This is a genomic window from Chitinophagales bacterium, from assembly GCA_040877935.1.
In the GTDB taxonomy this organism is placed as follows: Bacteria; Bacteroidota; Bacteroidia; order Chitinophagales; family CAIOSU01; genus JBBDNB01.
This window is the reverse complement of the sequence record JBBDNB010000057.1, coordinates 127,813-185,483: the sequence shown is the minus strand read 5'-3', so window position 1 is coordinate 185,483 and position 57,671 is coordinate 127,813. Positions and strand designations below refer to the sequence as shown.

Sequence of the window (57,671 nt, the reverse complement as noted above, 5' to 3'; positions counted from 1 at the left end):
CTTCATTTGTTCAAAATATTTGAAACAGAAGAAAAAATCAGTCCACTGGCACTGGCCAAAATGCAAAAACAGAAGCGGCAGCGCGCACGCCCTTCCAATAAAAATAAAAAACCAGAAAGTGATTGGTAAACAACATCGGGGCAAGCCTCGGAGCACCCGCCTGCTTAGTCGGGCAGGTTTAAATCTCGATTATCGAGTAAATTATGGAAACTGCATTTGTAAAAATATGGGGGCAAACAGTCGGGGCAGTGGCCTGGGATGGAAATACCGAAATAGCCAGTTTCGAATACGACCCGGGGTTTGTCGCTTTCAATAGGGAGCTGGCGCCTTTAAAAATGCCCTTGCAACGGGGTGAGATATACAGCTTCCCGGAATTGAGAGAGAAAAAAGGTTCGGGACTCAATACCTTCAGGGGACTGCCCGGGTTGCTGGCAGATTCCTTGCCCGATAAATACGGCAACCAGTTGATCAATGTATGGCTGGCACAAAACGGTCGCCCGGAAAACAGCATGAACCCGGTTGAAATGCTCTGTTTTATCGGAAAAAGAGGCATGGGCGCCCTGGAATTTGAACCGGCAAAATTCAACGAACAGAAAGGAAGCTTTAGCCTTGAAATAAGCAGCCTGATTGATATTGCACAGAAAATGCTTTCCCAAAAAAAGGATTTCAGTACCAACTTACAAAAAGATGAGGAAGCAGCGCTGAAAGCTATTTTAAAGATCGGAACTTCTGCCGGTGGAGCAAGACCCAAAGCATTGATCGCTTACAATGAAAAAACAGGAGTGGTCAGATCAGAACAAACAAAAGTCCCTAAGGGGTTTGAACACTGGCTCTTAAAATTGGATGGAGTAAGTGATGTACAATTGGGCGCCAGTCATGGCTATGGACGGGTAGAAATGGCATATTACCTGATGGCCGTGGATTGTGGGATTGACATGATGCCTTCCCGGCTATTGGAAGAAAACAACCGTACACATTTTATGACCAAAAGATTCGATCGTGAAGCTGGCAACATTAAACACCATATCCAAACCTGGTGTGCCCTGAAACATTTTGACTACAACGATGTGGGCAGCTTTAGCTATGAGCAACTTTTCCAGACCATGCGGGAATTGCGCCTGACTTACCCCGAAGCAGAGCAGATGTTCCAAAGGATGGTTTTCAATGTATTGGCCAGAAACTGCGATGACCATACCAAGAATTTTGCCTTTCGATTGAAAAAAGACGATGAATGGAGACTGGCTCCGGCCTATGACCTTTGCCACGCTTATCGCCCGGGAAGCGAGTGGGTAAACCAGCACGCCCTGAGCATCAATGGAAAAAGAAAAAACATTACCCGGGATGACTTGCTGAAACTTGCTGAAGCCATGAATATCAAAAAGGCCAAGCAGGTTATTGACCAAATCAATGAGGTAGTCAAAAATTGGAATACATATGCAGAAGAGATAAAAGTAAAAACAGAATTACGCGATGCCATTGAAAAGACTTTGGTTCATTTGTAGTCAAATATGATAAAACCCGGGACTACACATTATTTTCATTTCGCTGAACTTCTTGCTGAATAATTTCGGCAGCACGGACAGAAGCACCTGTTCCACCCAGTTTTTTTCTAAGCTCAGCATATTTTTCCTTGAATCTATCTCTGTTCCCCTCTTTAAGCAATTTCTCAAAAGCCAGCTTTAGATTTCCTTCATCGAGCTCCTCCTGTATCAGCTCTTGCAAAACAGGTTCGTCCATCACGATATTTACCAGCGAAATATAGTCCACATTCACCACATAGCTCCCTATCAGGTAATTCAACCAACCGCCTTTATAGGCCACTACTTGTGGTACATCCAGCAAAGCTGTTTCAAGGGTGGCTGTTCCGCTTGTTACAATAGCTGCATAGGCGATATTCAACAAGCTATAGGTTTCATCTATTACTATTTTAACAGTACTGTCTCCAGTAATTTCCCTGTAAAAAGATTCACCGTGCTGCGACAAACCGGCAACCGCAAATTGGTATTGGGGAAATTGATTTGACAGCGATACAAATACCGGCAGCATGCTTTGAATTTCTCCAGTTCTGCTACCTGGCAATAGAGCAATTAGGGGTCTTTCATCAAGCCTATAATCCTTGTGCATGTTTTTGTTAAATGGAAATTGTTCCATCGCATCGAGCAGGGGATGTCCCACAAAATCCACATCCATACCATATTGGGCATAAAAATCTTTTTCAAAAGGCAGAATCACCAACATGCGATCTACCACTTTCTGGATTTTCTTAACCCGCGATGCATGCCAGGCCCATACCTGAGGGGAAATGTAGTAAATTACTTTTATGCCTTGTTCCTTCAGGAAAGAAGCAATGCGCAGGTTAAATCCAGGGTAATCAACCAGAATCACCGTATCGGGCTGGAAATCAAGAATATCCTGTTTGCAGAGCTTTATATTTCGCAAAATGGTTCTGAGGTGTTTCAACACTTCCCAAAACCCTATAAACGCCAGCTCTTTGTAATGTTTGACCAATTGCAATCCTTCTGTCTGCATACGTTCCCCGCCAAAGCCCCTGAACGATGCCTCAGCATCATTCCTTTTAATGGACTTCATCAGGTTGGATGCGTGCAAATCGCCCGAAGCCTCTCCTGCAATGAGATAATATTTCATAAATCATGGCTTTAATTACCTAGAAAATCATCCCAAAAAAAGATCACAAGGACAATGACCAAAACAAATGTGGCTGTAAGCACACCTTGTAGGGCATGATCTTTTCCCGCTTTTTTAAACACATTAAAAGGGATCAGGTTACAGCAAACAGCAAGAATGGCTATAAATTTATCACTGAAGCCACCTCGCACCTGAAATTCGGTCAAAAACCTAGGGTTGATTCCAAATGCACTTTCCACCCATCCGAAATCCAGTTCTACCAAAAAAAGATTCAATTCACGGATCAATACAAAAAGCAATACCGGAAAAAGAAAACCGTAAAGTAGCCCCACTCCTATTTTATCCTGCCTAAGCATCGAGTTTCCATTTATTGTTTAAGTCAGCAATGGCATGATGTGCAGTTAAATCAAACTGCACCGGCACAACAGACACGTAGTTATTGCGCAGTGCCCATTCATCGGTATCTTCTCCACGATCAAAATTGACAAATTCACCCGAGAGCCAATAATATTTTTTATTGCGGGTATCAATACGCTCATCATATTCTTCCTGCCACTTGGCATTGGCCTGACGACAAATTTTGTAGCCTTTAAAGTTTTCAAGGCTCACTCTCGGGACATTTACATTGAGCAATGTCCCGGTGGGCATCCCTTTTTCCAGCAATTCTTTGGAAACAGTAGCAGCCACTTCTTTAGAAAGCGAAAAATCTGCATGGTAATTGTAATCGCAAAGCGAAAATCCTACAGCTGGAATCCCTTCGATAGCCGCTTCCATAGCGGCAGACATTGTACCTGAATAAATTACATTGATGGATGAATTGGATCCATGATTGATGCCCGATACACAGAGGTCGGGATTTTTATGCAGCAATTTATCCTTTGCCAGTTTTACACAATCAACCGGGGTGCCGGAGCAGGAATATGCTTCTATTCCATCAAAAATATCCACCTTTTCCAGTCGAAGCGGGTTTTCGATGGTAATGGCATGTCCCATTCCAGATTGCGGTTTGTCAGGTGCCACAACAAGAATATTGCCCAGCCCCTTTACTGCTTCAACAAGTGCTTTGATGCCCGGTGAAGTAATGCCATCATCATTGGTGACCAATATTGTCGGTTTCATAATTCAAACTTTAAAACAGCAGCAAAACTACGGTAAAAATGGCGACTCCACTTAAAAAGAAAAGAAAAGTATAGGGCAAAATGTCCCGGGCTTCCAATCCTGTAATAGCCAAAAGCGGCAAAGCCCAAAAGGGTTGCAGCATATTTGTCACCTGATCGCCATAGGCCAGTGCCATTACTGTTTTAGAAAAAGGCACCCCCAATTCCCTGGCAGCTTCCATAAGCACAGGCCCCTGTATGATCCATTGCCCGCCACCACTTGGAACAAAAATATTGACTACCCCAGCACTGATAAAAGTAAAAATCGGAAAAGTATATGGCGTAGAAACTGCTATCATATGCTGTGAAAACAGATCGATCAAACCGGAGTGTTGTATCATCCCCATAATCCCAGCATAAATAGGGAATTGCAAAAGTATTCCAGTAGCTCCACTCATAGCCTCTTCGGTAGCTGCTATAAATTTTTGAATGCTGCCATGTAGAAATAGAGCCAGACCAAAGAGCAGAAAATTGATGTAGTTTAAATTGAGAAATGAAAGCGCAGGCCCTTCTGATTTTATGGCAGATAAAACAGCAAGTATCAATATGATTAGGCCAAAGAAATAAGCCGGCCATGAGCTGCTATCCAAACGCTCTGCTCCCAGACCTTTAGAAAGTTTTATTTTCTTGCGCTGTACTTTGGGCAGATAAAATTTATCGACTTTAAATTTCCCAGCCATAAATGCTGCTAAGAGCGGTAAACACACAAGTGTAATTGCCACAACAGACAGGTTCATTTTACTCGTAAGTGTTTCGCTTACTGGAATTGCTCCTGTCAATTCAAAAAGATTGTGGCCACTTTCAGCCAATGCAAGAGGAGCAGAACCACTAAAACCACCATGCCAGATCATTAAACCGGTATAGGAACAAGCTGCTATCAAAGGGTAATTCAGCAATATTTTATTCTTTTTGGCAAATTCACCTACCTGACGGGCTAAAATTGCACCAAAGATCAAACCCAAACCCCAGTTTAAATAAGCCATTGCCATGGCAAAAAATGTAACCAGTATTGCTGCTCGGATATTGGTAGAACAAAAGGGAACGATTACTGCAATAATGCGCTCAAAAAAGGGTGTTTTGGCCAGATTGTGCCCGAGCACCAATATCAGCATCATTTGCATACTGAATTTCAGGAAATCCCAAAAGCCAATTTGCCAGAATTCCAAAACCTCTATTGAATAAGCAGCTGTATTTTTTTCATTGGTAAGAAAATAGGCCAATAAAAAGGTAAGCACTGACAGGAGTAGTGCTATGGTAAATGGGCTGGGCAAAAACCATTTTACTTTTTCAATAATACCTGCTGATTGCATACTTAAGATTTATCATAAAAATATAAAAATGGGATACAGTAAACTGCATCCCATTTTAATCAGATTATTCTCGCAATCAGACTATTTAACGGTCTTGATCACTTTAAATGTCCTGGATTGTTCAGCACTGGAAATCGTAACAAAGTACATTCCTTCAGCCAACTGATTTCCGGTATTCAGTTCAAAAGTATTTTTACCAAACTGAACAACTTTATCCTCTACCCATATCTGTCTTCCACTAATATCCATCATGCTTAGCAAGACTTTGGTTTCTTTATCAGAATTGAAAGTCATTACCAAACGGTCTGTAAATGGATTTGGCATCAACTGAACCTGGTTGAGGAAGTCAATCTCATCAATGCCGGGACAAGGATCAACAAAGATGTCCATTGAAGTACTGTTCACACAACCATTGGTAGCCTGGTAGGTGAAGGTAACTGTAGTTGTGTTTCCTGCACCAACTGCATCCAAATCAAGTGTGGTACCGCTTACTCCATTTCCTGAGAAGTTTCCACCGGGAGGAGAAGCTACCAACTGAACATTTCCTGAACCTGCACAATAACTTGAATCAACCTGTACAAAGCGAACAATAGGCAATTCAAGCACTTCAACATCAACAAATGCTACATCAGTACAGCCATTGCCATCCGTTACGGTAACACTATAAGTTGTATCCATAGATGGTGAAACAGAGGTGTTTTCCGTCATATCGCCATTGCTCCATTGGTAACCTGTAACTGTGCCTCCACTTGCCGTAAGGGTAACTGAAGAACCTTCACAAACATTGGTATCCGCTCCGGCACTCGCAACTGGTAATGGATTTACCATTACCTCAACGGTATCAGAAGCAAAGCAGCCATTGGTATCGGTAACCAATACACCATATTCTGTAGCTACAGAAGGGCTTTCTGTAATAGAAGCCGTCATATCTCCAGTACTCCACATATAATCCGTTCCGCCACTTGCTGTGAGAGTCACACTGTCACCATCACAAATCACTTCATCCTGTCCTGCATCGGCAGGTGGCAATGCATTTACAACAACTTCTACCGTATCAGATGCTGAACAGCTGTTGTTATCTGTTACCTCTACGCTGTATTGGGTATCCATTGTTGGAGAAACTGTAATGCTTGCAGTTTGATCACTTGTACTCCACAAGAAATCGGTACCCCCACTTGCCATAAGCGTAGTCGAGTCACCCAAACAGATGCTTACATCTGATCCTGCATCTGCTGGAGGCAATGGATTTACTAGTACTGTGACGGTATCTGAAGCAGAGCAACCATTTACATTTTCAGTACCCGTTACTACAAAATCCGAAGTAGCAGTAGGATTAACCGTAATGCTTGCTGTTTGCTCAGATGTACTCCACAAATAAGTATCAGCACCACTTGCTGTAAGCGTAGCAGAATCACCCAAACAAATGGTATCGTTCATTCCGGCATCTACAACTGGTAATGGATTTACCACTACCGTAGCAGTGTCAGTATCAGAACATGCATTGGCATCTGTAACCGTTACATAGTAATCTGTAGTAGCCATTGGTGAAACTGTTGTACTGGCTGTCATGTCCGATGTACTCCATGCATAATCCACACCACCACTTGCAGTTAAAGTGCTTGATTCTCCCAAACAAATGGTATCATTTGATCCCGCATCAGCAGGAGGGAGTGGATTGACCGTAACAATTGAAGTATCCGTACCAGTACATCCAACCAATGGATCAGTAACTGTCACGTAGTAAATATCACTTGTTGTCACACTGATAGTTTGTGTGGTATCACCTGTACTCCACATAAAGTCACGACCTGGATTATTGGCATCCAAGACCTGTGTATCCCCTTCACAGATATCATAATCCATCAAACCAATTGGAATGTCCGTTACTAATGTAACCTGGGATGTATCAGTAATGCTACATCCGGCAGGAGTCGTAATCGTTACAGTATATAACGAGTCAGCATCGGTAGCCACAATGGTTTGGGTACTTTCTCCTGTACTCCAACTATAAGTACTTCCGGGGTTGCCAGCATCCAATGTAATCGTTGATCCACTACATACCGAACGGTCAGTCAAAACACTATTGGGAAGCGAATCAACAACTACCGTAACCGTATCCGAATCAACACAGTTATTGGTATCGGTAAATGTCACTATGTAATCAGTAGTAACAGTTGGTGCCACATCTACACTTGCTGTTGAGGCTCCTCCCGGACTCCAGGAATATGTCCCCACAGCAGATGTTGCAACCGCAGTCAGCGTAGTGGTATCCCCTGCACAAATGGTATCGTTCATTCCGGCATCAACCGTAGAGCAAATATAAGACAGATCGATTTCGAAATCATCAAACGCTAATCTAAACTGATTTGCATCACTATAACCGTGGAAACCAATATAATAAGAACCGGTGTTTGGTGGAGTAAAGGAAACTGTTACAGTTTGATAAACACCATTGTATTGTACATTGGCATCATCAAACAACTGTGTTGTCATATCTCCTGATGTTTGACCTGTTCCGTAGTGAACCTTTAATTTTTCAGTGTAAAAAGAGCTGTTATTGGTATATGCAAAACTCAAATCATAAGACTGACCACCAGTAAGGATAAGCTCTGGAGAAAATATCCAGTCGTTCATGGCCTGACTGCCATTCCATCTTATTGCAATTGAGTTTGGTGAAGAATTGGGACTTGGTAAAGTACCTGAATAAGTCTCCCATTCATAAGCGTCACCATTGGTATTTTCTACAATCCAACCACATGGAATATCAGGTGAAGTAACACCGTCAAAGTTCTCAGTATATGGGTAGGAAGAAATCACCGGTGCCACACATAATGTAGTAATTGAAACTGGGCCAGTAACAAAACTTGTGTCTCCAGGGTTTGTGCCACATACCTGTGTTACATAGATGTCGTAATCAGTAGCTGAAGTCAGACCCGAAATAACAGCAAATGTATCTGTAGTGGAAATTAGGTTTCCTTGACCTAAGGTAAACCCTAAAGTATCATATTCAACTATAAATGAAGCTGCACCACTTGCAGATGTCCAACTTACAGTCGCATCCGTAGCATTAACATCTTCAACAGTAAGGTCGGTAACTGCGGCACAACTCGGTGCTTCACGAATCCATACATCATCAATAGCATAATCTGAAAAAGAGCCCCCTTTGATACCATTAAATCGTACGTTAACCGTAGCACCTGCATAGGCACTTAGATTCAATGTGCGTATTAACCAAGGATCTGTGCTACTGCTTTGCTGAGCCCCGGTAATAGCATCAATCTGCACCCAGCCTAGTCCATCATTAATTTCAACCCAGAAACTATCGGTTCCGCTTCCGTATATGTGGTAGGCAAATAACAATTCGGGTGTAGTTAAAGGGCTTAAATCAATTGGAGGAGTGGTTATTGTAGCAATAGCACCAGTGCTGCCATTTGAACCTTCAGCAAATACATATTTTCCACTTCCTGTGGTATTATCAGAAGATGGACCCGTACTGCTACTCCCTGTTGTTCCAGTTCTGGTTCCCCAGAAGTAATCGGAACTGGTAGCTGGATTTCTCGACCAACAAGGATCTATTGCATCACCCGTGTTGCTAAACCCTGTTCCGGAAACCCAACTTGATCCTTCAAAATCTTCCTGATAGGGAGCTAACACAGCTGCACACTGAGTAGTAAATGCAACAGGACCTGAAGCCGTACTTGTATCGCCAGGGTTTGCACTACATGCCTGTGTAACATAAAACTCATAAGCAGTGTTTTCATTAAGTCCACTCAAATTCACAAATGTATCTGTTGGAGTCATGATATTTCCATTACCAGGCGTAAATCCGGCTGTATCGTATTCAACTATAAAAGAAGCTGCTCCGGTTGCAGATGTCCAGTAAATCGTTGCTTCACTTTCTGTGATGCCCTGGCTTGATAAAGCTGTAGGAGCAAAACAAGACGGGATTTCCTCATAAACAAAATTATCAATATAAGTATCACTGAACGCATTCGGTTCTATTTGCATGAATGCAATATGTGCTGTACCTCCTATATAAGTATCAAAATTGACAGTAAATTCTGCCCAGGTTCCATCCAGTAACTCACTATTTAAAATAGTATCATATGGCATGAAGGTGCTTAGGTCATTGGCATCCGTCATTGTTCCGATAAACAGATCACCGGCATGATCATCTCTCTGAGCATAAAAACGAATACGTTTATCCTGAGCTCCTAAATCACTAAATGCGGGGGATACCAATACAACCGTATCACCAACATCATCAGTTGTAATCTCTATAAAGTTGGGCTCAGATATTGGGTCAGAAGGTGCTCCTGAATTATTTGCAGCATCTACTTCTAATGTCGCTGTTCCTGAAGCATCCACCACTATACCTGTCCAACAATCCGGTAAAGGACCGTTATCCGGTATAACCACTCCAGCAATGGAATCAAAATTCTCACTATAAGGAGCTGTAAATGCATTACATGATGTAGTAAAAGTAGCAGGCCCAACCTGTAAACTAGTATCTCCCGGATTCGTACCACAGGCCTGGGTTACATAAAAATCATATTCTGTATTAGACATTAATCCAGTTAAGTTGGAAAAAGTATCTGTAGGTGTGATAAAATTACCATCACCCGGAGTAAAACCTGCTGTATCGTATTCTAAGATATAAGAAACTGCACCAGAGGTTCCAGTCCAAGAAACTGTCGCACTATTTTCAGTAATATCCTGACTAGACAATGCTGTTGGGACATTACATGAAGGTGTTTCTCTTATCCAAAAATCATCTATGGCGTAATCACAGCTCGTGCCGCCTTTTCTGGCTGTAAAGCGAACATTTACAGTAGCTCCTGCAAAGGCACTCAAATCCAACTCACGAATCAACCATGGTTCGGGATTGTCTGCCTGTTGTTCACCTATTATTGTGTCAATGAATACATATCCGTTTCCATCATCAACTGACACTAAGAAAGTATCAATAGTTGCTCCATAAAAGTGATACGCATACAACAATTGAGGTACAGTCAAAGGGCTTAAATCAATCTGAGGACTGGTAAAAGTTGCTATATCTCCTGTAGAACCATTGGATGATTCTGTGAAAACATAATTACCGATACCTGTTGTGTTATCACCATCAGGCCCAGTTGAAAAGCTAGTACCTGTTGTTCCTTCACCAACTCCCCAATAATAGTCTGGGCTTAAAGGTGGATTACTTGTCCAACAAGGGTCTATTTCGCTTCCGGCATTATTAAAGCCTGAACCAGCAACCCATACAGCACCGTCAAAATTCTCAAAGAATGGAGCCAGTTCCACACCACAAGCAGTCCTAAAGCTTTCAGGTCCTACAACAAAACTGGTATCTCCCGGATTTGCACCACATACCTGGGTGACATAAAACTCGTAATCTGTACTGGCACTTAAGCCTGTTAGGTTTACGAATGTATCGGTAGGGGTCAAAACATTGCCATCACCGGGCGTAAAGCCTGCAGTATCATACTCTACAATAAATGAGGCAGCACCTGGAGATGCCGTCCAAAACAATGTGGCTTCCGTTTCTGTAATATCCTGAGCCGCAAGGCTTGATGGCACAATACAGGAAGGAGTCTCCCGAATCCAAATATCATCCAGGGCATAATCTGCATTAAAGCTGGTTCCCCTTATGGCACTAAAGCGAACTTGTACGGTTGAACCCGCAAAAGCACTTAGATCAAGTTCTCTGATCAACCATGGATCGCTGTTATCTGTCTGTTGTGTCCCGGTAATAGTATCGATAAGCGTCCAAACAGTACCATCATAAACTTCAACCCAGAAACTATCGGTATTGGCACCATAGAAATGGTAGGCAAACAACAACTGTGGAACAGTCAATGAACTCAAGTCGATCTGAGGACTTGTAATAGTAGCAATATCTCCTGTTCCACCATTTGAACCTTCGGTAAAGATATAATTGCCACTGCCTGTAGTATTATCACTATCAGGTCCAGTTGAACCACTGCCTGTGGTGCCTGTTCTGGTTCCCCAGAAAAAGTCGGAACTGGTTGCAGGATTACGTGACCAACACGGGTCGATTGCATCACCGGAATTATCAAATCCAGTACCGGGTGTCCAGCTTGACCCATCAAAATTTTCCTGATAAGGAGCCATTACAGCTGCACAAAGTGTAGCAAATGTCTCGGGACCAACTGCTGCTGTTGTATCTCCAGGATTTGTGCCGCATACTTGCGTTACATAAAACTCATACTCCGTAAGAGCATCCAGGCCTGTCAGGTTGACAAATGTATCCGTTGGGGTCAATACGTTTCCATCACCGGGAGTAAATCCTGCGGTGTCATATTCCACTATATAAGAGACAGCACCCGTTCCTGCAGTCCATGTAGCAGTTGCTTCATCTGAACTTATGTTTTGGGTTGACAATGCCGTAGGAACATCACATGCCGCGGTAGTAGTGAAAGTTTCAGGGCCGACCAATGTTGAGTCTCCCACATTTGTTCCACAGACGCCCACTACATAAAAATCATATTCCGTACTGGCATCCAGGCCACTTATGTTCAAAGAAGCGTTGCTGGTCGCGAAAACATTGTTCATGTCCTCAAATGCAGCACCTGTTGTATCGTATGCCACCAAGTAGCTCGTGTCGCTATTTGACGGTGTCCAGGACAAGGTAGCCTCCGATGCGGTAATATTAGAAACGGTCAAATCCGTTACGGGCGGACAGCTTGGGCCTGCCTGTACCGTTACGTTGTCCAGTACGTTGGCCCTTCCATAATTGTTCCTTCCCTCGAAAGCCAACTGGTAGGTAGAAGATGGATTGGGCAAAAGAAGCGTTTCCTGAGTCCAGACTGCTGCCTCAGAAGTATAGTCCGCTATCAAGACCCATGGGTCGGAGGGGCTTACCCTATAAAATACATGGAGCGTGTTTTGATCGCCAAACCATTCCTCCTGGCCATAATAAAACTCCACTTCCGGATTTGTAAGGCCGCTCAGGTCCAATACCGGGCTTACCAGCTTGGTTGCGGGGTTGTTCGTTCCGCTCTGGCTTACAAAACGGGCATTCAAGGCTCCTGCAAACGGAGCACTTATAGCTCCTCCACTTGAACCTATATCATAAGTCCAATCAGCCGTTCCGCTTTCATAGATGTTCGCCCAGCAACTGCGCGTAGTGGATGAGTTCTCGAATGTTTCCGTCCATGGGAATGATGCAACCGCCTCGCATTCGGTTGTAAAACTTACAGGGCCAGCCACTGCACTTGTATCTCCGGGATTTGTTCCACAAACCTGGGTAACATAAAAATCGTACGCTGTATTTGCATCAAGTCCACTCAAATTCACAAATGTATCTGTTGGAGTCATTATATTTCCACTACCAGGAGTAAATCCAGCTGTATCGTATTCAACTATAAAAGAAGCTGCTCCAGATGCTGATGTCCAGTATACACTTGCTTCACTTTCTGTGATACCCTGGCTTGATAAAGCTGTAGGAGCAAAACAAGATGGAATTTTTTCGTAAACAAAATTATCAATGTATGTATCACTAAAGGGATTCGGTTCTATTTGCATGAAAGCAATATGTGCTGTACCTCCGGCATAAGTATCAAAATTGACAGTAAACTCCGCCCAGGTTCCGTCCAACAACTCACTATTTAAAATAGTATCATATGGCATAAAGGTACTTAGGTCGTTGGCATCCGTCATTGTTCCGATAAACAGATCACCTAAATGATCATCTCTCTGAGCATAAAAACGAATACGTTTATCCTGAGCCCCTAAATCACTAAATGCAGGGGATACCAATACAACCGTATCACCAGCATCATCAGTTGTTAATTCTATTATGTTAGGGGATGAAATTGCAGGACTTGGCGATCCACCATTGTCACCTGCTATATCAACTTCTAATGTTGCTGTTCCTGAAGCATCTACAACAATTCCAGTCCAACAATCCGGTAAAGGGCCATTATCAGGAATAACCGTTCCGCCAGTTGTGTCGAAGTTTTCAGAATAAGGAGCCATTAAAGCAGCACATTGTGTAGTAAATGCCTCTGGTCCCGCAGCAGTTGTTGTGTCTCCGGGATTTGTGCCGCAAACCTGGCTTACATAAAATTCATAATCGGTATTGGCATCCAATCCGCTGAGCACAGCAAAGGTATCATTTACAGCCACCAGGGTACCTTCTCCTGTATTAAAACCAACTGTATCGAATTCTACTATATAAGAAACGGCTCCTATTCCAGCAGTCCATATTGCAGTTGCTTCATCAACGCTTATATTTTGGGCAGATAATGCAGTAGGTGCTACACATGTTGGTGCTTCCCTTAATTCAAAATCATCAATATACCACTCATCTGAAAAATCCCCTTCATACAAAAAGCCTACATGTATGGTTTGGCCAGCATAGGCTGAAACATCCAGGACTACTTCTGTCCATGTATCTTCAACTCCAGCTTGGTTGTAAATAGGTGCACTCCATGTAGAGCCTCCGTCTGTTGAAATGGCTACTTCATGATTGTCATAAAAAGAAGAGAAGTTATCGTACTCCCAAAACACCAATTGGGGATTGACGGCTCCGGTTAAATCTATTGCAGGAGAAATTAACCTATCAGACTGAGCCCCTGAGTCATCATTGTGATAATAGCTCTGAGACCCGCTATTGGCCTGATTGCTTGTAATTTGCCATCCGGCACCAACAACGTCTTGAGACCAGCAACTTAAGCTGGAACTTCCACTCTCAAAATCCTCTAAAAAAGGAAATCCAAAAACATTACACAATGTAGTAAAACTTTGCGCACCAACTGCAACACTTGTATCTCCGGGATTTGTTCCACAAACTTGAGTTACATAAAAGTCATAATCTGTATTTGCATTTAACCCTGTTAAATTTGCAAAGGTATCGGTAGGAGTTTCAAATGCTCCAGTCCCGGGCGTAAATCCTGTTTGTCCATATTCAACTATGTATGAATCTGCATTCAAACCACCGCCTGATGTCCAAAATAAAGTCGCTTCATCAGAAGTAACATCTTGTGATGACAATGTAGTGGGTTCATCACATTCAGAAAGAGTTGTAAACTGGAATGGTCCGGCAACAGCACTTGTATCTCCGGGAGCAGAACTACATACTTCAACAATATAAACGTCAAAAGTAGTGCCCGAGGGCAACATTCCAGCACCAGGAGGCAATGATGCAAATGTATCAGTGTATGCCTGGTAATTACCAGCTGGTGGATCATTTTCAAGAACAATTTCAAGTAAATACCCTGCACTGCCACTGTTGGCAGGATCCCAATAGGCAGTAGCACTAGTGGTTGTAATATTATCAAAATATACCGTATCGGGTGCTTCACATACAGTTTGATAAGGATTGGCACATCCTGTATTGTCTGAGCTGTTTGCAGCTCCGGGCGTAATACACCTTAAACTAAAATCCGCATCATTGTCATCGGTATCTGCTCCATCGGGAAAACGGGAAACCCCAAGGTAATCATCGGTATTGTTGTCAGCGCCTGAAAAAGCCGTTCCTTCTACATAAGGTGCCCCAGCATCGCCATCATAACTCACAGCATCGCTGTATGTATTGCTGACTAAGAGCATTCCGCCCATTGGGCTGTGAAATTCACATTGGTAATACAGCGTATCAGGAGCATCAAAAGGAATGGTAAATGTTATTAAACCATCATCTATTCCATTATTTGTAACACCATCGTTATACTGATCACCAGTACCGGTAGTAGGTGCAGTTTTCACCCAAAATGGATGTCCCGGTGCTGTTAAATCGACAACATAAGTTTCTCCTCTTCTAACTGGGACATCTGGATTAGAGGCAAAACCTCCAAAAACATAGGCAGTATTAAAACCGTCATCAGTAACTGCCACTACTGTAGTATCCCCAGCTACATGAAAAAGGGCCGCTGCATCAGCTGGCCCATTTTGTATTAAGTCCGTCCCTGGAGTAGCTTCAAAGTTACATGTGGTAACATTGCTCGCATTTCCACAAATAACAAAGTACTCTCCGGGAGCAAGCAGGGAATCCGGCAGTTCTATTAGGTTATAGACCGATTCCGTACCACTGTTATAGAGCTCAAGGTAAAAAGTGTCAAGACTGACAGTTGAGCCTCCGGTGTTTAACAGTTCGATAAATTCAAATTCATCTGTTCCGGGTTGGTCATAGTCAATCTCATTGATCACAACCTGTGCATTGACAGGTAAAATAGAAATTAGGAAAATGCTGCATACAGCAAATACAATCCTTTGAATCCAGTAAGTATTCATAGCTCTGTTGTTTTTGTTATTAAGTTTGGACATGTCTGAAATTGAATTCAGACTCAAACAAAGATATAATATTTACCCACTTATGGAAAAATTTAGCAAAAAGAATTTTTATGTCCCCTTGCACAAGTAAACTGTTGAGGAAAGTATATTCTAAGGAAAAATTAAGTTGATAGAAAGGGATGTTTTATAAATTTTTATCCCATAAGTTAGTAGCCGTATACTATACTGCATACTCATTTATAAAATCAATCGCCTTGCCTGAGGAGTTTTTTAACAATGTGCTGTTCGGCAGTATAAATGCCAAGAAAATAAACACCATCACTAAGTGCTTCGTTGATTTGCAGTGTAATTTCACCCGATGAATCCAATATTTGCCGATCCAGGATCACTTTGCCGCTGATATCAGTCAATTGAAGTCTTTGTACTTTTGCTGCTCCAAATTCTATATTTATAAATGAACTGAATGGATTGGGATAAACACTTAGGTTTACGTCTATAACATTGGCTTCAATTGAAGTGCAGTTATCAAACTCGAAAATTCTTTGGGTTTTGTTCAGGCATGCATTTTCATCCTGGTATGTATATGTAATTTCATATTTTCCTGGAGCAAATTCTTTAGGATACAACACGCCATTATATTGACCGGCACCTGTAAAGTATCCACCTTCAGGACTTGCTACCAGTTGGATTTCCCCCTGGCAATAAAATGAATCTTCATTTAAAATTGCTACTTCTGGCAAGGCATGTATATAATATCTTGCATTTGCTTCAGATCGGCAATTGTTGGAATCAGTATAAGTATATTTTAAAGTGTAGCTTGAATCCGCTACCAAAGTTTGAGGTCTAAAAACATCATTATTCACCCCGCTGCCGCTAAATATACCACCGGCAGGTTCAGCCCGGAGTTCTACAAAAGAAACATCAGCACAGAAACTATCCGTAGCATTCACAAAATTGACTTCCGGGTTTTCAGATTGTTGTACTGTTTTTGAAATACTATTGGCACAGCTACTGCTGCTATCGTAATAATGATAACTAAGCGTACTTTGCTTAAGCACTGAATCAAATACTAAAGTTGAAGTTGAGGAATCCACACCCAATCCGCTGAAATAACCACCTTCCGGACTTGCTGAAAGCAACACAGTATCCATACCTTCACAATAGACATCTTTTACTCCTGTGAAATTCAGTACAGGCAATGCTTTTACAGTAATTTCATGAAAGGTGAAATTGGAGCAATTATTAGAATCGGTATAGGAATATACCAAGGCATAAGGCCCTCCAACCCCAGCTTGGGAAGGAACAAACAGCGAATCACCGGACAGTCCTTTACCCTGCAATGTGCCTCCCGTATGGCTCAGCCCAATTTCCAAAGCAGGTGCATCCACGCAAACTTCCTCAGGCAAAGTATCAATTGCGGGTTGAGGCAATGGATAGACTGTAACATACTGTGAATCTGCCGCTACACATTGGTTGCTGTCAGAAAAGCTGTATTGTATCAGATGCCTACCTGCCCCTGCATAGAAAGGAATGAAAATATCATTGCTTACGCCCGGGCCTTTGAATTGGCCACCAAAGGGAGCTCCGCTCAAACTAACAGGCGTAAGATTTTCACAAAAACCGGTATCCGATATACTCAGTTCAGGTTCCGGCAAAGGATACACAATGGTTTGTTTTTCACTGCTATTGCTGCAACCGAAAGTATCGGTAATTTCATACCTCAATGTCAATGTGCTGTCCAAAGGAACTGCATTGGGATCAAATGTAAATCCAGAGATTCCCACTCCGCTTAAATTTCCATTAGAAGGTTGAATGTCCAATACCGCAATGGTATCTCCAATACAATATTTTGATTTCAAACCATTGAAAGTAATCGCAGGCAATGCCGAAACTTCAAGCAATGCAGTATCAGATCCCAGGCAATTATTGCTGTCGATTTCAAAAAAGACCAAATTGTGTGACTGTGCCGGGCTCAAACTGATATCAAGCGTTGAATCACCGGTGTTCCAAAAAACCAGATTGCCAACTCCTGCACTTCCGCTGATATTTATGGTATCACCGGAACAAACAAAAGTATCCACACCCGCATTGGGCTGTGGCAATTGCAATGCTTTTACAAATACTGAATCTCTTGTAACACAGGTATTGGAATCTGTGAGTTCTGCCCAGAAATAATTGCTTTGGGATAAAATCACCTCTGTAGAAGTAGTCGTATCGCTGTTAAACCATTTTAAATCTCCATTGCCTGCTGCCAATAAAGATATTTCTGAATTCTGGCAGGCAGAATCGGGGGCAAACAATTCCAGGTCAGGATTTTCATAAACACCAATATTAACCGTATCAAAACCCTGGCAGGAATTGGTGTCGATGTATTGAATTGTAAGCATGGTATCAGTAGCTGCGCTAAATGAAAAGACCGAATTGGTATCCATGCCATTCCAGATTGAAGTGCCCACAGGACTGTATGCAAAGCCCAGTGCAGTGCCTTCACAAACAGCAGTATCACTCCCAATAAAGACAGCAGGGTTGCTGAATAAATTGACCTCAACAGTATCAAAACCTTCACAACCAAAAGTATCCTGCACATAAACGGTAAATATTCCTGCTGAATCTGTTGTCATGGTCATCCCAGTGTCTCCCGTTGACCATTGATGTTGCGCATCAGGATATCCGGCATCCAATACAGCAATCTGTCCACTGCATATATCCTGGTCGGGAATTGCAATTACCAAAACCGAACTGTCACTGACCTCGGCAGTATCCGTATAGCTGCACAAATTGGAATCCGTGACGGAAAGCGTATAAACCCCAACCGTATTCACGAAAATATGCTGTGAAGTATCGCCTGTATTCCAGTTGTATTGGGAATCACCGGAAGGCCCAGGCAATGTGGTTCCTCCACCGGTGCAAAATGTCTGGTCATTTAATTCAAACACCGGCAGCTCATAAACTTCAACATATACGGAATCAACAGTAGTACAACCTTTTACATCATTTGCCGAAACAGTATAATAATTTGAATTTAACGGATTGATGCTTATTTGCGCTCCTGAATTTCCATTTGACCACAGGTAATTTACAGCTCCTGAAGCTTCAAGCACCACAGTACTTCCAATACATACAGCCGTATCGTTTGAAACACTGATTACGGGAGGTGCTATACTTTGTATTTCAACTGAATCCTGACTCACACATCCAAAAGTGTTTGTTCCTGTTACAGAAAAAACTGTATCCGAATTGATTTGTACAGAAATTGAACTGCCACTTGCTCCATTGCTCCAGGAATAAGTTGCCGCACCTGAAACATTCAATTCGACAAAACTTCCCTCACAAACAGCTGTATCAGGAGTCAATACAAGTTGAGGCTGGCTTTCTACTTCAACCAATACCGTATCAAAGTCAGTGCAGCCAAAATTGTTGATGGCCTCAAGCACATAATCTTGATCAGTTGTGGGAGCTACTTTGATCTGGGCGGAAGTATCACCTGTACTCCAAAGGTAGGCATCACCACCACTTGCAGTTAATTGCACGGAATCCCCAAAACATATTTGCTGATCGGAACCCGCATTTGCCACAGGAACTGGTTTTACAAATACCTCAACAGAATCCACTGCCGTGCATCCAAAACTATCACTTACACTCACCCTGTAAATGGAGGTATTCACAGGGCTCACAAAAATGGTGTCATTTGAAAATCCATTGCTCCATTGATAAAAAGCGCCACCGGAAGCTACAAGCATTGTGGTATCTCCCAAACAGATGCTGTCACTTTGCCCTGCATCAGCTACCGGTAATGGATTTACGAAAACATTAACAGTATCAAATACATCACAGAAATTTGTATCACTTGCCTGTACAATCAACATGGAATCCTGTAAAGCTATAATGGTATTCTGGGCCTGGGCTACTCCATTACTCCATATGTAATTCACTGCACCACTCGCATTCAATGTCAAAGTATCACCAAAACAGGCTTCAACATCAGCTCCTGCTGAAACAACAGGCAATGGGTTAACCTGTACATTCACCGATGCCGTATCCTTGCAGCCATTGCTGTCGGTAACAATTACACTGTAAACAGTATTGGATAAAGGAGCAACATAATTGCTGTCGCTGCTTATTCCATTGCTCCATTCATAATCCACAGCCCCGCTGGCAATCAATAAAGCAGTGTCACCTTCGCAGATTTCTTTATCTGCCCCTGCATCAGCTAAAGGGCGCGGAAAGAAAAACACATCAGCAGTATCAAAACCCATACAACCGAAAGGATCGGTAACTTCTACGGTGAAGGTTCCGCTTTGATCTACCTCTATAGTTTGCGTTGTATCACCTGTGTTCCACAAATATGAGGCTCCGGGATTTCCTGCATCCAAAATATGAACCTGGCCATCGCACAGTGAATCGCTGATCAGCTCAACTACCAGAGCAGTATCAACACTCGTTTGTACAGTATCAAAAGCCTGGCATCCAAAACTACTTTCCGCTATTACTGTGTATTCCCCCGCACTGTGTACTTTAATGGTATCGGTAGTTGAACCGGTTGACCACAAATAGCTGGCTCCCGAGCCAATATTTGCATCCAAAATGGTATATCCACCCAAACAAAAGCTGGCGTCAGGGATATTCAAATTGGGCAAGGGATTTACCACCACTTCTACACTATCAGTCAAGGTACATCCAAGATCATTGGTAATGGTAACCCGGTACACCGTATTTGAAACGGGGGTAACAAAAATTTCAGCGTCAAAACTTCCATTGCTCCAGCTGTAATTCACACCTCCAAAGACTTCCAAAACTGCAGTATCTCCCTCACAAATCGTGTCTGCTTTTAGTATGCCTGCACTGGTAAAATCATCCACAAAAATACTTGCTGTATCAAAAGCCCGGCAATTGTAAACATCTGTAACGGTCAATACATAATCTGTGGTCACCAGTGGGCTGTCAAGCATCAAGGATCCGGTATTGCCATTGCTCCAGCTCAGATTCCCGCTTCCACTTCCAATAAGCTGTCCTGTTTCTCCAAGGCAAATCGTATCATTATTGCCTGCATCGGCAATGGGTTGCGGACGAACCACTATATAAGCGCTATCGCTTGCAGTACAGGAATTGCTGTCGGTCACCTCAACTGTAAATAAAGTTGTAACTGCTACTGTTTCCGTCAATTGAGCAGTAGAAGTGCCTTCATTCCACAAATACTGATCTCCACCTGATGCATTTAAAGTACCGCTTTCTCCCAGGCAAACTGAATCATTTACACCTGCGCTGGCATTGGGCAAAGACATTGCTTCAATATTTACCGTATCTGTGCCCTGGCATGAATTTGAATCGATAGCGGTAAGAATTAAGGTACTGTCGGTATATATTGTCAAGCGAATACTGTCACCAAACAAGCCATTGTTCCAATTGTAAGTATCAGCACCCGAAGCAAATATGTCGAGTTGAGAACCAAAACACACAGCCGTATCTTCAGAAACTGTCAATTCAGGCAAATCAAATACTTCAATGTATTGTGTAAAAATTTCCGTGTTGCTACAACCATTAATATCCTCGACTTGCAGGGTAATATCATAAATACCGGGCTGTGTAAAAGTAACAGTGGGTGATTTAAGGTCTGAAGTATCTCCATTACCAAAATCCCAAAACTGATTAGCTGTTCCATTTGTGAGATTTTCAAAATCCACAGTTAAAGGAGCACAGCCACTTTGTACAGAAGCAGAAATTTGAATATCCGGCTCTACCACTGTGATCATATCACTGCGCACAAGCGTATCGCGACATCCATTTTGAATTTCTGTCACAAGAGTGATATCATAGCTGCCAGAATCAACATAAGTATGCAATGGATTTCGCACAGTTGCGGTGCTTCCATTCCCGAAATCCCAATTCCAGGCAACAGGATTTCGTGAATTATCAGCAAATTGAACCAATAATGGTGTACAACCATTCAGCGGAAATGCTGCAAAATTTGTTTGAGCAGTATCAATATTAATGTTTGATGTAAAAGTGTCCTGGCATAAAGTAATTGTATCCTGAACAATTAAAGTGACAGTGTACATGCCAATGTTCTGATAGGTGTGTTGGGGGTTTTGCTGTGATGAAGTATTGCCATCTCCAAAATCCCAGCTCCAGTTACTTGGAGAAAAGGACTCATCGCTAAATTGCACCTGATGAGGTACTGAACACCCAACCGGTTCATCAGCAGAAAAAACGGCAATAGGTTCAATAACTTCTATGTCCTGCATTTTTGAAATGGTATCGCAACAGCCATCATTGCAGGCAATAAGCGTAACGGTATAATCACCAGTATCGGCAAAACTGTAAACCGGGTTTTGTTGGGTAATCAAAGCCCCTCCATCGCCAAAATCCCAAAACCACTGGTTGGCATCAATGGATTGATCGGTAAACTGTACCGGCTCACCAATACAAACCCTGCTTGGTGCTGCTGTAAAATCAGCATCGGGTTTGATTGAACCGGATCGAAGAGTGTCTGTAAAAGAATCTGAACATGCATTTTCATCTTCAATGGTCAATGTAACAAGATAAACACCAGTACTGGCATAAAGGTGGGTTGGGTTTTGTGTATTGCCGGTTTGTCCATCGCCAAAATCCCAAAACCAGGAAACGATACTGTCGGCAGAATAACTCAAATCTTCAAAATTAGTGGTAAAAGGCCCGCAGGCATTTGAAGGGCTGGCATTGAAATCAGCCCTGGGCGGATCGATCACAATATAATCCTCATAAGTAGTGTCGCGTACACAACCCAGGGTGTTTGTAACTTGTAATTTTACAGAATAATCTCCTGCCGAATCGTAATAATGCTGCGGGTTTTGCTGATGCGAAGTATCCCCATCGCCAAATTCCCAGAACCAAGCTGCTGCATTCTGCGACTGGTCTGTAAACTGCACGCTAAGGTCATTGGTACATGAAGTAGTCGTATCGGCTGTAAATTGTACAATTGGAGCCGATGCTTCAGAACCGATTTCTATATAGCCATTTATTGTTTTTGTATCGGTATTTACCCCATCGGTAACCGTCAGCGAAACCTGGTAAGTGCCGGGATTGGGGTAAATGGCCACTGGGTTTCGGTCGGTAGAGATTGAACCATTGCCAAACACCCAAAACCAGTTGGTTATGGGGCCGGTAGATAAATCTTCAAATTGTATAACCGTAGAGCCACACCCTACAGTAGCTTCACTGGTGAAATCAGCGGAAATTACTTCAATATTGATCTGCGCATAAGCAGTATCTGCACAGCCCGAACTACTGTCAATGGCAACAAGGCTCACCGTAAAATCACCATATGAATTATAGGTATGTGACGGGTTTTCGTCAGTAGATGTATTTCCATCACCAAAATCCCAAAACCACTTATTGGCATTGGTGGAATTATTGGTAAAATTCACATTAAAGGGCACCTTACTACTATTGTAATCAGATGCAGTAAATGCAGCATTGGGCATATCAAAAACCTTAATTTGCAAAGTATCGGATGCAGAACATTGATTGGTATCGGTTATGGTGCCAATCAGCATTTGATCAGCTGAAAACGATCTTGTAATCTGCCGGCTTGATTCACCGGTATTCCATTGATAGGAATTTGCAGTATTCAGTTCATAAGTAAAATTCTGACCTGAGCATACCGTATCCTGACCAATAATTTTTGCACTGCACCCGTCCTTAATATCCAAGTATTCAATAGCGCCAGTCAGGAAATCAACACCGGGCAACTGGTCGTTGTTGCCATGAATGACATAATCCAGACCTACAATATTCTGACCGGGAAATGACAGGTCTATAGGACTTCCTGCTACTGGATTTTGTCGCAAAGAATCTTTGAAAACAGAAAGTCTTGCCGCACCCATGTTCACACGTTCCAATACAATATGGTAAATTGAATCTTGCTCAATTTCCAGCGCTGGTCCTCCCAGGGAAGTATAAAAATTGGAGTTGTCCTGCGCCACCAATATCAACTGTGTGGGATTGCTGGCATCTGAAAAAATATAAGCCCCTATTCCGGGGCTTGAAGATGGGTTAGTATTACTGTTGGAAAGAAAAAGCAAAGCATGCCCCATTAAATTTCCGGTGTCCAGTCGAAAAGAAAACTGGGCCTGCCAGTTGTCGTCATTCAAGGGGCAAACGGTCTGTCTGTAAAAATGCTCAGTCTGGGGACTTCCAGGCGTTTGGTTAAAATTTAAAGAACCTCCGGAAATGCCTATTGTGGTGCCAACACTTTGCCAGCCAAATGGAGTAGTGTATTCTGAGCTGAAATTGCATTGTGCCTTGACTTCAAGACTTTGCACTATTAAACATAAAAACAACAGCAAAAATAGTGCTTTGACTGTAGAAGACTTTTTCATGACAATGATTTATAAAATGCAACCCTGCTTTTATGGTAGTTGTTACTTTGCATTAGTACCTTACTATACGCTTTACAGATGATGTAGTTTCATTTTCAACCCTCAATAAATAAACACCCTGCATTAAACTGCTGATATCTAATTTGAAGCCTCCCGGATTATTAAGGCGTTCAATACCCTCTAATAAAACCTGTTTGCCTTGCAAATCCATCAAAGTCCATTTGAGGAATTGCTCTGCTACCTGATCGAAATATACATTCACAATACCTGAACTTGGATTAGGGTAAACATTCCAACTCAACTCCTTTTTTGGATCAGACATTCCGGTACAATTATCTACGCTTACATTGATACTTTGGGCATTCACACAATTGTTTATATCCGTCACTACATAGCGAATATTATAGCTTCCCACTCCGGCCTGCGATGGAACAAAATTATTCCCCGAAGTTCCCGGCCCTGAAAGCAATCCTCCAGCAGGGCTTAGACTTAAAGCTACTGTATCATCCGTATTGCAGTATTGCGCTTCCAATCCAAGAACCTGAAGCTCTGGCAACGCCAAAACTTCTATACTATCGTACATTGTTCTGCTGCAGGCATTGCTATCGGTATAAGTGTAGGAAATTAGATTAGCTCCAATTGACCCATTGGAAGGAATAAACGTATTCTCAGAACTGACTCCGCCACCGCTAAACACCCCTCCTGCCGGATTTACGGATAAACCAATATTAATGGGATAAGCACAAGTCTGATTCTCTTGAATATTAAAAGAAACCTGCGGTCTGGCGAATACACGGATTGAAGAAAACGCAGTATCGCTGCATGCGTTGTTACCTATCACAACATATTGAATTGAGTTTACGCCCAGTGCTGATGAATCCGGTTCAAGTGTATTGCCCGCAACACCATTGATGTAAAACTGCCCACCAGCTGGTTGACCATTGAACACAACAGGGTTGTCCCCTTCGCATTTGTTTACAGGGTGTCCATTAATAGAAGCATTTGGTTTTGGCAAAACGCTGAGCATCTGATCTACCTTACGACTACAGGAAAAGGAATCTGTATAAGTGTAAGAAATGACATTGGTATTGCCCACATTTACCAAAGCAGGATTAAAAATGGAATCCTGAACTCCTGAACCATTAAAAACACCGCCTTGTGGAGATGCGGACAAAGCAATACTTCCACTATTGGAACATACTGATGCAGGAAGCGGATCAAACTGAACCTGTGGCCTGGCCTTCACTTCCACCTGAACAGTCTTTACCGCTCCACATCCATTGCCACTTTGAATTCCGTAGGATAAGTTGTGAATACCCACACCCGCAAAATAGGGCAAAAAGGCAGAATCTACTACGCCTGTTCCTGAAAAAACACCACCTGCCGGTGTTCCCTGAAGCATTACTGCTCCGTTATTCACACAATAAATACTGTCTAATCCTATAAAATCTGGGTTTGAAAAGCCCTGAAGCACAAGCACCTCCTGGCTGCTGCTTACCTGGCAACCAGCCTGGGTTTGATAAGTGTAAGTGATTGTATGCGGGCCACCAACTCCGGCATTTGCAGGATCAAATAAATTCCCGATTACGCCTGGCCCTGAAAATACTCCACCTGATGGAGTTCCTGTTAAGGTTACAATTGCATCGGTTGAGCAATAAGTAGAATCCAAATTGGTAAAACTTACACTTGGTCTTGGTACTGTAGTTACTTCAACAGTATCTGATGTGTTACAACCCTCTGCATCCGTTCCGCTTACAATGTACATTTCAGTAGTTGAAACAGCCGGGCTTACTTTTAAAGCGGGGCTTGTATCTCCTGTACTCCACTGAATATTGGATATCAAAACCGAAGCATCAAGCAGTGCTGAATCGCCTTCACAAATTGAGGTATCATTTCCCAGTTCAACACCATGAACTGCTACGGGTAAGAATGAAACAAAGGTGCAGGCCGCGGTATCGAATTCATATCTGATCGATCCGGTTCCAACACCGGCAAGTTCAGGTATAAAATCGCTGCCCTGCACACCAAAACCACTGAAGGTTCCTCCGGCAGGCGTTCCACTCAGTGCATATGGTGTATTGTCGCCTTTACAGAAAACTGCTCCAAGCGGATCAATACCGACCTGGATATTCCCTATTACCGTCACTTGTTCTGTTGCAGTATCGCTACATGTTCCAACTGTATAAACATATTCAACATCGTGAACACCTGCACCCAAAGTTGAAGGAGAAAATGAAGTCTCAGACTGGCCATTGATATAAAACACACCGCCAACAGGACTTCCCTGTAAAACAAAATCATTGTTGTATATGCAATATTCTGTTTGTAAATTATCAAAACTTGCAGTTGGATCGGGGACTACTTCTACACTTATTGTATCCGAATTGCTGCAATTTGTTTGAGGGTCGGTATATTGATATATTATCTGATGGTTTCCAATGCCTGCGGCAGAAGGGGTGAAATCCGTACCGCTGATTCCCGGGCCGCTTAGATTTCCACCACTCGGATTTAAGGTAAGTGAAACAGGAACATTATCTGAAATACAATAAAGCGTATCCAATCCACCGACCTGCACCTGCGGAAGCGGATTGATGCTGACAGAAACCGTGTCCATATCTGTACAGGAAGTATTGGGATCAACAACTTCCACAATATAATCAGTATTGAGAATTGGCGTGGCAAAAGGATCTGAAACATTCAGGCTGGAAAGCGAAGCATTCGGCTGCCAGGTATAATCAAGTCCCTGTACCGGAGCACTGCCAAGCTGAACTGTTTCTCCCTGGCAAATACTTATATCCTGCCCTGCATCTGCAATCGGTGCTGAAAGGTGCATAATCACTACAGTGTCGGATGCAGCACATACACCACCACTGCTAACGGTAACACTGTAAGTTCCCGCCTGTCCGATTTTAATACTTTGATCGGTACTTCCTGTACTCCAGTCATAATCAAAGCCGGGATTTCCAGCATCCAATACAACAGAATCCCCCGGACAAATCGAGGCATCATTTAAGTTTAGTATTGGTGCATTGATCACAGCAACCTGTACTTCGTCCGAATTGGTACAACCCAATGAGTCTGTAACTTCAACTGAATAAACAGTAGAATCCGATGGTGCGGCTATTGGGTTGGGAACATTTGCATTGCTCAGACCAGTACTTGGAGACCATTGATAAGCCACCCCTCCTGAGGCCTGTAATTGCACTGTGCCCCCTGAACACATTACTAGATCAGGGCCGACATCCGCATTGGGCCCGGGGTTTACATTGATAAAGTTGATCTTATTTTCCCTGTCTGTATCTCCATTGGAATCAGTAATAGTCAGCCCCACAGATTTTAATCCTGCTGAACTATACACAACAGAAGGATTGGGATCCGTGCTCGTTTGCGGTGTAGCTCCGGCACCAAAATCCCATGAATAACCCACAGGATTGCCTGTGGATTGCTGTGTAAAATTAATGGTCTCTCCGAGGCAGGGAATTGTATCATCCACTGTAAAATCAGCAGATAGAGAAGGTGCTACAATTGTTGAATCGGGATCAAAAGTGAAAGTTTTGTAATAAACACGTTCGCCAAGCCCTCCATTGGAAACTGCAGCAATATAAAAAGTGGCTGTTCCCTGTAAATAGTTTGATGGAGCTACCCAATTGAAAATATAGGCTCCAGTACCCGAGTGGTTAAAGTGTCCTACATAATCTCTCCCCCCCTGACTGGAAAGCGCAACAGTAGATTGATTTTGAGTACCCAAAGTTCCAATGGCATTGCCAGAAGCATCCAAAGCGGTCACCTGCCAGCCGTAATTGTTTTGGGCGGAAGATCCGTTAAAATTTATTTGGAAAATGTAATTGTCATTTTTTGTGTACGCAGTATGGGAGCCTGAAAAAAATCCAAAATTTATATCCGTAGCATTGCCCCCTGTAAATTCAGTAGCACCGACATGGCATCCCGAGGTTTTGCATCCCCCGTTATCTCCCGGAGCATTGGTATAACCAGCCGGAGCCTGAACAGCGTTATTAAATACATAATTGTTAAAAAGGAATAGATTGCAAGCTGTAAAAAGCAGGAGTAAAATGACTTTTTTCGACATAATTTTCGGGTTCTAATTTCGAACTAAAATAAAAATTTAGGCACAGCAATTTATTCGTGTTTTAAACAATATTTATGGATTGTATGCTAAAATGTACTATCCGAGATAGAAAGCATGGTTTTTTGGAATTGGGGGCTCACATACCTAAAGGAAATTTCGAAATTTGTATAGTAAATTGTACAAGTAAACATTCCAATGGTGCGCATCGACATTTATTCCCGGGTATAATAAAGTACTTTTAGGACGTTTAACTATTTCACCACAAAAACTGAGTAATGGATTTGATTTTACTTGATGCAGCAGCAAGCCTTGCAGAAGGACAAACAATGGAAAAGACCCCTGTTATTTCTATACTACTGAAAGGCGGTGCTTTTTTAATCCCTATTATACTGATGTCATTTGCAGGTATCTACATTTTTGTTGAGCGCTACCTCACCATAAAAAAAGCCTCAAAAATCGACAAGGATTTTATGCCGCATATTCGCGACTATGTAGTAAACGGGAATATTGCTGCCGCAAAGTCTTTGTGTCAGCAAAACAACGCCCCGGTAGCCCGCATGATCGAAAAAGGAATTATGCGCATCGGAAAACCATTGAAAAATATTGAAGTTGCCATTGAAAATGTGGGCAAGCTCGAAATATTCAAACTGGAAAAAGGCCTGGCACTTTTAGCCACAATTGCCGGTGCAGCGCCAATGCTCGGATTCCTCGGAACCGTTACCGGAATGATCAAATCCTTTTACAGCATGGCCAATGCAGGAAACAATATGGATATTGAAGTATTGGCAGGTGGTATTTACGAAGCACTGATCACCACAGCAGTTGGTCTGACAGTTGGAATTATTGCATTTGTAGGCTATAATTTACTGGTAGGAATGGTTGACAAAGTGGTGCACAATATGGAAGCCACCACCGTTGATTTTATTGATTTACTACAAGAACCGGCATCATGAACCTGAGATCGAGAAATAAAGTGAGTGCAGCATTCAATATGTCTTCCCTGACAGACATTATTTTCCTGTTGCTGATATTTTTTATGCTGACATCCACATTGGTCAACCCCAATGCATTGAAGCTTTTATTGCCCACATCCGACAATAAAACCAAGGCAAAAATGAACCTCACCGTTTCCATTGACAAGGATCTGAATTATTACATAGGAAAAGACAAAGTATCGCTGAATCAAATGCCAGGGATGTTGCGGAATGAATTAAAAGACACACCTGATGCTACTGTCGTGCTCAGTGCAGAGCAAAGCGTTCCCATTCAAAATGTAGTACAGGTAATGAATATTGCCAATGATTTAAAAATCAAAATGATATTAGCCACCCAGCCTCAGAAATGATTCAAAACGGAGCAAATATAGCATGGCACTCAACTGAGCGCAAAAACAAGAGAAAAGGAATGATCACTTCCACGATCATTCACTTACTTTTATTGCTATTGTTTTTTTTCATTGGCCTGTATCATAAAGAACCACCAGATCCAGAACAAGGGGTATTGATCAATTTCGGCACAGTGGATGAAGCCGCAGGTGATGTTCAACCTACAGCAAAAGAGCCCGCTGCCGAGGCTGTGGAAGAAGTGGAAGAGGAAGTGGTGGAAGAAACCGAACCGGTAGAGGAAGTGCCCGAAGAAATCCCAGTGGAGGAAGTTGAAGAAATTGAAACTGAAGAAGTTCCGGAAGAAATTGTTGAAGAAGTGGAAACGCAAGATGTAGATGAAGCACCTGCCATTGAAAAACCGGAAGAAAAAGTAGAAGAACCGGTGGAGGAGCCCAAAGAAGAAAAACCAGTTGAAAAAGAACCCGTAAAAGAAACAAAAGAGGAAGAGAAAGAGCCGGTAGAAGAAGCGAAAGAACCTCCAAAGGAAAAGCCAGCAGAAAAGAAAGAAGAACCCAAACCCGAAGTGGACGATAGGGCAATGTTCAAAGGCAGTGAGGCAGAAGAAAATAAAGAAGGCAGCGATGGAAACAAGCAAGGCAGTGGTGACCAGGGAGCAGAAGATGGTAGTCCCGATTCAAAAAATTACGATGGAGATAAAAGTTACGGACTTGGAAACGAAGGCGTGGGCTACGACCTGGAAGGCAGAAGCCTGATGGGTATCCCACCTATTAAGGACCAATCACAGGAAACGGGTATTGTGGCTGTGCGCATTAAAGTAAACCGCAATGGTGATGTAATCTCGGCATCATATACCAGCAAAGGTTCCACAACTACCGATGCACATCTTATTAAATTGGCTGAAGAAGCTGCCAGAAAAGCAAAGTTCAATTCAGATTCCAATGCCTCTGAAGAACAGTTTGGGATTATTACCTTTACGTTCAAATTGCGTTAAATCAGGTAATATCCCATAACTTCTTATTATTACTCAAGATAAAATTCTTGACCTCAAAACAATTTCATAGATTTATATAAATTGAGCGTTTATGGAAAGCATACAAATTGACATATTAAACCCAAAAGCCAAAAATCTTTTAAAGAATTTGGCAGACTTAAATTTGATTAAGATCAATAAAGAAAAAAACAAGCCAGACTTTTCTACCCTTCTAAAGAAATTAAGAACTAAATCCAAAAGTGATATCAGCCTCGATGAAATAACAAAGGAAGTTGAAGAAGTGAGGAAATCCCGGTATGAAAAGTAAGAAGATTATCCTTGATACAAATCTTTGGATTAGCTTTCTAATATCCAATAAATTTAATCAACTCGATAAGTTGATTGAAAAAAATAAAGTCCGCTTGATTTTCTCTGAAGAGCTTCTTGAAGAATTCACTGAGGTGGTAAGCCGTCCTAAATTCAAGAAATACTTTTCATCTAAGGATATAGAAAAATTATTAGACAGTTTCAATCAATACGGAGAATTGGTAAATATCAAATCGAATCTTCAAGTTTGCCGAGATAAAAAAGACAATTTTTTACTTAATCTGTCAGTTGATTCCAAGGCTGATTATTTAATTACGGGAGATAAAGATTTATTGGTTTTGAAAGAAATTAAAAAAACTAAAATTCTAACCTTTACTGACTTTATTCAGTGTTTGAAACAAACATAAATCTTACAATATGAAATTCCGTGTTTTTGATTTTATAGTATTAATATGAATTATCCCCAAACACTGGACTACCTTTATGCCCAGCTTCCAATGTTTCAGAGAATAGGTGCTGCTGCTTTCAAAAAAGACCTGGGAAATACTATAAAACTCATGGATGCACTGGCTAATCCCGAAACGGCATTTCCATGCATTCACATAGCCGGAACAAACGGCAAAGGAAGCCTGGCCCATATGCTCAGTGCCATTTTTCAATCGCATGGCTACAAAACGGGGCTTTATACCTCTCCACATTATTTTGATTTTAGGGAAAGGATAAAAATCGATGGAAAACCCATTGATGAGCAATTCGTCATTGATTTTACAGCAAAGATCAAAAAGCAGATCAGCGATATACAACCTTCCTTTTTTGAACTCACAGTAGCAATGGCCTTTGATGCTTTTAGGCAAAAAAAAGTAGATATTGCTATTATAGAAACGGGTTTGGGCGGTCGTTTAGACTCCACCAATGTTGTGGACCCCCTGCTTTCCATCATCACCAATATTGGCTACGATCACATGGAATTTCTGGGCGATACCCTAGCATTGATTGCAGGGGAAAAAGCGGGGATCATTAAAGAAAATACGCCTTGTTTGGTGGGGGAAATATTGGCGGAAACAAAACCGGTTTTTGAGAGAGTATGCAAAGAGAAAAACGCAGCACTTTATTTGTCCAATCACATTTTGGAGATAAAAAACTTTGATGCAAAATTGCAGGAAAGTTCATTCGAGGTACTCTACCAAGATGGCGAAACACAGAATGCACAAAGCAATGAACTTCCGGGCTCTTATCAGCAATACAATATCCGCAATGCATTGGCAGCCGTAGAAATCATCAATGAAAAATACCCCGAATGGAAATTGAACCGAAGCAAAAGCATTGAAGCCATTTGCCAAACCCGCAGCTTGAGCGGATTGATTGGCCGCTTTCAGAAAATTCAAGATACTCCGCTTTTTATCTGCGATAGTGCGCACAATGCCCATGGCCTAAAAGAGGTGATGCAGCAAGTCAATACCGAATCTGTAAATTACGATAAGGTGCATGTTGTTTTTGGAGTGGTTCAGGGCAAAGACCTGAGCGCTGTTTTACCCTTGCTCAACAAAAATTTTCAGTATTACTGGTGTGCTGCTCAAATACCAAGGGCCCTTCCTGCTAAAGAGCTACAAGAAAAAGCTAAGCATTTCGATCTTAAAGGGGAAAGCCATCCTTCAGTATCAGATGCCGTAAATGCAGCAATGAAAAATGCCGGGGAAAAAGATTTGGTTTTTGCAGGCGGCAGCATCTTTACAGTGGCTGAGATTCCGCAGTTGAGTAATTTATAAACTAAAACCAAGCTTCTCACTTACTGAATTTTGGTTTTTGGAAAGATCAAAATACTCCAAATAATGGTCTTTGGAAAGATCAAAATGGAATTTAAAAAAACCTATGCAAACTTCCTATTCACTCCCGACTCTCCTTCTTTCGAATCCCATTTTCCGGGACGGTTGTTGAAAATGATAAAGGCCAGTTCTGAAAGTTTAAAGTAGTATTGTCCGTCTTCTTTCTTGATTTCGGACAGATTGTTCTCTTTCAAATATTTAGAAATATCGCTTGCATATTCGCTATTGCCAGGAATCAATTTCAAATGATCATTGAGCGGTAAGAAACCATTTGTGTCTTCCTCTATGGCAAAACGGATCAATTGCCGGGTCTCATCTTTCACAGCAGTAGAAACAAAATCAATACCATTCACACTGATACAAGCCATAAATGCACCTTCAGAATTACAGGCTGATGCATTCTTCAAAAAACCGGCTGCTTTAAGCGCATAGCCAAAGCTTATCATGGATGTTTCCGAGCTAATGCCTTTTTGCTCTAGAAAATCATTGATGTTTTTGTAAGTATCTGGTTGCTCCATATAAGACTCAAACAACCACTCCAATACCTGAAATTTTAAAGAATTCGTGTTCATAAGGCTGTTTCATTTTACTGTGTCTAAATCTAACACAATAAAAACCAAAATAGTTAACAACAAGCAAAAAAAATCATAAAGAAATTGTTAAAACAAGAGCAGCTTAATCAAAATGAAATATCCGTATAAAATAAAAACAGGGTATGCATGTGAATATCACAGATGCGATTGACGATAAAGAATCCTGTAGAAATCCCTCCTAACTTTAGCCAAAACATGATACTTCAATTTCCAATGCTCTCTTTCTTTCTTGTTATATTTTTTCAAAAATTATACGTATCTTACTGTCTATTGTCTGATAACCTTTATAATTCATGTAAAACCCCAAGATCATGGAAAAGAAACATTATTCCAATGGAGAAATCACTGTAATTTGGCAACCCAAAAAATGTCAGCATTCTGGCGTATGCGTCAAAACACTGCCCAAGGTTTACAACCCCAAAGCAAAACCCTGGATCTCAGTAGAAAATGCCAGTACTGAGCAATTAATAAGCCAGATCAACAAATGCCCCTCGGGAGCTTTGAGCTATAAGGTAGATAAATAAACTGTACATTTTTGGTGAAAAAGCACAGTCTTTTCGATGTCGGGAAAATCATTCCAATAAAAAACCCAATACCTTGAAAAACAAAGCATTGGGAAATTTCTATGCGGAGAGTGAGGGATTCGAACCCCCGGACCCTGTTACAGGTCAATGGTTTTCAAGACCACCGCAATCGACCACTCTGCCAACTCTCCGGTGCAAACATACGAATAGATTTCATTTTGCAAAAGACCGCCTCGGTATTTTTGAGAGAAATACTTTATCAAGATGATTTACCCTGTAATTTTAAACCAAAATGAATCACCTGCCCTTATCTGAGCCAATACATCAATTGAATTTTCTTGCATTTGAAGAATTCTGGGATAGCCGCCACTCACCTGCGCATCGCGCATCAAAATGATCAATTTACCAGAGGGAGTAAGCTGCACCGTTCCGGGATATACGGGGGCTGTGAGAATTTCATTCAGTTGATTGGGCAAAGATTCTTTCAGTTGTATGCCCATCCGATTTTGCTGTGGTGAAATGCTAAAAGTCTGTGACTTAATGGTTTCTTGTTGCTTTTGGGTAAGTTGTTGCCATTCCGGGCCGGGGTAAAATTTCAAATTTTGTGCTTTTACATTATCCCTATTGGGCTGAACATGTGCATTCGATGGCTCAATGGGTTTTTCATTTTCCGTGTAATGTAAAATATTTCCTTTCTCTAATTTTTGCTGTTGCGTAATGCCCAGATAAAAACTGCGGCTGCCCAATACTTTTTCTGTAAGAAATCCCCCTTTTATGCCCAGATAAAGACGCACGCCAATATGTGCAGCACCGATTTTAAGCACATCACCGGGTTTAACACTTGCCGGCTGATTAATGGCTATGCTTCTTTCATTGATTTTTATTTCTGCCTGAGCCCCTGTTACCACAATTTGTGTGGCTGCTTCAAAAGCAACGTGTGGTCCTTTTAGCGTAATTTCCAGACATGCTGCATCGGCATTGTTTCTCAGCAAATGATTGGCCAATCTGAAAGCTGTCATATCCATCGCCCCGGAAACCGGCACTCCCAGGTGGGCATATTCAAAACGCCCCATATCCTGAATGCTGCTGTAAAATCCGGCTTTTAAAATGTGCGCTTTAGCCATTGACCACCTTGCTTTTAATTTTGTATTTGCCTTGCTGTACCAATGATTCTATCTCTGAAAATTCATTGAACTCAATAGCGCTAAAACGGATTATATCTCCTGCACGGGCAAAAACATGTTGATTGGCATTGAGCTCAAAAATTTTGATTGGAGTCTGCCCAATCACATGCCAGCCACCGGGACTGTCCAACGGATAAACCCCTGTTTGCTTGCCACCAATGGCCACACTGCCTTTTTCAATTTTTCGATCGGGCACCGCTTTTCTTGCTTGATGCAATCGGGCATCAAGTCCACCGAGGTACATAAAACCCGGCAAGAAGCCGAAAAAATACAAGAGATAATCCCTGCTGCTGTGCAGTGCTATCAGCTCTTGTTTGGGAAGTTTTTTTGTTTTTGCAAATTCCGCCAAATCCTTTCCCTCGTACAAAACGGGAATTTCCCAGCATTTTCTTTCTCCTATCTGAAATTTTTCCTTTTTAGCATAAAGCTTTTCAATACTGCTTTTCAGCTTTTTGAAATCAATCGCATCATCAAAAGCCAAACTCAAATGATGATAGGTGATGCGCATATTTTGCACTGGAATATCCGCTGCTTTTTCAATGGCATTTTTCAATTTTAAAATGTCAAAAAGTATGGCTTCACTGATTTCAGCAGGCCAGATAATTTCAAAAATATATGGAGAAACTTGTCTGTATTTCAGCGAAAAACTCATACAACAGTAATATTTTCCTGTAATAAAGCAGCTTTCAAATGCCTGAGCAATTGCAGGGCAGCCGGATTGTCTCCATGCACACAAACTGTTTCCGCCCGAATTGAACGCAATGTTCCGTTTATGGTTTTTACTTGTTGGTCTTTAACCATGCGCAATACATGGTCGGTAACATTTTGTGGATCGTGAATAACTGCCTGTTTGTGACTTCTGTTCAATAAATCCAGGTCATCATTATAATTGCGGTCGGCAAAAACTTCATAGCTGGTTTCAAGTCCTTTTTCCTGGGCAATTTCAGCCATGAGTGAACCAAAAGGTGCATAGATTTTACAATGGTTGAACTGATTTTTAATCAATTCACAAACAAGATTTGCTGTTTTAAAATCAGAATTGCTCAAATGATACAATGCACCGTGTAATTTTACATGATTCAATTTTTTGCCCGATCTTTTGAGCATTTGTTCTACACATGTTATTTGCTCAAGCAGGCTGTCAAAAAGCGCTTTGTCTTCAATGGTCAATATTTTCCTGCCAAAATTATCCCGGTCGGGAAAAGAAGGATGTGCCCCGACTTTTACCTTGTGCTCAAGTGCATTGCAGATGGTTTCCTCTATGTCGTCAATATTGCCGGCATGTGCCCCGCAACACACATTACAACTGCTGATCAAGGGCAGCAACAAATGATCGTTTCCGCTGCCCTCTCCCAGGTCGGCATTCAGGTCTATGCTTAATTTGGGATGCCTTTTTGATGCTTTTGACATTGCTGTGTAATTTGCGTTGCAAAAAGATAATAATAAATCATTTTATAGCAACAAATTTCTCAATATTGTATTTTTGTAGTTCGGTCAAAATGAGTTTATAATTTTTTAAGTGGAACTTAGCTATATTGTTATTGTTTTAATTAAATGCCTTAAATGCTATTAAAATGAGGATTGAAATACCAAATCAACTATTAGAAAAATCAGGGTTGACTCATGATGTAGTATTGTTAGAACTCGCTTTGATTTTATTTCAAAGAGAAAGTGTCACTCTAGGTCAAGCCAGCGAAATAGCCGGTTTACATCAATCTCAATTCCAAAAAGAACTCGGAAAAAGGAAAATTCCAATTCACTATGATGTTGAAGAATTTGAACAGGACTTAAATACTATTAAAAACATTAAATAATTGGTAATAATCAGCGATACTTCTACTGTATCCAATCTAATTCAAATTGGCGAGCTAGACCTTTTAAAAAAAATGTTTGGCAGTATAATAATCCCTCCTTTTGTAAATAAAGAAATTAGAGCTTTAGAAACCTTTAATATAGATATAGAAGCATACCGAAAAGCCAATTGGATAACCATTAATTTCCCAAAAAATAAAGAAGGCCTATCAGTTCTTTTAAATGTTTTAGATAGGGGTGAGTCTGAAGCAATTATTCTAGCTCAGGAAATGAATGCTGAATATTTGTTGATAGATGAAAAAATTGGAACAAGAATAGCAAAGGATTACGGCTTAAATACAATTGGTTTGCTTGGCGTTCTGATTAAATGTAAAGAAAAAGGGTTTATCGATAAAGTGAGACCAATTATAGACAAACTTAGAAATGATGCTGGTTTCTGGCTAAGCGATAAATTATACAACAGAATTCTTCAAGAAATAGATGAAAAATATCAACAATAAATTAATTCGGTTGATAAATAGCTTCAGCAGCCTTATAAATGGCTTCCTTATCAAAAGTCATTTTTTTGTGTTTCATTTTAGAGTACAAAGGCATTTGATCGGTATAGTGTGGACTGCCCGGTGTATTTGATGCGCCAAAAGGACTCACCGTATGAAGTTCAGGCCCGTCTTTGGTAAATTTCACCATTTGGATATAGGAATCGCCCACCCAGGAGCGGTACTTCCCTTCATCTCCATAGGCCCTGGGATAAGCCGCACGAATTACATCAGGGCCTCCGCTAATTGGGTATTCCTCTCCTCCCCTTTCCAACTTAAACCAATCGCCAAGCGGCACATCTATTCTGCCGAAATATTGCTTCATGTGATTTTGGGCTGCTTCCAGATTTTCCAAAATCCATTCACGATTTGCTATTCTATCCACCGCAATGGTTTCCATAGGTTTGCCGGAACTCTTGTACATTTTCAACATGCTAAGGGTCAATAATGCTGCCGCCCGATTTTCTTTGTTAAATTTTCTGTCCCAGCTTTGAATCAAGCGCAAGCCCTCAGCAACTTTAGGATATCGTTCAGGCTTCAGGGTCATAATCTGTTGAATGGAAATGGGTCTGTGAAAAACCATCGTATCGCTGGGATATTTTAAATCGTACTTGATGTCCATAAAATCCTGCCAATCCACACCGTCATAATTTTTTATCAATTCCTTGATGCGCTCTCCCCTGTTTGTAATGCGCAGATCAAAACCCATTGTAGGATCGTAATCAGCGGGGTCAAGGTCGCATTCTTCTTTGCTCAGGTGAAAAGCTGAATTATTGGAATTGTACAAAAACCCACATTCAGGGTTGAGCAATTGCGGCAGGTCTTCTACCGGATGGAATTCGGTCCACAAAGTAGCGGAAGTATCTCCGGGCAAAACTTTTTGCCAATCGTAATTTGGATTTCGAATGGGCACCAGACCATTGCTCAGATTGTAAATGGTGTCGTATTTATCGGCATATACAATGGTCATTCGGCTCTGCTGCTGCATATCCAGTACATCTCTAAACTCGCTGAAGTTCTTTGTCTTGTTCATCCGGTACCATTGCTCGGCAGCGCCAAGCCTCATATTCCCAGCCATTCTGATGGAATAAACCCCATGATCCGTTTTTAAGGTTGGGCCATACACGCTGTTCCAGATTTTCCTTTTCACCGGAATCTTCAAACCGAAATTTGGAAATATTTTTACGCGCATTTTGGCTTTTTCCTCTTCCAGCTCCAGCCATTCCCCATCAAAATAATACTTGTTTTTTTCTTCGGGATGCATTCTCAGTTTATACACATCAGTCAGGTCGAAATAATTGACCGTGTGCGCCCAGCCGAGGTATTCATTGGTGCCGTGAAAAACGGCCGGCCCACCGTGAAATGTTCCGCCAATGATGTTCCAGCCTTCTTCAGAACACAAATGCACTTCATACCAGGAAAGCGGCCCTTCCAGTGGCTGATGCGAATTTACCGCCAGGTAGGTATTCCCGTCTTTGGTCATTTTAGAATTAAAGGCAAAGGCATTGGAGCCCACGCCCTCGTCAGGAATTTTTTTCACTATTGTGCCATCAAGAATGCTGGTAAGCACTTTGTCAATACCTGACATCAGCGACATTGAAAGCACAAAACCCACTGCCATATCCTTGGGCTCAACCGGAAAGGCTCTTTTGACAAATACCTTTTTGGGGTTTTCGCTGGCATATTGATTGACGGCCTGCGCATAAGCAGCAATCATATCCCTGAATTCAGGACTGAGATCGGTTTCATATTTTTCATCAACCACTTCCCGGGCACGCAGCAATTGCACGGCATAATCTATTCGCGCTCCCTCTTCTCCCAGGTGCATGCCCAGCATGGCTTTGGATGCAAGGATCGACCATTGCAGGGTTTCAAAATCATCTTCGCAGGTGGTCCAGGCAAGCCCGTAAACCACCTGTTTGTCGGTGGGCGCAAAAATATGCGGCACTCCAAAAGAATCGCGGACAATATCGATCTGGCTTTTATCGACTTCCGTCCATTGCGGAAGGTTCTTTTTGGCTTGGGAAATTTGGGGAAATAATAGAATAAAAACAGTTAGGGAAAGCAATAGCTTTAGCATCTTCATTTACGGTAATTTACTTAGGTTTTTTATCAAGACAATTGAAAAGTTAAAATGGTTGGATGATAGGCGAAAAAATAATGATTCGCCCTAAAACAAGTGTGTGATTTTGAAGCACTTTCTTGTCTGCCCTTTCCTACCGCAGCTAAGCGGAGCTAATTACGCCCCGTGTATGCTTCATCATATAGCACGTAATATTTATGTCAACTTCATGTTTTGGTTCAATAATTCTACCTGAAAGTTGATTTTGGCATTTAATGCTTTAAATACTTTCAAGATTGTATCAAAACGAGCATCAGTTAAGTGGTTCTCTATTTTGGATATTTGAGCTTTTTGAACACCGACCATCTTCCCCAATTGTTCCTGGGTCAGATTTCTTTCTTTACGAGCATTTTTTATGGCTTCACCAATCAAATCCATTCTCAGCTCGTATTCATATATTTCACGTTTTTTAGTCCCTCTTTTTCCGAGGTATCGATCTTTCACTTCATCAAAACTGTATGTTTTCATAACTATTTATTTTTAAAATATTCAAGCATTATTTGAGTGGCTTTTTCTATTTCCTTTTTTGGAGTTTTCTGGGTTTTCTTAACTATCCCGTGAGTCGCAACTACAATTGTTATTTGTTTGTCAGTCTTGTCCCAAAAAGCAAATAATCTGTATTGTTTTTTATTGTACAGCGTTCGAAATTCCCAAATCTCACTGGTTAGTTTTTTGAAAAGTTTACTGTCGTCCTTGACCTTAGATTTATCAATATTGAAAAGAATTTTATCCCTTGCTTTTTCTTCCAGTTTATCAAGAAAAATCAACACTTCTTCAGAAAACTCAACCTTGAATTTTTCTGTCATATCAATGCTTTTGTTAAAGATATAAGTTTCCTAATTAAGAAACAAATTTTTTAAATTTTATCCTGCCGCAAAATTTAGGTGTGAAAACAATAGCTTTGGAAGGTGTTGTGTTGTTGTAAGTCTAAAGAATCAGGGTTTAAACCTAAACTCCATCATCACCGGCAAATGATCAGAGGCAGTGCCAAAATCTTCCAAGACCTTAAAATCAATTTTCTCGATTCGATCAGCGGTGTAAAAAATATAATCCAGTTTAACATCCGGATTGTCTGCCGGAAAAGTAGCTTTTACCTTTTCCTTTTCAATAGGATAATAAGCTAAGGATGCGGCTTCCAAATCTTCGGTATCCAGGAAAAAACTGATTGTTGGTTCCTGTTTTTGTCCGGGCACATCGCTATATATCGGGTCACTATTGAAATCACCTGCCAGTATCACCGGGTAATCTTTGGCATATTGCCTGAAATAGCCCAAAACCTTTTTGGCCTGTGCCACCCTTGTATTCTGATCATAGGCTTCTAGGTGTACATTCATCAGAATCAATGGCTGTCCATCAATATCAATTTTAGTGATTTGCAATAAGCGGTCGATATAAAAAGCCTCGCGGTAATAAGGCATTTCCGGCATTTGCAATACAATGCGTTTGTCCTCGAGAACCGGGTAACGACTCAAAACAGCCTGCCCGGAAAGCAGCTTTCCAAAATGGAATTTGGGTGGCCAATAGGGAAACGGCAGATAGTTTTTGTCCCAATTGATCTGCCGGGCAGCATAGGCAAAACCCGTATTACCGGCAATGGCCTCCAACTGATCAATATTATACGATCTTTTAGCCCTGTAATCTATTTCCTGGAAAGCGATAAAATCAGGTTGCAGCTTATTTATCTCCGCATTTACATTTTCAAGATTGGATTCAAATAATTCAGACTTGCGCTCCACTGCAAGATTATTGCTCATTCCCGATAAATAGCCAATATTGTAGCTGATTATCATATAAGTCCTGTTTTCTACAAGCTCATTCCTGCCCTGCTCCTTATTTTCCCACTTGATGACCTGGGAATATTGGGACTGATCTACACTTCCAGAACTGCTCCAAAAGTAAAATACTACTATAACTGCAAAGACAATCAGAATAAAAAGTAGTAAAAACAGTATCAATCTATATAACATTTAGCAGCTCGTTTACAAAGTAAGAAGTCCTGTATAAATCGATGACAAGTTAATGTTTTTAGGCTTATTTACTGCTTTATATTGGTAACCTAAATTCGATAATTATTTAAAAGCTCTGCACCAATACTGCCTTAGCGTAATTCTCCCAACTGAACTGATCGGCCGTAACTTTCACGTTTTTGCGATCAATGGGATGGTCAATGAATTTCAGCATCTGCTCCGCCATGGAATCAATGTTTTCAGGCTCGGCCAAATAGCCATTGAAGCCCGGCTTTACCGTTTCGGGAAAATGCCCGACAGCCGTGGCCAATACCGGCAGATGAAAATTATAGGCGATGGACTCCACGCCCGAAGGCGTTGCCACCAAATAATAATTGCAAATGGCATCTGCTACCTGAAAATATTTGTGTACATCCTCATTGGGCACAAATTCATTGATGACTACTGTTTTGTCCTGTAATTTGTATTCATCGATCAATGCCAGCGGATTGTAATCTTCCTCATTGTCGCCCTTTTTTAGCACAAGGGATTTCGCCAGACCAAACAAGGATTTTTTTAATCGCGTGCTCCATTTTGTTTTGTCCAGCGTATTCCAAAAAGATTCGCCCACGATCAACAAAGAAACATCGTCCCGTTTTGCAGCCACTTTTGCAAATGCAGGAATCAACTGGTGCAGGCCCTTGTATTTTCTGATAAATCCAAAAAAGAGAAACACATGCTTTTTCAGGCCCAATTCCTTTTTCACTGCTTCCAGGTCAAAATTGGGGTCGGGCTGAAACATATCGTAAATCGGGTGGTACAATTTAATGACCGTTCGCGTTTCGCCAGAAGATCTTTCACCCGTCTCCGTAATATTGAATTTTTGATTGGGATACAATTCCTCCAATTCTTCTGCGCTTTTCAGGGAATGTACGATATAGCTGTGGGCTTTTTCCAATCCGTATTTCAAAAAGAAATTATCGATTGAACTGGCCTCTTTCTGTTTGACCAAATGCACATCAAAAAGCACTTCGATATTGGTATTGCGCATCAGCCAACGCGCCATCCAACCCATTGGCAAACCTTGCAGGGCAATGGCCCATTGAAAAATCACCTTATCTGGATTCAATGATTTTATAAAATCACAAGTCTTCTTCCAGCTCAGTGGATTGTTGTAATTGGTCAGGTAATCTACCGTGATGCCGGTTCCTTCCAGCAAATCCTTTTTACTGGCCTTATCGATAAAATCTCGGGGAATGATGGCGGGATATTGCTGTGTCCAGGAAACGATATGCACTTTGGTATTGGGCTGCTTGGCCAATGATTTCGCCAGCGAAGTATTGTAATTGGAAATACCGCCCTTAAACTGCGGCCCTGGCCCAAAACATACGATTGTCTTATCAGGCATTTTTTTTCTCCAGATTTTCTACCGCTTTGTCATACACCCTGCGCAGGCCTTCTTCAATGGAAATTTTAGGCTCCCAACCAAATTCATTTTTCACATAATCCATATTGGAATAGCGCGAATGAACGCCTACAGGCTTGTCCAGCAGCGGTTTGATTTCGGGTTTGTACCCTGCGAATTTTGTAAAGTATTCTATAATCTCAAGAAAACTAGTCAATCTGCCCTGACCGATATTTATAGCCCTGCCATCGGAAATATTGTCCAATGCCATTAGGATTGCATCAATACAGTCGTCAATATGCACAAAATCGCGGCCTTGCTTTCCGCTGCCCCAAACCTCGAAGGGATCTTCCTTGGCTGCTGCTCGGGCTGCAATGGCCGGAACGGGATAGGACAAATCCTGGTCTTCTCCATAACCGGAGAAAGGACGCACACAGGCCACGGAAATGCCATAATATTCAGCAGCAATCTGCGCCAGATATTCGCCAGTCAATTTTGACCAACCATAAGTCATATCGGGCTGTCCGAGGTTGCTGTGGAAATTGATATCACTTTCTTTCAATGCTACTGCATCTTTATCAGTTTGCAAATCAACAGGGTAAGCAGCACTGGAACTTGGGAACAAAACCCTGTCTGGCTTGTGGCGGCAGACCCAATAGAAAAATTCGGCATCAATGGCCAAATCGAGTGCCACCATCATGGGGTCGCCATCAATTTTAGCACGCCCTCCTACTATGGCCGCAAAATGAAAAACATCATTGAAAGTCTCAATTTCCAATCCGTAATCGTTCTTCAAAAAATTGCCATTTTCCATTAAATCCCTGAGAAATTTCCTGAAATCCTGCTTGAAAAACCAAATGCGCTCGTCTGCACCAATTAGCTCGGCATCCTTTACTTTTTTCGATTGAAAATCCTGTAACCATTCCGATGGATGTAGTCCAACAGAAAGATCGTCCACAATTATCAATGTTGCATCCGTAGTGTTGTAAAGGCGTTTGGTCAGATTTCGCCCCACAAATCCACAGGCACCTGAAACTAAATGAAACTTCTTCATGAATAAATTTGATTGAAATGATTTACTTTGTTCTTCCGCTTGGGATTTGGCAAAGCTAAGAATTTTAGGCATCATTATAATCTCATAAAGCAATCATCAAAGCAATGTGTTATGATAGAATTGAAAGTATTGGCTGTGGAGAAAATCAATGCAGCACAAAAAGTAAAAAATGCGCTGCTCAAAGAAACAGAACTGCTGGAAACCCTTCAAGAACTGGGCGCGCAAATCAAACAATGCTATGAAAAAGGCGGAAAAGTACTTTTTTGTGGAAATGGCGGAAGTGCCGCAGATGCCCAACATCTGGCCGCAGAACTAAGCGGACGATTTTATTTAGACCGCAAGCCACTTCACGCTGAAGCTCTGCACGTAAACACTTCATACCTCACCGCTACCGCCAATGATTATTCATTCGGGCAAGTCTATAGCCGACTGATAGAAGCCCAGGGCAAAAAAGGCGATATTTTGATTGGGCTCTCCACTTCGGGCAATTCCGAAAACGTGATAAAAGCATTGGAAAAAGCCAAAATGAAAGGCATGACTACTGCCGGATTTACCGGGGCATTCAACGGCCCAATGGAAGAGTACTGCGACTTCTTAATAAAAATCCCATCGCAGGACACGCCCCGCATTCAGGAAGGCCACATCCTGCTCGGGCATATTTTGTGCGAATGGGTGGAGGGTGCTTTGTTTGGGTAATCTCCAATGGGTCATGACCCATTGTTGGATAGTATGTCAAAACAGGAATGAAAGTTATTCGATGATTCGGACTTTTAGCATTGTTAATTATAAATATTTAATTGATGTAAAACTGGTAAAAAAGAGCTGATTTTTTTAACCATCGACAATAATCCCTGAAGGATCATATATTTTTATTCCATGGCCAGTGCTTTGGCAATGAGTACAGCTTTCACTTTGGTACTATTTTCGTTTCTTGATTTCTATCTTTCTAATTGCTTTTTCAAAGTCTCCTTCTCCTATGGTTTTTTGCCTATTCTCTTTAAATTTCCCGTATTCTCGCTCTGCATTTGCTTTTCCTAATTCGTGAGATATACTACCTGTATTTTTCAATATTTCTCGGTCGTTTAGTTTCAAATCCCATTTAATTTTTCAACCCAATCTTTCATATACATTGGCACTCTTCTCTGTGCCTGCCCTTGTGCAAAAATCAGATACTGTTCAACTAAATTGTTCAGTGCAGATAATTCTTCTTCATTGAGATAATTTTTTGCAATAGACACATCTGTCTTTCTGATTTGAGAACCTCTCCAAGTCGTTAACCCCATATTATCTTTGGAGCTATCTGCTCTTTCACTAATTATCTCTGCTGCCGTTTGGCCTGTAATTGCCCAATGTAGTTTGTTCTGAACAGTTTTGAAAAACTCAATGCTAATATCCAAAGTGGGGTCATAATCAACACTTGTTGCATAAATGTCCGTGATTTTCCGATAAAACCGTTTCTCTGAAGTACGAATATCTTGTATTCGCTTTTCCAATTCTTCAAAATAATCAAACGGTAAATCAGGGTTTTTCAAGCGTTCGTCATCAAGTACAAATCCTTTCACAATGTATTCTCGCAGGTGCTTGGTTGCCCATTGCCTGAATTTGGTTGCTATATGCGATTTTATGCGATATCCGACTGAAATAATGGCATCAAGGCTGTAAAAAACCTGCTTTCTTTTTACCTCTCGGCCTCCTTCTTTTTGAACTATTAAGAAATCCTTAATAGTTCGATTTTCCTCCAATTCACCTTCTTCAAATATGTTTTTGAGATGCATGTTTACATTGGGAACCGAAGTTTGGAATAATTCCGCCATCAATTTTTGAGTAAGCCAAACGGTTTCATCCTGAAAGCGAACGTCTAATTTTGTTTCTCCGTCCTCCGTTTGATAAATGATGATTTGGGATTTGTTTTCTTCCATTGTATAATGAATTGACTTTTAGCCCGGGATATTCAATACTCACGGAAAATGTAGGCTAAATTTTGTTTAATTCAAGCTAAAGATAGTAACCCTCCCTTTTTTCATGGAAATGCTCATCGTATTCTCGTGAATTGGGGAAAGGCAAGCTCTTTAATCCTCATACTTCCAAGATAAGAAATTTGAATAAAACTATAGCAAAATTGTCATTTGACAATTACATTTTCAAAAACCAACTTCCCTGCCTCCGCTCGCATCCTGCGAGTGGAAACTTTGTCAGCCGCTGGCTGATAATTCTATCCATTGACTAACATATTGAAATTTTCATTTCGGGTTTTCATTAGAGCAAGGCATCTGACTGTAGGAATCGGAATCCTATCGTTTCGCGATAGTTTAAATGAAATTTTATAACTTCAATTAAAACCACTTGCTTATAAAATCAAAAAAAACAACAGATATGAAACCAACAGTTACTCTATTTTCTGTATTGATTCAGCTTGTATTGATTATAGCAAGCTACAACTTTGCTTATAGCCAGGATTTGATTGACATTGAAGTAGGGAGCAATTATTTCGACCCTGATAGTGTCACCATAAATGTAGGGGATACGGTAAGATGGACCAATGTTTCGGGAAGTCACAATGTAAATGGCACCACAGGATCTTATCCCTCCAACCCCGAATCTTTTGGCAATTCAGTAGGATCTGGCTGGACTTATACATTTGTATTCTCTATAGCTGGAAATTATGATTATCACTGCGACCCTCATTTATTTGCGGGCATGACCGGGGTAATTACAGTGTTAGCTCCTGCAACTCCTTCAGAGATAGATTCCGTTACAGCAGATGTGAATGATGTTTGCCCCGAAACAAGCGTAACACTTACTGCACATGGAGTTGTGGAAGGCGATGGCGCTACCCTCACCTGGTATGATGGGCCGGGAGGAAACGGAAATAACCTGGATACAACCAATCCACTTGTGGTCAATCCGGGAGCTACTACAACCTACTATGCACGATTAGATGGCAGTGCCAATACCGTTGAAGACTCCGTTACCGTAAACGTATTGCCGAAAGACGATGCTTCCTTCAGCTACAGCAGTGGCTTCTTTTGCCTGACAGGAAGTGACCCCACTCCTACCATCAATGGCACAAGCGGAGGCGTATTTTCCGGAGACAATAATTTATCCATAAATTCAACTACAGGTGAAATAGACCTGCAAGCCAGCGGTGCCGGTAATTATGAAGTAATGTACAGAACCCTGGGCGTTTGTCCGGACACCGCCTATTTTGATATTGTGATCAATACCACACCAGATGCAGGATTTAGCTATACAGGATCGCCCTTTTGTGGCGGCCCGGGAGCAGGCATAGCTACAATTACATTAGACAGCGGTGCAAGTGCAGGCAATTTTTCAAGTTCTGCCGGATTAATTATTGATGCAGCTACCGGAACTGTCAATATATCTTCCAGTGCATTAGGAACCTATATCGTTACCAATGAAATCGTAGCTTCAGGTGGATGCCCGGCTGCATCCGCCTCGGACACCATTGTGATAGCCCAAATTTATAGTTTGGCAGAGGATGTCAGCATTTGCCAGGGCGAATCCTATACTTTTCCCGATGGGAATATTGGTATGACAGATTCAGTTTATACCAGCCTGCTCACCAGTTCAATGGGCTGCGACAGCACGATCACAACAACATTAACTGTTGAGCAAATTGACAAAACAGTCAATATGAACAATATCACTGCTACTGCCAATGAAACCGGAGCCACCTATCAATGGCTGGATTGCGACAACAATACTGAAATCCAGGGTGAAACGGGACAGGCTTTTACCGCAAGTACAAGTGGAAATTATGCAGTAGCCATCAACAAGAACAATTGCAGCGATACTTCCGATTGTGTAAATATTACTGTAATCGGAATTGATGAAAATACACTGATAGAAAAAATTGCAGTTTACCCCAATCCCAGTTCTGGTGATTTTGTACTTGAAGTAAAAGACATCTCCGGAAACATCCATTATGAAGTCACCGACCTTTCGGGCAAAGTGATTTTGCCACAAATACAGGTACAGCAAAAAAACACTTCTGTTTCACTTGATGCTGCCGCAGGTTTGTACTTTTTGAATATTTATTCTAAAAATGGAAGGACGAGTTTTAAGTTGCTTGTAAAATGATTCAAGCCTGAAGTTTATTTGCAAGCCAAATATTGTACAACCTGTCAGCTAAAACAGGGTTTGCTTTGTTAAATGCCTCAAGCATATCCCTGCATTTTTGCAATGCTGTTTTCAATGTTTTTTTATCACTAGAAACGATAAGTGCCTGATAAAACAACTTAAAGATTTGCGCCAGTTCTATGTTATTATAAAAACTCAATTTTTCCTTCCCCTTTCGGTGAAAGTACCTGATAAAATTATCTGTCTCCCTGATGCCTGATTCATAATCCTTAAGCATATAGGGCAATATGCAATAGATAAAGCGAAAATACTGGTATTCGGATTCCGGCCTTTTGCCCAATTGCCGGGGAATTTCTGATAGTACTCCATCATAATCATTATTGAAAATATGGCAAAAACACAGCAATCCCTTAAACCTGAAATGAACCCGCTGATTTTTGTCTATCTCTTTTTGGTATTTTTTAATCAAATCAATGACTATCTTGTATTTCCTCAATTTCATCAGCGTGCTGCAATAATTGAACAGAACATCCAACCTGACCTGTAGTTTCTTTTCAGAGGCAAAATCAAGTCCCTCTTTATGGTATTTTGCAGCTTTGCTCCATTTTCCCTCAAGCATATAGCTTCCGGCCAAAATTGCATAGGCATCCACTACTTTTAGCGGATAAACAACTTTCAATTTGAGTATATTCTTCAATGCTTTATGTGCAAAAGCAATTTTTTCGTTTCCGCTTGCCTGGTGATAATTTCCAACTTGCTCTATAAACTCTATATAGTTATTGGAAATTCTTTCTATATCCTTGTCGGGGCCAATATTAGTTTGCTTTAGACGAACGCCATATGAATTCAGGAAATCTTCCATGGCAACTTTGCCCTGCTGGTTCAGTGCTGTTTGTGTACGGTACCAGGTTTTAATATTATCAATATCCTCTGTCAACAACCGATGCGTTTCATTAAAAACATCTGCATTTAATTCCCGACAGCTCATCAGGTAATTGAAGTAATCCCGGTTGATGCGATGTGCATTGAAAAAATCATATTGTTCATGGGCAATTTTCAACGATTTGTAGTAAAGACTTTCATACTCACTCAACAAACCACGCTCTCGGTATGATTTAAGCAAATGATACTGTTGTAATGCAGGGTTATTTTTCAGTTCATTGGTATAGCTGCTTTCCTCAAGCAAGCCATGTATTTTTTCAGTGAGTAATCTTATCTCATTTCTCAACAGATAATCCTTCCCGGAATTATATTCACTTTTGAAAACTTTCTGAAACAAATCAGGCTTTTCGGGCAATATTTGGTCCTTACTCAATGAGGATAATGCAATATTCAGCAATTTTTCGAGGCTATGTCGATTCTGCTTTTTTATCACATTTCGCAATTGCTGCCGCTCAGAATTGTTCAGGGATTTCAATAAACGCAAGGCTTTTAATTTTTTCATACTCAGTAGTTTTTAATTTGTTTTCCTCACAATCCCGAAAAATTGTTTTGATCAAGTGCTTAATACATAGTGTAATTTTGACTAAATTAAATGGAAAAACCAAAATTCAGTATTTCCAACTATTACCATTAGGTCCTATTGATTTTTTAAAATCCTCACTAAAAAAACCAGGTTATGAAAAGCATTTTGATTACACTTCTGGCAGTATTTGTTTCTTTGCTTCCTGCCCAGGAAAACACTTTTCAGGCTCCATGTCTGTACGATCAGTTAGAAGCAGAATTTAAAGCAGAAGAACCCGAGGCATATGCACTGTACCAACTTGCACACCAAAGAGCTGCGGCAGAACTTGCAGTAAAACAACAAAGTAAACGCAGCACACCCGCAACGGCAAGCTGCCCCGATGGCATACGTATCATCCCCCTCTACATCCATATTCTACACAATGGAGGCAATGCAAATGTAGCTGGTGACAATAATTTTACAACAGCAGAAATACAAACTGCCATAGATCAACTGAATATGCACTACCAGGGGACACATCCAAATCTAAACAGGGTTCAGGATCAATTCTGGGCCAATGGAAGTGCAAGTGCCAATACCTGTATTCAATTTTGCTGGAACAATAATGACCTGAACCGTGTGAATTTAAACATGGCGCCTTTTAATGCTACAGTGATTGATCCTAACAACAGGATAATCAGCGGACAAGATATGGTAGCTTCACCGATAAAAAATCGTTGTCAGTACCTAAACCTATATATCGGAAACTATGGTATTGGAATAGCCGGAGGAGGTCTTCTGGGCTATGCCCGTAATCTTTTTCATTCAGGAGTAGGAGTCAGAATTGATGACAATGCTTTTATTCCGGGAGGCCTGATAACAAACCCTATAGTTAATTTAGGAACGACCTTGACCCACGAAATTGGACATTTATTAGGACTTTCACATATCTGGGGCAAAACCAATATTGCAAATTGGAATCTTTTAACGCCCGCAACTTTCTGTGGCATAGATGATGGTTTTTCAGACACCCCCTTGCATGGACGCCCGAGTTCCGGTCCCGGAGCGGGTGTGCCCAATTATGTTCAAAACGAAGTTGTCACACATTGTGGCAATACTATAATGTGGACCAATTTTATGGATTACAGCAGCAAGCCCTGGACCGTAAACTTTACACATGAACAAGTAGCCTATATGAAGCTGTATCTCAAACAGGCTGAAAACTTGCTGCCCTTTGCAAATAACCTTAATCCTCCATGCAATTCAACAGGCGGAGTACTGAATGGTGAATCCAAATGCAATCAGGGAGCACTGGCCTGTGCAGCACTGCTCATCAATATCCCACATGATACTTTGCGCATTTGCGGTACAGACACCATTAATCTAAATCAGTACACCCAAAACTGGAATTACAATACAAACGTAAGCCCTACAACCGAATATTCATGGCACATAGGAAGCCTGACCGGCCCATTGGTTGAATTTCCTGCAAAAGCTGTTGTAAGCGGCAATTCACCCATCTGCAAACCGGACACCATTGAATATTGGCTTAACATCAATTGCAGTACCAGCGGTACCAAACAAATGGGTGGAAAAGTGGTTGTCCTGTCCTACCTGACTCCTGAACAATTATTGGCCAGGTACTTGAAAAACGGGGATTGTGATACCGGCCCCGGCCCCGAATTTTCAGCAGCCGACCTTGCTGCCAACTGTGATGATTACATCACTTTTACTCCACATAGCAATCCTACTTTTCCCACTACGGTTTCTGGAGAAATTGTCTATACAGTTGATTTCGATTCCACTGTGGTAGGTCCATGCTGCAGCCAGCCCTGCTCACGTATTGATACAGCCCAGTATCGTTGCGAAATGACTCCCGGACAGTGCCCGGGCGTGGCATTTTCAGGAGGCAACATGAATGTACTTACACCTTGTCCCGACTACAATTTTGAGGATGGATTTCAATACTATGAAAATACGCTCATCAGTCTTTTTGACCCCAATGGATATGTAAATGATATCTATTACTTTTCAGACCCTGAGCGCTCAGTGCCATTTGATGAAAACCGGGATTATACCTATGACGGAGATGGCTGTGGATTTGGAAGCAATGTTTTTATCTATACTTCGCTGGGCTGTGACACCAGTGGAAATGGCGTGCCGAATGGTTATATCCCCCTGGGTACAGTAACCCTGCACGACCCGGCTCCTTTTCCAGAAGCACCTTCAATATCCTATATCATTAACGGGGATATGGATTGTATCTATGAAATTGTCCCGGCCTGTCCTTTGGATGATGTAACCCCAAACCCGCTTCCGGTAGAAACCTGTGGAAGCACGGGAAGCGATATAAGCTTTAGCGTTCTAAGTTTTTTTGACTGTGAAAAAAGTTTTGTGGTTAAAAAACCTGACTGCCCTGCATGTACACCACAAAACGAATGTGTCAGCAGTACTTTTACAGGAGGTAGTGAGTCCATTTGTTCTGGCAGCACACTTTCAGGTGGTTTTCCCGATCTGGGCATATCGGATGCCAGTTTGTTTTCAGAAATTATTTGGACTGACCGGCCTATAGAAATGCAGGGAGTAAATACTTATCCTGAGGAACCAGATGATTTGCCTGGCTACAATGGGCCAACGCTTAATTCCAATCCCTCCACTGGCTTACCCGAAACACAGGTTTATTTTGCCTATGCAATTTGCGATCATGACAATGACCCATCCACTCCTGCTGTATATCAAATGCTGGGGGGATATGAGATTACCATTGAACCTGTTCCTGATGCACGCATTACGCCTGTTTGCCTTAATAACGATTCACAGAATTTCTACATCGAAATAGAGTTACATTCCAATGCCCAATCCAATACATTTACCGCCACCAATGACTACAATGCCGACTTTGTATCATTCAATGCTCCGGGAACAAAAACACTTGGTCCATTCCCCAATGGCACCGACATCATTGTTGACTTTGCCATTGATGGTGGTTGTTCCATAAGCAAAACTTTTAACACAGGTTGTACCAGTGCCTATTGCAGCACTCCTGAATTGAATTACACCGACACCTGTATATTGAATTCCGCAAATAATCAGACCGAATACTGGATCAAGGGCAGTATTACCGGAAACACAATCGGTTATCTTTTTGAAATAACCAATAATGTGAGCAATGACACATTCTATGCAAGCATGAACGAACCAAATGTGTATATCGGTCCTTTTCCCTCCTCTCAAAATGTGGAGGTCACAGCTACAAACTACGGCAACAGGCAATGTTTCAGTACAGATGAAATTATCCCGGTTTCCGAATGTTCGGCAAACAATATTGACCTGCCCGAACAATCTGAAATTAAAATATACCCGAATCCTGCCGATGGATATATTAACATTGAAATCCCTTCTGAAGTAGCAGCAATACCAATTACAATACAGTTGTTTGATGTGATTGGCAAAGAGCTCGCTCAACATTTAATGGAGAAAGGAGAAAAAACCATCAGTATCCCTTTGACTGATTTTAGTTCCGGGATATACCTAATGAGGATATCTGCTCAGGAAAATCAAAAATACAACCAGGTACTGCGTTTCGTGAAAAGATAAGCCAAGTTTTTCAATCCAGGACTTGCAATCCTGTTTTGGAGAGTCATCCGATGACTGCACCCAATTGATGATTCCAAACTCAAAATACTGCGAATAGCTTATGAGCCATAGTCATCGGATGACTCACGTTTACCAAAGCCGTTCAATATGAGCTTCATCAATCACAGCATAGGATTCCTCCATGAATTTATTTTCATCAAAACCTATAAGCTGCATTGCCAAATTGCAATTGCAAAGGGTTCCGCTCCTCAAACCCGCATAATCTCGAAAAGATGAGAACTCCCAATCCTCCAAACGCTTTACAAGACCTGCCCTCATCGGGTTTTGATGTATATAGTTGAAACATATGAAAGGATAATTTTCATCAGATGAATTCAATGCTTTGGCTTTTGTTTTTTGTTGAAAGACAGACCCTGTAACGTTTTGCTGTTTTTGAATTGCACGTGTGTAAGATCTGAGTATAACAGCAATAGCCATTGAAATAGGATGTTGCGACTTTTCCTTATTTATCGGGCGATTTTTAGAAACACCATCAATATTCTTACTGGTATAAACCAAAAAATGAAAATGATTGGGCATTAGACAATATGCCAGCAAACCACAATGTGGCATAAGATGTTTTCTAACCTTCCTTAAAAAGTATAAATAATTCTCTCTTTTGAAGAATACAGTTTGCTTGTTATTGCCACGGTTGTATATATGGTAAATCTCGTTGTCAGTAAATCGCATGATTTGAAGATAAGTATATTTTGATATTTAACATAGCTAGCTAAAGAATTGAAAATATCCTTCAACTCCCCAATTAAAAGAAAGTCATTTGATTGATTTGTATTGAATAACAGTTTCAGTAATCAGTCGACATAAAATCGATGACTGCCCACATCTGATTAGAAAGTAATTCTTGCTGCAGTAGGAGTATTCAAGAAAAAGACCATGCCATAGTCATCCGATGACTGCACCCAATTGATCTTTCTAAACTCAAAATACTGTAGAATAGTCTATGAGCCATAGTCATCGGATGACTCACGTTTACCAAAAGCCCCCACTCCTGTTTCCCCAGCAGTAAAGCAACCTCAAATTACCAAGCCCCTCCTTGCCAAAAAATCAAACTTATTTAGACCCATTCTTAACTACTCACTTATCCTCAACATTGTTGGTGGTTTTTGTATTAATAAGGTAATTTTGCAGCAGTGTAAAAAAACAAAAGATGAGTTTGGTCAACAGTACTATTGGTAAAAAACTTTGGATGGCATTGACAGGGCTTTTCCTGTGTGTCTTTCTGATCGGTCACCTGGCCGGCAATCTGCAATTGTTCATACCCGGAGAAGCCGGACGCCTGCAATTCAATGAATATGCAAAATTCATGACCAGCAATCCGGTGATTAGGATTCTGTCTATTGTCACCTTTGCAAGTGTTATCCTTCACGTGGTAGATGCAGCAATCTTGTCAAGAAAAAACAGAGCTGCAAGACCTGTAAAATACAACTACAGCAAAGCCAGTGAAAACAGCCTTTGGTCTTCCCGCAACATGGGCATCCTCGGTACGCTGATCCTGGCTTTTATTGTTTTGCACCTTTCCAATTTCTGGTACAAAACACATTTTGGCGGTCTGGAGATGGATGCCAATGGCAACAAAGACCTGTATGCAGCGGTAATGTTCTCTTTTGACAAGTTGTGGTATGTAGTGGTTTATGTGCTGGCTATGATCCCCATCGGGTTTCACCTGGTGCATGGATTCCAAAGTGGCTTCCAGACCCTGGGCATCAACCATTCAAAATACAGTCCGCTGATCAAAAAATTCGGTTTGTTGTTCGCAGTGATCATACCGGTGGCATTTGCGCTTATCCCGGTGAATTTATATTTGGGAAATCCCATAGGCCAACTGCTTTTTAATTAAAGTCGGCAATTGAACAAAAAATTACAGATTTACAACCCGGAAACAAACACCGGGCGATAAATGAAAAAACAAGCAAATGAGTTTAAATTCAAAAATTCCCGAAGGCCCGATAGATAAAAAATGGACCAATCATAAAAACAATATCCGACTGGTCAATCCGGCCAATAAACGCTCAATTGATATAATCGTAATAGGTACAGGGCTGGCCGGAGCTTCTGCTGCCGCTTCGCTTGCAGAATTGGGCTACAATGTAAAATCATTCTGCTTCCAGGATTCTCCGCGCAGGGCGCACTCCATTGCAGCACAGGGCGGAATCAATGCAGCCAAGAATTACCAGAATGACGGGGATTCCACCTATCGCTTGTTTTACGACACCGTAAAAGGTGGCGACTACCGCTCTCGCGAAGCCAATGTTTACAGATTGGCAGAAGTTTCTGCAAACATTATCGATCAATGTGTAGCACAGGGCGTGCCATTTGCCAGGGAATACGGTGGCTTGTTGGACAATCGTTCTTTCGGTGGTGTTCAAGTTTCAAGAACTTTTTATGCCAAAGGACAAACCGGACAGCAATTGTTGCTGGGTGCATACTCGGCCATGTCCCGTCAAATTTCCAAGGGAAAAATAAAAATGTACAATCGCCACGAAATGCTAGACATAGTAAAAGTGGACGGTAAAGCCAGAGGTATAATCGCAAGGAATTTAATTACTGGAGAAATAGAAAGACATTCAGGTCATGCCGTGGTATTGTGCTCCGGTGGATATGGAAACGTGTTTTTCCTTTCGACCAATGCAATGGGCTCAAACGTAACGGCTACCTGGAAAGCACATAAAAAAGGTGCCTATTTTGCCAATCCATGTTTTACGCAAATCCACCCAACTTGCATTCCCGTATCTGGTGACTATCAGTCAAAATTGACTTTGATGTCGGAATCCTTGAGAAACGATGGAAGAATTTGGGTGCCCAAAAACAAGGAAGATGTTGAAGGAATCAGAAATGGATCAGTAAAGCCTGAAAAAATAAAAGAAGAAGATCGCGATTATTATTTGGAAAGAAGATATCCAGCTTTTGGAAATTTAGTACCTCGTGATGTTGCCTCCAGAGCGGCCAAAGAAAGATGTGATGCTGGCTTTGGCGTGAACAAAACAGGACAGGCAGTTTTCTTGGATTTTGCTGCGGCCATTGAGCGCTACGGAAAAATCGAAGCCAACACCAAAGGATTGAATCCCGATGACAAGGCGCTGGTAAAAGAGTTGGGGACAGAAGTAGTAAAAGCCAAATACGGCAACTTGTTTCAGATGTATGAAAAAATCACGGACGACAATCCATACGTAACACCTATGAAAATTTACCCTGCAGTGCATTATACTATGGGCGGCATTTGGGTAGATTACAATTTAATGACCACCATTCCCGGCTGTTTTGCCTGTGGCGAGGCCAATTTTTCCGATCACGGAGCCAACAGGCTTGGTGCTTCTGCATTGATGCAGGGACTGGCCGATGGTTATTTTGTGATCCCCTATACCATTGGTGATTATCTGGCGGATGATATCAGAACTGGTGAAATACCAACTAATACTGCCGAATTTGACGAAGCTGAAAATGAAGTGAAAGCCCGTCTTGAAAAACTTTCCGCCATCAATGGAAAACGCAGCGTAGATTTTTTCCACAAAGCACTGGGACACATCATGTGGGAATATTGCGGAATGGCCAGAAATGAAGAAGGCTTGAAAAAGGCCATTTCAGAAATTCAAAAATTGAGAAAGGAATTTTGGGAAGATGTAAAAGTCTCAGGCGAGCTGAATGAGTTCAATCCAGAATTGGAAAAAGCCGGTCGTGTTGCAGATTTCCTCGAATTGGGAGAGCTGATGTGCATAGATGCATTGAACAGAAATGAATCCTGTGGCGGGCACTTCCGTGAAGAATCACAAACAGAAGAAGGAGAGGCCAAGAGGAATGATGCTGAATATACTTTTGTATCTGCCTGGGAATATACGGGAACACCCGAGCAGCCTAAATTGAATAAAGAAGAATTGACGTACGAAAATATTGAACTGAAACAGAGGAGTTATAAGTAGTTGATTAGCAGACTAGTTGACTAGAGATTTAGTTTACTAGATGATTCGTTTACTTGTTGGCAAATAAATGACAATAACGAATTTCATTTAATAACTAATAAATTATATTACCATATTTAAACCCGCATTATGCAATTGAAAAGTAATTGCATAATTTGACGAATGAAAATCAATAACTTATCATGAAATGGAGATTTTCATTGTCAGGGTTAAATCGTACAAAGAATCAAAAATGCTGAACAGCTTTTTAAATAAACTGAAATAAATACTAGTCAACTAATCAAGCAGTTTGCTAGTCAACTAAAATAACACAGCAATGAATTTGACACTAAAAGTTTGGAGACAGAAAAATACAGAAGACAATGGAAAAATGGCTGAATACCAGCTTAGTGATATTTCCCCCGATATGTCTTTTCTGGAAATGATGGATGTGCTCAACGAGCAACTGATCAATAAAGGGGATGACCCAATAGCTTTTGATCACGATTGTCGTGAAGGGATTTGTGGATCCTGTAGTATGTTTATCAATGGCAGGCCACATGGGCCGGGCGAGCTGATCACCACCTGTCAGTTGCATATGCGCAGTTTTAAAGATGGCGATACCATATATATTGAACCCTGGAGGGCCAAAGCTTTTCCCGTAATTAAAGACCTGGTAGTAGATCGTTCTTCATTTGACCGCATTATCCAGGCAGGAGGTTATGTTTCCGTAAACACCAGTGGAAACAGCCAGGATGCCAATGCACTTCCAGTGCAAAAAGAAAATGCCGATAAGGCTTTTGATGCAGCCACCTGTATAGGTTGTGGTGCCTGTGTTGCAGCTTGCAAAAATTCATCGGCTTCATTGTTTGTTTCTGCCAAGATCAGTCAGTTGGCACTATTGCCACAGGGAAAGATTGAAGCAGAAAAACGAGTGCTGAGCATGGTTGGCCAAATGGACAAGGAAGGATTTGGTAGCTGTACCAATACCGGTGCCTGTGAAGCGGAATGTCCGAAAGGAATTTCCCTGGAAAACATCGCACGTATGAACCGCGAGTTCTATAAAGCCACTGTTGTATCGGAGGAATAAAGGGATGAAAAACTGAATTGCAAAAAGTGTAGGGGG

At 41.5% G+C, this 57,671-nt stretch carries 38 protein-coding genes and 1 tRNA gene (1 of these 39 running past the window's edge); 17 read left to right on the top strand and 22 right to left on the bottom strand.

All coding sequences use genetic code 11. From position 1 onward, the window contains the following. A protein-coding gene (locus WD048_16205; protein MEX0813762.1) for a helix-turn-helix transcriptional regulator crosses the window boundary here: on the top strand, positions 1 to 129 show its final stretch. The gene continues 219 nt to the left of window position 1, outside the view; 129 of the gene's 348 nt are visible here — the last part of the coding sequence; its start codon lies beyond the left edge, outside the window; it ends in the stop codon at positions 127 to 129. 74 nt (positions 130 to 203) lie between these two features. After that, positions 204 to 1,502: a type II toxin-antitoxin system HipA family toxin gene (locus WD048_16200; GenBank protein ID MEX0813761.1), complete on the top strand. Its 1,299-nt coding sequence runs from the start codon at positions 204 to 206 to the stop codon at positions 1,500 to 1,502. Between the two features lie 22 nt (positions 1,503 to 1,524). Here WD048_16200 and lpxB read toward each other — a convergent pair whose 3' ends face one another. The 7 genes from lpxB to WD048_16165 all read right to left on the bottom strand — a co-directional run bounded on the left by lpxB (position 1,525) and on the right by WD048_16165 (position 27,808). Then, entirely contained in the window at positions 1,525 to 2,646 is a 1,122-nt protein-coding gene (gene lpxB / locus WD048_16195; protein ID MEX0813760.1) for a lipid-A-disaccharide synthase, read from the bottom strand. Between the two features lie 11 nt (positions 2,647 to 2,657). Further along, positions 2,658 to 3,002: a hypothetical protein gene (locus tag WD048_16190; protein ID MEX0813759.1), complete on the bottom strand. Its 345-nt coding sequence runs from the start codon at positions 3,000 to 3,002 to the stop codon at positions 2,658 to 2,660. Then, positions 2,995 to 3,765, bottom strand: a complete 771-nt coding sequence (surE, locus tag WD048_16185) for a 5'/3'-nucleotidase SurE (protein ID MEX0813758.1) — start codon at positions 3,763 to 3,765, stop codon at positions 2,995 to 2,997. The genes WD048_16190 and surE overlap by 8 nt, the downstream gene beginning before the upstream one ends. 10 nt (positions 3,766 to 3,775) lie before the next feature. After that, positions 3,776 to 5,113, bottom strand: a complete 1,338-nt coding sequence (locus tag WD048_16180) for a TIGR00366 family protein (protein ID MEX0813757.1) — start codon at positions 5,111 to 5,113, stop codon at positions 3,776 to 3,778. Between the two features lie 81 nt (positions 5,114 to 5,194). Beyond that, entirely contained in the window at positions 5,195 to 15,364 is a 10,170-nt protein-coding gene (locus tag WD048_16175) for a fibronectin type III domain-containing protein (protein ID MEX0813756.1), read from the bottom strand. Between the two features lie 245 nt (positions 15,365 to 15,609). Beyond that, positions 15,610 to 23,721: a PKD domain-containing protein gene (locus WD048_16170; GenBank protein ID MEX0813755.1), complete on the bottom strand. Its 8,112-nt coding sequence runs from the start codon at positions 23,719 to 23,721 to the stop codon at positions 15,610 to 15,612. 52 nt (positions 23,722 to 23,773) lie between these two features. Then, on the bottom strand, positions 23,774 to 27,808 hold the full coding sequence (locus tag WD048_16165) for a PKD domain-containing protein (protein ID MEX0813754.1): 4,035 nt from the start codon (positions 27,806 to 27,808) through the stop codon (positions 23,774 to 23,776). Positions 27,809 to 28,083: 275 nt separating this feature from the next. Here WD048_16165 and WD048_16160 point away from each other — a divergent pair, with 275 nt between their 5' ends. The 6 genes from WD048_16160 to WD048_16135 all read left to right on the top strand — a co-directional run bounded on the left by WD048_16160 (position 28,084) and on the right by WD048_16135 (position 32,217). Continuing rightward, positions 28,084 to 28,761: a MotA/TolQ/ExbB proton channel family protein gene (locus WD048_16160; GenBank protein MEX0813753.1), complete on the top strand. Its 678-nt coding sequence runs from the start codon at positions 28,084 to 28,086 to the stop codon at positions 28,759 to 28,761. Then, positions 28,758 to 29,153 (top strand): biopolymer transporter ExbD, encoded by a 396-nt coding sequence (locus tag WD048_16155; protein ID MEX0813752.1) that lies wholly within the window; start codon positions 28,758 to 28,760, stop codon positions 29,151 to 29,153. Before WD048_16160 ends, WD048_16155 begins: the two co-directional genes overlap by 4 nt. Beyond that, the gene (locus tag WD048_16150; GenBank protein MEX0813751.1) at positions 29,150 to 30,145 is read left to right on the top strand and encodes an energy transducer TonB; all 996 of its coding nucleotides are present in this window, start codon (positions 29,150 to 29,152) and stop codon (positions 30,143 to 30,145) included. Before WD048_16155 ends, WD048_16150 begins: the two co-directional genes overlap by 4 nt. A 91-nt stretch (positions 30,146 to 30,236) precedes the next feature. After that, positions 30,237 to 30,452: a hypothetical protein gene (locus WD048_16145; GenBank protein MEX0813750.1), complete on the top strand. Its 216-nt coding sequence runs from the start codon at positions 30,237 to 30,239 to the stop codon at positions 30,450 to 30,452. Then, a complete protein-coding gene (locus WD048_16140; protein MEX0813749.1) occupies positions 30,442 to 30,858 on the top strand; it encodes a putative toxin-antitoxin system toxin component, PIN family in 417 nt (138 codons plus the stop codon). Before WD048_16145 ends, WD048_16140 begins: the two co-directional genes overlap by 11 nt. A 45-nt stretch (positions 30,859 to 30,903) precedes the next feature. Next, positions 30,904 to 32,217 carry a folylpolyglutamate synthase/dihydrofolate synthase family protein gene (locus WD048_16135; GenBank protein ID MEX0813748.1) on the top strand — a complete coding sequence of 438 codons (1,314 nt, stop codon included), beginning with the start codon at positions 30,904 to 30,906 and terminating at the stop codon, positions 32,215 to 32,217. Between the two features lie 101 nt (positions 32,218 to 32,318). Here WD048_16135 and WD048_16130 read toward each other — a convergent pair whose 3' ends face one another. Then, positions 32,319 to 32,846, bottom strand: a complete 528-nt coding sequence (locus tag WD048_16130) for a hypothetical protein (GenBank protein MEX0813747.1) — start codon at positions 32,844 to 32,846, stop codon at positions 32,319 to 32,321. A 332-nt stretch (positions 32,847 to 33,178) separates the two neighbouring features. On the opposite strand from WD048_16130, the gene WD048_16125 reads away from it, so the two are divergent. Then, positions 33,179 to 33,391, top strand: coding sequence for a (4Fe-4S)-binding protein (locus WD048_16125; protein MEX0813746.1), 213 nt, complete (start codon positions 33,179 to 33,181; stop codon positions 33,389 to 33,391). A gap of 104 nt (positions 33,392 to 33,495) precedes the next feature. Here WD048_16125 and WD048_16120 read toward each other — a convergent pair. The 4 genes from WD048_16120 to pxpA form a co-directional block, all read right to left on the bottom strand. Continuing rightward, a tRNA-Ser gene (locus WD048_16120) sits at positions 33,496 to 33,582 on the bottom strand. 78 nt (positions 33,583 to 33,660) lie between these two features. Continuing rightward, positions 33,661 to 34,515 carry a biotin-dependent carboxyltransferase family protein gene (locus WD048_16115; GenBank protein ID MEX0813745.1) on the bottom strand — a complete coding sequence of 285 codons (855 nt, stop codon included), beginning with the start codon at positions 34,513 to 34,515 and terminating at the stop codon, positions 33,661 to 33,663. Continuing rightward, the gene (gene pxpB / locus WD048_16110; GenBank protein ID MEX0813744.1) at positions 34,508 to 35,227 is read right to left on the bottom strand and encodes a 5-oxoprolinase subunit PxpB; all 720 of its coding nucleotides are present in this window, start codon (positions 35,225 to 35,227) and stop codon (positions 34,508 to 34,510) included. Before pxpB ends, WD048_16115 begins: the two co-directional genes overlap by 8 nt. Next, positions 35,224 to 35,985 carry a 5-oxoprolinase subunit PxpA gene (gene pxpA / locus WD048_16105; GenBank protein ID MEX0813743.1) on the bottom strand — a complete coding sequence of 254 codons (762 nt, stop codon included), beginning with the start codon at positions 35,983 to 35,985 and terminating at the stop codon, positions 35,224 to 35,226. The genes pxpB and pxpA overlap by 4 nt, the downstream gene beginning before the upstream one ends. 164 nt (positions 35,986 to 36,149) lie before the next feature. Here pxpA and WD048_16100 point away from each other — a divergent pair, with 164 nt between their 5' ends. Then, the gene (locus WD048_16100; protein MEX0813742.1) at positions 36,150 to 36,389 is read left to right on the top strand and encodes a UPF0175 family protein; all 240 of its coding nucleotides are present in this window, start codon (positions 36,150 to 36,152) and stop codon (positions 36,387 to 36,389) included. Beyond that, positions 36,390 to 36,887, top strand: coding sequence for a DUF3368 domain-containing protein (locus WD048_16095; protein ID MEX0813741.1), 498 nt, complete (start codon positions 36,390 to 36,392; stop codon positions 36,885 to 36,887). Between the two features lies 1 nt (position 36,888). Here the strand turns inward: WD048_16095 and WD048_16090 are convergent, their stop codons facing one another. The 6 genes from WD048_16090 to WD048_16065 all read right to left on the bottom strand — a co-directional run bounded on the left by WD048_16090 (position 36,889) and on the right by WD048_16065 (position 43,450). Continuing rightward, the gene (locus WD048_16090) at positions 36,889 to 39,009 is read right to left on the bottom strand and encodes a penicillin acylase family protein (GenBank protein ID MEX0813740.1); all 2,121 of its coding nucleotides are present in this window, start codon (positions 39,007 to 39,009) and stop codon (positions 36,889 to 36,891) included. A gap of 192 nt (positions 39,010 to 39,201) precedes the next feature. Then, positions 39,202 to 39,513, bottom strand: coding sequence for a helix-turn-helix transcriptional regulator (locus tag WD048_16085; protein ID MEX0813739.1), 312 nt, complete (start codon positions 39,511 to 39,513; stop codon positions 39,202 to 39,204). 2 nt (positions 39,514 to 39,515) lie between these two features. Continuing rightward, complete coding sequence (locus WD048_16080; GenBank protein MEX0813738.1) at positions 39,516 to 39,851, bottom strand: type II toxin-antitoxin system RelE/ParE family toxin; 336 nt, start codon at positions 39,849 to 39,851, stop codon at positions 39,516 to 39,518. A 129-nt stretch (positions 39,852 to 39,980) separates the two neighbouring features. Further along, complete coding sequence (locus WD048_16075) at positions 39,981 to 41,000, bottom strand: endonuclease/exonuclease/phosphatase family protein (protein ID MEX0813737.1); 1,020 nt, start codon at positions 40,998 to 41,000, stop codon at positions 39,981 to 39,983. Positions 41,001 to 41,118: 118 nt separating this feature from the next. After that, entirely contained in the window at positions 41,119 to 42,399 is a 1,281-nt protein-coding gene (locus WD048_16070) for a glycosyltransferase (protein ID MEX0813736.1), read from the bottom strand. Further along, the gene (locus WD048_16065) at positions 42,392 to 43,450 is read right to left on the bottom strand and encodes an NAD-dependent epimerase/dehydratase family protein (GenBank protein ID MEX0813735.1); all 1,059 of its coding nucleotides are present in this window, start codon (positions 43,448 to 43,450) and stop codon (positions 42,392 to 42,394) included. The genes WD048_16070 and WD048_16065 overlap by 8 nt, the downstream gene beginning before the upstream one ends. A gap of 111 nt (positions 43,451 to 43,561) precedes the next feature. On the opposite strand from WD048_16065, the gene WD048_16060 reads away from it, so the two are divergent. Further along, on the top strand, positions 43,562 to 44,146 hold the full coding sequence (locus WD048_16060) for a D-sedoheptulose 7-phosphate isomerase (GenBank protein MEX0813734.1): 585 nt from the start codon (positions 43,562 to 43,564) through the stop codon (positions 44,144 to 44,146). A 222-nt stretch (positions 44,147 to 44,368) separates the two neighbouring features. Here WD048_16060 and WD048_16055 read toward each other — a convergent pair whose 3' ends face one another. Both WD048_16055 and WD048_16050 read right to left on the bottom strand, forming a co-directional pair. Next, on the bottom strand, positions 44,369 to 44,542 hold the full coding sequence (locus WD048_16055; protein ID MEX0813733.1) for a hypothetical protein: 174 nt from the start codon (positions 44,540 to 44,542) through the stop codon (positions 44,369 to 44,371). Further along, positions 44,539 to 45,369 carry a virulence RhuM family protein gene (locus tag WD048_16050; GenBank protein MEX0813732.1) on the bottom strand — a complete coding sequence of 277 codons (831 nt, stop codon included), beginning with the start codon at positions 45,367 to 45,369 and terminating at the stop codon, positions 44,539 to 44,541. The genes WD048_16055 and WD048_16050 overlap by 4 nt, the downstream gene beginning before the upstream one ends. Positions 45,370 to 45,823: 454 nt before the next feature. On the opposite strand from WD048_16050, the gene WD048_16045 reads away from it, so the two are divergent. After that, positions 45,824 to 47,551, top strand: coding sequence for a plastocyanin/azurin family copper-binding protein (locus WD048_16045; GenBank protein ID MEX0813731.1), 1,728 nt, complete (start codon positions 45,824 to 45,826; stop codon positions 47,549 to 47,551). Between the two features lies 1 nt (position 47,552). Here WD048_16045 and WD048_16040 read toward each other — a convergent pair whose 3' ends face one another. Next, a complete protein-coding gene (locus WD048_16040) occupies positions 47,553 to 48,995 on the bottom strand; it encodes a hypothetical protein (protein MEX0813730.1) in 1,443 nt (480 codons plus the stop codon). A gap of 174 nt (positions 48,996 to 49,169) precedes the next feature. On the opposite strand from WD048_16040, the gene WD048_16035 reads away from it, so the two are divergent. Continuing rightward, the gene (locus WD048_16035; GenBank protein MEX0813729.1) at positions 49,170 to 52,592 is read left to right on the top strand and encodes a zinc-dependent metalloprotease; all 3,423 of its coding nucleotides are present in this window, start codon (positions 49,170 to 49,172) and stop codon (positions 52,590 to 52,592) included. A 129-nt stretch (positions 52,593 to 52,721) separates the two neighbouring features. Here the strand turns inward: WD048_16035 and WD048_16030 are convergent, their stop codons facing one another. After that, on the bottom strand, positions 52,722 to 53,321 hold the full coding sequence (locus WD048_16030) for a hypothetical protein (GenBank protein MEX0813728.1): 600 nt from the start codon (positions 53,319 to 53,321) through the stop codon (positions 52,722 to 52,724). A 478-nt stretch (positions 53,322 to 53,799) separates the two neighbouring features. Between WD048_16030 and WD048_16025 the strand changes: the two genes are divergently transcribed. The 3 genes from WD048_16025 to WD048_16015 all read left to right on the top strand — a co-directional run bounded on the left by WD048_16025 (position 53,800) and on the right by WD048_16015 (position 57,635). Then, on the top strand, positions 53,800 to 54,489 hold the full coding sequence (locus tag WD048_16025; GenBank protein MEX0813727.1) for a succinate dehydrogenase cytochrome b subunit: 690 nt from the start codon (positions 53,800 to 53,802) through the stop codon (positions 54,487 to 54,489). Between the two features lie 76 nt (positions 54,490 to 54,565). Then, positions 54,566 to 56,566: a fumarate reductase/succinate dehydrogenase flavoprotein subunit gene (locus tag WD048_16020; protein MEX0813726.1), complete on the top strand. Its 2,001-nt coding sequence runs from the start codon at positions 54,566 to 54,568 to the stop codon at positions 56,564 to 56,566. A gap of 316 nt (positions 56,567 to 56,882) precedes the next feature. Next, complete coding sequence (locus WD048_16015; protein ID MEX0813725.1) at positions 56,883 to 57,635, top strand: succinate dehydrogenase/fumarate reductase iron-sulfur subunit; 753 nt, start codon at positions 56,883 to 56,885, stop codon at positions 57,633 to 57,635. The last annotated feature ends 36 nt before the right edge of the window (positions 57,636 to 57,671 follow it).

What these genes read in the sequence shown, in the direction of transcription:
- WD048_16200 (MEX0813761.1), top strand. Translation starts at nt 204, where the DNA reads ATGGAAACTGCATTTGTAAAAATATGGGGGCAAACAGTCGGGGCAGTG.
- lpxB (MEX0813760.1), bottom strand. Translation starts at nt 2,646, where the DNA reads ATGAAATATTATCTCATTGCAGGAGAGGCTTCGGGCGATTTGCACGCA.
- WD048_16190 (MEX0813759.1), bottom strand. Translation starts at nt 3,002, where the DNA reads ATGCTTAGGCAGGATAAAATAGGAGTGGGGCTACTTTACGGTTTTCTT.
- surE (MEX0813758.1), bottom strand. Translation starts at nt 3,765, where the DNA reads ATGAAACCGACAATATTGGTCACCAATGATGATGGCATTACTTCACCG.
- WD048_16180 (MEX0813757.1), bottom strand. Translation starts at nt 5,113, where the DNA reads ATGCAATCAGCAGGTATTATTGAAAAAGTAAAATGGTTTTTGCCCAGC.
- WD048_16175 (MEX0813756.1), bottom strand. Translation starts at nt 15,364, where the DNA reads ATGAATACTTACTGGATTCAAAGGATTGTATTTGCTGTATGCAGCATT.
- WD048_16170 (MEX0813755.1), bottom strand. Translation starts at nt 23,721, where the DNA reads ATGAAAAAGTCTTCTACAGTCAAAGCACTATTTTTGCTGTTGTTTTTA.
- WD048_16165 (MEX0813754.1), bottom strand. Translation starts at nt 27,808, where the DNA reads ATGTCGAAAAAAGTCATTTTACTCCTGCTTTTTACAGCTTGCAATCTA.
- WD048_16160 (MEX0813753.1), top strand. Translation starts at nt 28,084, where the DNA reads ATGGATTTGATTTTACTTGATGCAGCAGCAAGCCTTGCAGAAGGACAA.
- WD048_16155 (MEX0813752.1), top strand. Translation starts at nt 28,758, where the DNA reads ATGAACCTGAGATCGAGAAATAAAGTGAGTGCAGCATTCAATATGTCT.
- WD048_16150 (MEX0813751.1), top strand. Translation starts at nt 29,150, where the DNA reads ATGATTCAAAACGGAGCAAATATAGCATGGCACTCAACTGAGCGCAAA.
- WD048_16145 (MEX0813750.1), top strand. Translation starts at nt 30,237, where the DNA reads ATGGAAAGCATACAAATTGACATATTAAACCCAAAAGCCAAAAATCTT.
- WD048_16140 (MEX0813749.1), top strand. Translation starts at nt 30,442, where the DNA reads ATGAAAAGTAAGAAGATTATCCTTGATACAAATCTTTGGATTAGCTTT.
- WD048_16135 (MEX0813748.1), top strand. Translation starts at nt 30,904, where the DNA reads ATGAATTATCCCCAAACACTGGACTACCTTTATGCCCAGCTTCCAATG.
- WD048_16130 (MEX0813747.1), bottom strand. Translation starts at nt 32,846, where the DNA reads ATGAACACGAATTCTTTAAAATTTCAGGTATTGGAGTGGTTGTTTGAG.
- WD048_16125 (MEX0813746.1), top strand. Translation starts at nt 33,179, where the DNA reads ATGGAAAAGAAACATTATTCCAATGGAGAAATCACTGTAATTTGGCAA.
- WD048_16115 (MEX0813745.1), bottom strand. Translation starts at nt 34,515, where the DNA reads ATGGCTAAAGCGCACATTTTAAAAGCCGGATTTTACAGCAGCATTCAG.
- pxpB (MEX0813744.1), bottom strand. Translation starts at nt 35,227, where the DNA reads ATGAGTTTTTCGCTGAAATACAGACAAGTTTCTCCATATATTTTTGAA.
- pxpA (MEX0813743.1), bottom strand. Translation starts at nt 35,985, where the DNA reads ATGTCAAAAGCATCAAAAAGGCATCCCAAATTAAGCATAGACCTGAAT.
- WD048_16100 (MEX0813742.1), top strand. Translation starts at nt 36,150, where the DNA reads ATGAGGATTGAAATACCAAATCAACTATTAGAAAAATCAGGGTTGACT.
- WD048_16090 (MEX0813740.1), bottom strand. Translation starts at nt 39,009, where the DNA reads ATGAAGATGCTAAAGCTATTGCTTTCCCTAACTGTTTTTATTCTATTA.
- WD048_16085 (MEX0813739.1), bottom strand. Translation starts at nt 39,513, where the DNA reads ATGAAAACATACAGTTTTGATGAAGTGAAAGATCGATACCTCGGAAAA.
- WD048_16080 (MEX0813738.1), bottom strand. Translation starts at nt 39,851, where the DNA reads ATGACAGAAAAATTCAAGGTTGAGTTTTCTGAAGAAGTGTTGATTTTT.
- WD048_16070 (MEX0813736.1), bottom strand. Translation starts at nt 42,399, where the DNA reads ATGCCTGATAAGACAATCGTATGTTTTGGGCCAGGGCCGCAGTTTAAG.
- WD048_16065 (MEX0813735.1), bottom strand. Translation starts at nt 43,450, where the DNA reads ATGAAGAAGTTTCATTTAGTTTCAGGTGCCTGTGGATTTGTGGGGCGA.
- WD048_16060 (MEX0813734.1), top strand. Translation starts at nt 43,562, where the DNA reads ATGATAGAATTGAAAGTATTGGCTGTGGAGAAAATCAATGCAGCACAA.
- WD048_16050 (MEX0813732.1), bottom strand. Translation starts at nt 45,369, where the DNA reads ATGGAAGAAAACAAATCCCAAATCATCATTTATCAAACGGAGGACGGA.
- WD048_16045 (MEX0813731.1), top strand. Translation starts at nt 45,824, where the DNA reads ATGAAACCAACAGTTACTCTATTTTCTGTATTGATTCAGCTTGTATTG.
- WD048_16040 (MEX0813730.1), bottom strand. Translation starts at nt 48,995, where the DNA reads ATGAAAAAATTAAAAGCCTTGCGTTTATTGAAATCCCTGAACAATTCT.
- WD048_16035 (MEX0813729.1), top strand. Translation starts at nt 49,170, where the DNA reads ATGAAAAGCATTTTGATTACACTTCTGGCAGTATTTGTTTCTTTGCTT.
- WD048_16030 (MEX0813728.1), bottom strand. Translation starts at nt 53,321, where the DNA reads ATGCGATTTACTGACAACGAGATTTACCATATATACAACCGTGGCAAT.
- WD048_16025 (MEX0813727.1), top strand. Translation starts at nt 53,800, where the DNA reads ATGAGTTTGGTCAACAGTACTATTGGTAAAAAACTTTGGATGGCATTG.
- WD048_16020 (MEX0813726.1), top strand. Translation starts at nt 54,566, where the DNA reads ATGAGTTTAAATTCAAAAATTCCCGAAGGCCCGATAGATAAAAAATGG.
- WD048_16015 (MEX0813725.1), top strand. Translation starts at nt 56,883, where the DNA reads ATGAATTTGACACTAAAAGTTTGGAGACAGAAAAATACAGAAGACAAT.